This is a genomic window from Phyllobacterium myrsinacearum, assembly GCF_014138285.1.
Taxonomy (GTDB): domain Bacteria; phylum Pseudomonadota; class Alphaproteobacteria; order Rhizobiales; family Rhizobiaceae; genus Phyllobacterium; species Phyllobacterium myrsinacearum_A.
Genome location: NZ_JACGXN010000016.1, coordinates 49,673 through 105,830, shown reverse-complemented (window position 1 = coordinate 105,830; position 56,158 = coordinate 49,673). Strand labels below are relative to the sequence as shown.

At 53.2% G+C, this 56,158-nt stretch carries 63 protein-coding genes (2 of these 63 cut by a window edge); 3 read left to right on the top strand and 60 right to left on the bottom strand.

Annotated features, from left to right (window positions below; translation table 11 throughout):
- The 19 genes from FHW16_RS26765 to FHW16_RS26675 form a co-directional block, all read right to left on the bottom strand.
- Positions 1 to 1,054 carry the 5' portion of a metallophosphoesterase gene (locus FHW16_RS26765; RefSeq protein ID WP_182552328.1) on the bottom strand. It extends 47 nt beyond the left edge of the window, so 1,054 of the gene's 1,101 nt are visible here — the first part of the coding sequence; its start codon is at positions 1,052 to 1,054; its stop codon lies off the left edge, out of view.
- Positions 1,051 to 1,542 carry a hypothetical protein gene (locus FHW16_RS26760; protein ID WP_182552327.1) on the bottom strand — a complete coding sequence of 164 codons (492 nt, stop codon included), beginning with the start codon at positions 1,540 to 1,542 and terminating at the stop codon, positions 1,051 to 1,053. Before FHW16_RS26760 ends, FHW16_RS26765 begins: the two co-directional genes overlap by 4 nt.
- 89 nt (positions 1,543 to 1,631) lie before the next feature.
- On the bottom strand, positions 1,632 to 2,051 hold the full coding sequence (locus FHW16_RS26755; protein WP_182552326.1) for a hypothetical protein: 420 nt from the start codon (positions 2,049 to 2,051) through the stop codon (positions 1,632 to 1,634).
- 12 nt (positions 2,052 to 2,063) lie between these two features.
- Positions 2,064 to 2,513, bottom strand: coding sequence for a hypothetical protein (locus FHW16_RS26750; RefSeq protein WP_182552325.1), 450 nt, complete (start codon positions 2,511 to 2,513; stop codon positions 2,064 to 2,066).
- A 24-nt stretch (positions 2,514 to 2,537) separates the two neighbouring features.
- Entirely contained in the window at positions 2,538 to 3,023 is a 486-nt protein-coding gene (locus FHW16_RS26745) for an ASCH domain-containing protein (RefSeq protein WP_182552324.1), read from the bottom strand.
- Positions 3,024 to 3,101: 78 nt separating this feature from the next.
- Positions 3,102 to 3,332, bottom strand: a complete 231-nt coding sequence (locus FHW16_RS26740; protein WP_182552323.1) for a hypothetical protein — start codon at positions 3,330 to 3,332, stop codon at positions 3,102 to 3,104.
- Positions 3,333 to 3,377: 45 nt separating this feature from the next.
- Positions 3,378 to 4,457, bottom strand: coding sequence for a hypothetical protein (locus FHW16_RS26735; RefSeq protein WP_182552322.1), 1,080 nt, complete (start codon positions 4,455 to 4,457; stop codon positions 3,378 to 3,380).
- Between the two features lie 14 nt (positions 4,458 to 4,471).
- Positions 4,472 to 4,924, bottom strand: coding sequence for a hypothetical protein (locus tag FHW16_RS26730; protein ID WP_182552321.1), 453 nt, complete (start codon positions 4,922 to 4,924; stop codon positions 4,472 to 4,474).
- Positions 4,925 to 5,127: 203 nt separating this feature from the next.
- On the bottom strand, positions 5,128 to 6,093 hold the full coding sequence (locus FHW16_RS26725) for a 5'-3' exonuclease H3TH domain-containing protein (protein WP_182552320.1): 966 nt from the start codon (positions 6,091 to 6,093) through the stop codon (positions 5,128 to 5,130).
- Between the two features lie 110 nt (positions 6,094 to 6,203).
- Positions 6,204 to 7,193, bottom strand: coding sequence for a hypothetical protein (locus tag FHW16_RS26720; RefSeq protein ID WP_182552319.1), 990 nt, complete (start codon positions 7,191 to 7,193; stop codon positions 6,204 to 6,206).
- Between the two features lie 106 nt (positions 7,194 to 7,299).
- On the bottom strand, positions 7,300 to 7,545 hold the full coding sequence (locus tag FHW16_RS26715; RefSeq protein ID WP_182552318.1) for a hypothetical protein: 246 nt from the start codon (positions 7,543 to 7,545) through the stop codon (positions 7,300 to 7,302).
- An 83-nt stretch (positions 7,546 to 7,628) separates the two neighbouring features.
- Positions 7,629 to 8,168 (bottom strand): hypothetical protein, encoded by a 540-nt coding sequence (locus tag FHW16_RS26710; RefSeq protein ID WP_182552317.1) that lies wholly within the window; start codon positions 8,166 to 8,168, stop codon positions 7,629 to 7,631.
- A gap of 74 nt (positions 8,169 to 8,242) precedes the next feature.
- Entirely contained in the window at positions 8,243 to 11,608 is a 3,366-nt protein-coding gene (gene dnaE / locus FHW16_RS26705) for a DNA polymerase III subunit alpha (RefSeq protein ID WP_182552316.1), read from the bottom strand.
- Between the two features lies 1 nt (position 11,609).
- The gene (locus FHW16_RS26700) at positions 11,610 to 11,972 is read right to left on the bottom strand and encodes a hypothetical protein (RefSeq protein ID WP_182552315.1); all 363 of its coding nucleotides are present in this window, start codon (positions 11,970 to 11,972) and stop codon (positions 11,610 to 11,612) included.
- Between the two features lie 158 nt (positions 11,973 to 12,130).
- A complete protein-coding gene (locus FHW16_RS26695) occupies positions 12,131 to 12,778 on the bottom strand; it encodes a sigma factor (protein ID WP_182552314.1) in 648 nt (215 codons plus the stop codon).
- Entirely contained in the window at positions 12,778 to 14,025 is a 1,248-nt protein-coding gene (locus FHW16_RS26690; RefSeq protein ID WP_182552313.1) for an AAA family ATPase, read from the bottom strand. Before FHW16_RS26690 ends, FHW16_RS26695 begins: the two co-directional genes overlap by 1 nt.
- A gap of 124 nt (positions 14,026 to 14,149) precedes the next feature.
- The gene (locus tag FHW16_RS26685) at positions 14,150 to 16,405 is read right to left on the bottom strand and encodes a cobaltochelatase CobT-related protein (protein ID WP_182552312.1); all 2,256 of its coding nucleotides are present in this window, start codon (positions 16,403 to 16,405) and stop codon (positions 14,150 to 14,152) included.
- Between the two features lie 51 nt (positions 16,406 to 16,456).
- Positions 16,457 to 16,735 (bottom strand): hypothetical protein, encoded by a 279-nt coding sequence (locus tag FHW16_RS26680; RefSeq protein ID WP_182552311.1) that lies wholly within the window; start codon positions 16,733 to 16,735, stop codon positions 16,457 to 16,459.
- A 71-nt stretch (positions 16,736 to 16,806) separates the two neighbouring features.
- On the bottom strand, positions 16,807 to 17,301 hold the full coding sequence (locus FHW16_RS26675) for a helix-turn-helix transcriptional regulator (protein WP_182552310.1): 495 nt from the start codon (positions 17,299 to 17,301) through the stop codon (positions 16,807 to 16,809).
- A gap of 579 nt (positions 17,302 to 17,880) precedes the next feature.
- Here FHW16_RS26675 and FHW16_RS26670 point away from each other — a divergent pair.
- The 3 genes from FHW16_RS26670 to repC all read left to right on the top strand — a co-directional run bounded on the left by FHW16_RS26670 (position 17,881) and on the right by repC (position 19,862).
- On the top strand, positions 17,881 to 18,249 hold the full coding sequence (locus tag FHW16_RS26670; RefSeq protein WP_182552309.1) for a hypothetical protein: 369 nt from the start codon (positions 17,881 to 17,883) through the stop codon (positions 18,247 to 18,249).
- Positions 18,250 to 18,427: 178 nt separating this feature from the next.
- Positions 18,428 to 18,604: a hypothetical protein gene (locus tag FHW16_RS26665; protein ID WP_182552308.1), complete on the top strand. Its 177-nt coding sequence runs from the start codon at positions 18,428 to 18,430 to the stop codon at positions 18,602 to 18,604.
- A gap of 202 nt (positions 18,605 to 18,806) precedes the next feature.
- The gene (gene repC / locus FHW16_RS26660) at positions 18,807 to 19,862 is read left to right on the top strand and encodes a plasmid replication protein RepC (RefSeq protein ID WP_182552307.1); all 1,056 of its coding nucleotides are present in this window, start codon (positions 18,807 to 18,809) and stop codon (positions 19,860 to 19,862) included.
- Between the two features lie 179 nt (positions 19,863 to 20,041).
- On the opposite strand, the gene FHW16_RS26655 is transcribed toward repC, so the two are convergent.
- From FHW16_RS26655 to FHW16_RS26455, 41 genes are all read right to left on the bottom strand, one after another.
- On the bottom strand, positions 20,042 to 21,535 hold the full coding sequence (locus tag FHW16_RS26655; RefSeq protein ID WP_182552306.1) for a hypothetical protein: 1,494 nt from the start codon (positions 21,533 to 21,535) through the stop codon (positions 20,042 to 20,044).
- Positions 21,536 to 21,548: 13 nt separating this feature from the next.
- Complete coding sequence (locus FHW16_RS26650) at positions 21,549 to 22,088, bottom strand: hypothetical protein (protein WP_182552305.1); 540 nt, start codon at positions 22,086 to 22,088, stop codon at positions 21,549 to 21,551.
- The gene (locus FHW16_RS26645) at positions 22,088 to 22,423 is read right to left on the bottom strand and encodes a hypothetical protein (RefSeq protein WP_182552304.1); all 336 of its coding nucleotides are present in this window, start codon (positions 22,421 to 22,423) and stop codon (positions 22,088 to 22,090) included. The genes FHW16_RS26650 and FHW16_RS26645 overlap by 1 nt, the downstream gene beginning before the upstream one ends.
- Positions 22,423 to 22,959, bottom strand: coding sequence for a WGR domain-containing protein (locus FHW16_RS26640; protein ID WP_182552303.1), 537 nt, complete (start codon positions 22,957 to 22,959; stop codon positions 22,423 to 22,425). Before FHW16_RS26640 ends, FHW16_RS26645 begins: the two co-directional genes overlap by 1 nt.
- Positions 22,960 to 23,035: 76 nt before the next feature.
- On the bottom strand, positions 23,036 to 24,127 hold the full coding sequence (locus FHW16_RS26635; RefSeq protein WP_182552302.1) for a DNA primase: 1,092 nt from the start codon (positions 24,125 to 24,127) through the stop codon (positions 23,036 to 23,038).
- Complete coding sequence (locus FHW16_RS26630) at positions 24,128 to 25,489, bottom strand: DnaB-like helicase C-terminal domain-containing protein (RefSeq protein WP_182552301.1); 1,362 nt, start codon at positions 25,487 to 25,489, stop codon at positions 24,128 to 24,130.
- On the bottom strand, positions 25,490 to 25,822 hold the full coding sequence (locus FHW16_RS26625) for a hypothetical protein (protein ID WP_182552300.1): 333 nt from the start codon (positions 25,820 to 25,822) through the stop codon (positions 25,490 to 25,492).
- Positions 25,823 to 25,882: 60 nt separating this feature from the next.
- Complete coding sequence (locus tag FHW16_RS26620) at positions 25,883 to 26,566, bottom strand: hypothetical protein (RefSeq protein WP_182552299.1); 684 nt, start codon at positions 26,564 to 26,566, stop codon at positions 25,883 to 25,885.
- A 16-nt stretch (positions 26,567 to 26,582) separates the two neighbouring features.
- On the bottom strand, positions 26,583 to 27,416 hold the full coding sequence (locus FHW16_RS26615; RefSeq protein ID WP_182552298.1) for a PhoH family protein: 834 nt from the start codon (positions 27,414 to 27,416) through the stop codon (positions 26,583 to 26,585).
- A gap of 90 nt (positions 27,417 to 27,506) precedes the next feature.
- Positions 27,507 to 27,836, bottom strand: a complete 330-nt coding sequence (locus FHW16_RS26610; protein WP_182552297.1) for a hypothetical protein — start codon at positions 27,834 to 27,836, stop codon at positions 27,507 to 27,509.
- 24 nt (positions 27,837 to 27,860) lie between these two features.
- Positions 27,861 to 28,346 (bottom strand): hypothetical protein, encoded by a 486-nt coding sequence (locus FHW16_RS26605; protein WP_182552296.1) that lies wholly within the window; start codon positions 28,344 to 28,346, stop codon positions 27,861 to 27,863.
- The gene (locus FHW16_RS26600; protein WP_182552295.1) at positions 28,333 to 31,233 is read right to left on the bottom strand and encodes a tail fiber domain-containing protein; all 2,901 of its coding nucleotides are present in this window, start codon (positions 31,231 to 31,233) and stop codon (positions 28,333 to 28,335) included. The genes FHW16_RS26605 and FHW16_RS26600 overlap by 14 nt, the downstream gene beginning before the upstream one ends.
- Positions 31,233 to 31,583, bottom strand: a complete 351-nt coding sequence (locus FHW16_RS26595) for a hypothetical protein (protein ID WP_182552294.1) — start codon at positions 31,581 to 31,583, stop codon at positions 31,233 to 31,235. Before FHW16_RS26595 ends, FHW16_RS26600 begins: the two co-directional genes overlap by 1 nt.
- A 49-nt stretch (positions 31,584 to 31,632) precedes the next feature.
- A complete protein-coding gene (locus FHW16_RS26590; protein WP_182552293.1) occupies positions 31,633 to 33,492 on the bottom strand; it encodes a hypothetical protein in 1,860 nt (619 codons plus the stop codon).
- Between the two features lie 325 nt (positions 33,493 to 33,817).
- Positions 33,818 to 34,198: a hypothetical protein gene (locus FHW16_RS26585; protein WP_182552292.1), complete on the bottom strand. Its 381-nt coding sequence runs from the start codon at positions 34,196 to 34,198 to the stop codon at positions 33,818 to 33,820.
- Positions 34,195 to 34,458 carry a hypothetical protein gene (locus tag FHW16_RS26580; RefSeq protein ID WP_182552291.1) on the bottom strand — a complete coding sequence of 88 codons (264 nt, stop codon included), beginning with the start codon at positions 34,456 to 34,458 and terminating at the stop codon, positions 34,195 to 34,197. Before FHW16_RS26580 ends, FHW16_RS26585 begins: the two co-directional genes overlap by 4 nt.
- On the bottom strand, positions 34,455 to 34,919 hold the full coding sequence (locus FHW16_RS26575) for a hypothetical protein (protein WP_182552290.1): 465 nt from the start codon (positions 34,917 to 34,919) through the stop codon (positions 34,455 to 34,457). Before FHW16_RS26575 ends, FHW16_RS26580 begins: the two co-directional genes overlap by 4 nt.
- 23 nt (positions 34,920 to 34,942) lie before the next feature.
- Complete coding sequence (locus FHW16_RS26570; RefSeq protein WP_182552289.1) at positions 34,943 to 35,458, bottom strand: TIGR02594 family protein; 516 nt, start codon at positions 35,456 to 35,458, stop codon at positions 34,943 to 34,945.
- Positions 35,459 to 35,470: 12 nt separating this feature from the next.
- Entirely contained in the window at positions 35,471 to 35,806 is a 336-nt protein-coding gene (locus FHW16_RS26565; RefSeq protein ID WP_182552288.1) for a hypothetical protein, read from the bottom strand.
- A 28-nt stretch (positions 35,807 to 35,834) separates the two neighbouring features.
- Positions 35,835 to 36,269, bottom strand: a complete 435-nt coding sequence (locus FHW16_RS26560; protein ID WP_182552287.1) for a hypothetical protein — start codon at positions 36,267 to 36,269, stop codon at positions 35,835 to 35,837.
- Entirely contained in the window at positions 36,259 to 36,756 is a 498-nt protein-coding gene (locus FHW16_RS26555) for a hypothetical protein (RefSeq protein WP_182552286.1), read from the bottom strand. The genes FHW16_RS26560 and FHW16_RS26555 overlap by 11 nt, the downstream gene beginning before the upstream one ends.
- Positions 36,757 to 37,215: 459 nt before the next feature.
- On the bottom strand, positions 37,216 to 37,578 hold the full coding sequence (locus FHW16_RS26550) for a hypothetical protein (RefSeq protein WP_182552285.1): 363 nt from the start codon (positions 37,576 to 37,578) through the stop codon (positions 37,216 to 37,218).
- Between the two features lie 2 nt (positions 37,579 to 37,580).
- Positions 37,581 to 37,946 (bottom strand): hypothetical protein, encoded by a 366-nt coding sequence (locus FHW16_RS26545; protein ID WP_182552284.1) that lies wholly within the window; start codon positions 37,944 to 37,946, stop codon positions 37,581 to 37,583.
- A complete protein-coding gene (gpJ, locus tag FHW16_RS26540) occupies positions 37,946 to 42,499 on the bottom strand; it encodes a TipJ family phage tail tip protein (protein WP_182552283.1) in 4,554 nt (1,517 codons plus the stop codon). The genes FHW16_RS26545 and gpJ overlap by 1 nt, the downstream gene beginning before the upstream one ends.
- The gene (locus tag FHW16_RS26535) at positions 42,496 to 43,086 is read right to left on the bottom strand and encodes a tail assembly protein (protein WP_182552282.1); all 591 of its coding nucleotides are present in this window, start codon (positions 43,084 to 43,086) and stop codon (positions 42,496 to 42,498) included. The genes gpJ and FHW16_RS26535 overlap by 4 nt, the downstream gene beginning before the upstream one ends.
- Positions 43,079 to 43,864 (bottom strand): Mov34/MPN/PAD-1 family protein, encoded by a 786-nt coding sequence (locus FHW16_RS26530; RefSeq protein ID WP_182552281.1) that lies wholly within the window; start codon positions 43,862 to 43,864, stop codon positions 43,079 to 43,081. The genes FHW16_RS26535 and FHW16_RS26530 overlap by 8 nt, the downstream gene beginning before the upstream one ends.
- Entirely contained in the window at positions 43,861 to 44,574 is a 714-nt protein-coding gene (locus tag FHW16_RS26525) for a phage minor tail protein L (RefSeq protein WP_182552280.1), read from the bottom strand. Before FHW16_RS26525 ends, FHW16_RS26530 begins: the two co-directional genes overlap by 4 nt.
- 72 nt (positions 44,575 to 44,646) lie before the next feature.
- Positions 44,647 to 45,000, bottom strand: a complete 354-nt coding sequence (locus FHW16_RS26520; protein ID WP_182552279.1) for a phage tail protein — start codon at positions 44,998 to 45,000, stop codon at positions 44,647 to 44,649.
- Positions 44,997 to 49,721 (bottom strand): tape measure protein, encoded by a 4,725-nt coding sequence (locus FHW16_RS26515; protein ID WP_182552278.1) that lies wholly within the window; start codon positions 49,719 to 49,721, stop codon positions 44,997 to 44,999. Before FHW16_RS26515 ends, FHW16_RS26520 begins: the two co-directional genes overlap by 4 nt.
- Positions 49,722 to 49,752: 31 nt before the next feature.
- Positions 49,753 to 49,947 carry a hypothetical protein gene (locus tag FHW16_RS26510; RefSeq protein ID WP_182552277.1) on the bottom strand — a complete coding sequence of 65 codons (195 nt, stop codon included), beginning with the start codon at positions 49,945 to 49,947 and terminating at the stop codon, positions 49,753 to 49,755.
- A gap of 143 nt (positions 49,948 to 50,090) precedes the next feature.
- On the bottom strand, positions 50,091 to 50,432 hold the full coding sequence (locus FHW16_RS26505) for a hypothetical protein (protein WP_182552276.1): 342 nt from the start codon (positions 50,430 to 50,432) through the stop codon (positions 50,091 to 50,093).
- Between the two features lie 83 nt (positions 50,433 to 50,515).
- The gene (locus tag FHW16_RS26500; RefSeq protein ID WP_182552275.1) at positions 50,516 to 51,040 is read right to left on the bottom strand and encodes a hypothetical protein; all 525 of its coding nucleotides are present in this window, start codon (positions 51,038 to 51,040) and stop codon (positions 50,516 to 50,518) included.
- 84 nt (positions 51,041 to 51,124) lie between these two features.
- Positions 51,125 to 51,535 (bottom strand): minor capsid protein, encoded by a 411-nt coding sequence (locus tag FHW16_RS26495; RefSeq protein ID WP_182552274.1) that lies wholly within the window; start codon positions 51,533 to 51,535, stop codon positions 51,125 to 51,127.
- Positions 51,532 to 51,963: an HK97 gp10 family phage protein gene (locus FHW16_RS26490; RefSeq protein ID WP_182552273.1), complete on the bottom strand. Its 432-nt coding sequence runs from the start codon at positions 51,961 to 51,963 to the stop codon at positions 51,532 to 51,534. Before FHW16_RS26490 ends, FHW16_RS26495 begins: the two co-directional genes overlap by 4 nt.
- Complete coding sequence (locus FHW16_RS26485; protein WP_182552272.1) at positions 51,960 to 52,304, bottom strand: hypothetical protein; 345 nt, start codon at positions 52,302 to 52,304, stop codon at positions 51,960 to 51,962. Before FHW16_RS26485 ends, FHW16_RS26490 begins: the two co-directional genes overlap by 4 nt.
- Positions 52,291 to 53,064, bottom strand: coding sequence for a hypothetical protein (locus FHW16_RS26480; RefSeq protein WP_182552271.1), 774 nt, complete (start codon positions 53,062 to 53,064; stop codon positions 52,291 to 52,293). The genes FHW16_RS26485 and FHW16_RS26480 overlap by 14 nt, the downstream gene beginning before the upstream one ends.
- Positions 53,061 to 53,849, bottom strand: coding sequence for a hypothetical protein (locus FHW16_RS26475; protein WP_182552270.1), 789 nt, complete (start codon positions 53,847 to 53,849; stop codon positions 53,061 to 53,063). The genes FHW16_RS26480 and FHW16_RS26475 overlap by 4 nt, the downstream gene beginning before the upstream one ends.
- A 3-nt stretch (positions 53,850 to 53,852) precedes the next feature.
- Positions 53,853 to 54,818 carry a hypothetical protein gene (locus FHW16_RS26470; RefSeq protein WP_182552269.1) on the bottom strand — a complete coding sequence of 322 codons (966 nt, stop codon included), beginning with the start codon at positions 54,816 to 54,818 and terminating at the stop codon, positions 53,853 to 53,855.
- A complete protein-coding gene (locus FHW16_RS26465) occupies positions 54,818 to 55,069 on the bottom strand; it encodes a glutaredoxin (RefSeq protein WP_182552268.1) in 252 nt (83 codons plus the stop codon). Before FHW16_RS26465 ends, FHW16_RS26470 begins: the two co-directional genes overlap by 1 nt.
- 77 nt (positions 55,070 to 55,146) lie before the next feature.
- Positions 55,147 to 56,046 carry a major capsid protein gene (locus FHW16_RS26460; protein ID WP_182552267.1) on the bottom strand — a complete coding sequence of 300 codons (900 nt, stop codon included), beginning with the start codon at positions 56,044 to 56,046 and terminating at the stop codon, positions 55,147 to 55,149.
- 111 nt (positions 56,047 to 56,157) lie between these two features.
- A protein-coding gene (locus FHW16_RS26455) for a DUF6651 domain-containing protein (protein WP_182552266.1) crosses the window boundary here: on the bottom strand, position 56,158 shows a 1-nt sliver of it. It continues 947 nt past the right edge of the window; only 1 of the gene's 948 nt is visible here; its start codon lies off the right edge, out of view; its stop codon straddles the right edge of the window (only 1 of its three bases is visible, at position 56,158).

Genomic DNA, 56,158 nt, shown 5'->3' with positions numbered 1-56,158 from the left:
ATAGCTTCTTGACTTCGTCGCGACTTACATGAGTTGGAATTTCTTTCCACTCATCGACATACTTCGCGACTGACTTATCAATACTCATACCGGACGAGGTGGGCGTAGTAGTGCGTGTTGCCGCAGCTTTCTTCGGCGCCTGAATCGAAACACCCAATGCACCATTGTCGACAAAGAGTTGCCGCTTTTCCTTGAGTTCTGCGCTCGTCATTTCCATGCCGCGATAGCGAATGTAATTGCCTTTGCAGACTTCCTTCGTCAGTTCCTCATCAAGTTCGGACACATCAACGAAGGCCGGCGCGCATGAAGAAACATGAACGACCTCTGCGTCTTCGCCGACGAGTATCCAGCCTGCCAAGGCACCTACGTCGCTCCATGACTGATGGGTCGTTGCGCCGATCGAGTAAACGCCAGAACCGAGATCCTTGTGATTGTGATAATGGCCAGCGAATACGTAGCGAAAGCCGAATGTGGCAAGACGCGCAGCAGTCAATCCACGCGAGGGCATGTGATCAAGAACACCGTCTATACCGGCGTGAATGATCAGGTCGGTTTTCGCGAGTGTTCCATCGAGTAGGGCCTTTTCAGAGAGCTTCTGTATTTCCGCGAGCAATTTCTCGGTTGTTGAACACCACGGAACGAACGCGAAGTGACTGTCGCCGCTCTTGACCAGGCGAGACGTGTTGATCGCTGTTATCGTTCCTTCCGACGAGAATGTCTCGGACAGTGTCTGCGCGGTCGAGCCGAGCATTGTCGTTTCCTCGCCGGCAAGATCGTGGTTGCCTGGAATGAAGTAGATATTAACGCCGCTGTCGAGAATGCGCCGGATCGAATCCTGCAGAGGATTGAGAACTTCCGGATCGAGTGAGCCGCGAACGTGATTGATGTCGCCAGCAATAATAAGAGTGTTCCCGCCGGCCGCGCCGATCGCACCGGCGGCCGATTCCAGCTCGTCCAGGATGATGCGGAGACGAGAGTTCACTCCGTCGCCGCTGGTTGTCGAAAAGACGCTCCACTTGTGACAGTGAAGATCGGACACGATTCCGTATGTCATGCTGCCAGACCTTTCCTGCGCGGCTTGGTGATTGTGCGGTAATAGCGCTTGCGATAGAGGCGTTTCTCCTCTGCTCTCTCCTCCTGCGTCAGATGTGATAGATCGCGGCGTGAGCGCTTGAGTGGAAGAACGACGGCAGATTCACCAACGGTTGAACTACCGGCCTTGACGCGAACACGAGGTTTGAGAGACCGCATGTTCATTAAGAAACTGCGTGCGGCCGTAAGTTCAGCCGCCGCCTTCCGATGCTTTTCTTGGAGCTCCATGTATTCGCGGTCGAGTTCGTTAATGATCCCGCGGATGAGACTCGGTTCTTCTGCATCGATGGTAAAGCTTTGACCGCGAAGCGTGACCGTGAATGGCCTCACGGAGGAAACGGCTGCCTTCCGTCTGCCCTTCTTCTCACCCCCTTTGAAGATCGCGAAGAATGTGGATTTCTTAATTTGCTCGCCAGTGTCGAGCTTCATCATGTCGTCGCCTGATGCCATAGTCTTTCTCTCTGTGTGTCATCAATCAATGATGATTTATTTATAGCGCGTTCAATCAGGAGTGCATCAGGTAAATCATCATTGATTGACTATTTTATTTTAACCGGGCCGAGTCTGCGCTTGAAATAATAGGTGGGAAGAAAGCGCTGATCGGATCCACCGCGCGCCGTATAATTGCGGGGAGGAGCGCAACACTTGTTGAGATAATACCAGAGCCGAGTGATCCAGATATCGCCACTGGTGTGATCGAGAATGCCCACATGTTCGATGCCCTTAAGCCGGAGCATCGTGATGGTTTCGAAGTCGAGCGCCCACATAGCCTTTTTCTCGCGAAAAGCCGCTGAGTCCGTCAGCTCACCATCGCGAAACAATCCTCCCTTCCGGCGCCAGGCGAGATAGAACCTGGAGCCGTCAGGGCGGGTGTATATCGCGCCATATGTCCGCCGGCCTTTCTTGACCTTCTCCTCACCGAAGTTCTTTTTGAGCTTCCTGCGAATTGCGTAAGTCATATGGCACCTAACTCAGAAGAGCCCCTCAATAGTTTCAACCAAATCGAAGAGCTGCACCGTGCCGAGATCCTCGAGAGCAAGATGTTTGATTTGTTCGCCGCTCTTCACCCTGATGAGCGTCTGCAACGGATCGTTTTCGCCATCCATTTGGACAAGGATCGCGATAATAGAGATACCTTTAAGCAGGCGATTTCCCGCAATCAGCAGTTCGGTCTCTTTTGTCTTTGCCAAACCGTTCTCTGCTTTGAGCCAGCCCTCAATTTTATCTCGAGGCTCGCCTTGAAAGAATGCAGAGTTGAGATCACTTTCCGAAACGAATGGCCCATAAGCATCGCTGAGCAGTGCTTCGCCGTCCGCTTTGTTGGGAGCAATGACAACGATGGACCGTCCATGGGGCTGTTGCCGCGAACTCTCTTTGTTTCCTACCCACTGCTTGGAAACATCGATTTTACCGTAATACATGTGTTTTCTTCCCGTTTTTGATAATTACACGACCTGGAGATACGCTCGAACGTCTTCCGGTTTCTCCAATACCGGCTGTAGCTTGTCGAAACCTTTCCAGTCATAGATTCCTTGTTTCCCTTGGATGGGAATGGGATGCGGCAACTGTCGCGCATAGCGCAGGCGCCAGGCGTAACCGCCTAACTGGTGCCAGCCAAACGCCTTCTCTTCGTCCGTGATTTCCTCGAGAAAGTCCTCGGTGATCAGCTCGACTGAATCCAGCAGCACCGTTCCAAGCAGAACAGCGCGCGGCAGTTCCTCGAGCGGCGGCAGGCCACATTGTTCGTAAAAGCGTTGAAACTCTGGATCGGCATAAGCCGAACGCTGATCCGGCGTGATGTTCTTGGTCGCGGCGATACCTATCGTTTGACCAATAATACTTTTGGGTGCTGACCATGTGCGAGTCTCAAAGAATTTCATGCCATGAACTATAAGAGAAGCCCACGGCTGCCATACTGAAATAACCTTCATTCCCGATCCGATCTGTGCCCGATAATCCACTCATCTATATAGCAGAACGAAACGGGAATACTACTTTCGGGAAGACGTTCACCGCTCATCAATTACATCGTCATAATCGACGACCAATTCGATGGATTGAACCGTGGGAATTGTCGATGAAACCTGATCGCCGAGCGCCTCTGTCCATTCAAGGGCGTTTGCCTTTGCAAGTTGCAGCGCCTTTATTCCAGCTTCATCGGGATTGTGAGCATCAACTTCGACTGTGACGTGTGGTTTGGCCGTAATGCTACGCTCTAACCTCACCATGTATCTTTGCATTCATCCTCCAGAGAATTGACCCGCTGCGAGAGCGGGTCAGTTTAGTTAGGCGGCCTCTTCGATATCGACGTCCGCAACGATCGGAGGTTCGTATTTGGCTGGCAGCAACGCCTTGAGCTGATCAAGACCGGCCGGATCAGCCATCAGCTTTTCAGAAAGCGGACCCCGGAAGTATTTCTTGCCGTCAGTCCATTCGACATAGGCGCCGCTGACCTTGAGGATCTTCTCCGCCACGAGGAAGTCGAGCATCGAGCGGTGCACATTGAAGCGACCGGTGCCGTCTTCATTGTAGTCGAAGCGATAGGTCGCCTTACGGAAGGGGCGAGCAACCTTATTCTTGATGATCTTTGCCGTGATCTGCGAGCCAAGAACATCCGCATCAGCGGTCGAGTCCTTCTTGATCGGCTTAGCGCCGAGCGAGATACGTTGCGAGAAATAGAATTTCGGAGATTTGCCGCCTGGTGTTGTCTCGGGATTGCCGTAGACCACGCCAATGTTCATGCGGATCTGATTGAGAAACACCGCGCACATGTTCAGATCATCGCAAGCCTGAGCAAAAGCCGGAAAGTGAGCCGATGTTGCGCGCGCCAACGCGGTGTTGTCGTGCATGGAGCGCTGCTCGGCGGTCTTTTCCTTGTTTGTCTTGCTGTCAAACATGGCCGACTGAGGCACCATCGAGGCGAGACTGTCGAAGATCCATGCGATCGGGGCGTCAGGCGCAATCAGTTTCTTCTCGCGAAGCAGAATTGCAACCTGAATCGCCAGTGTCATCGACTCTTCGAAGGTCTTTGGCTTTTTATACATGAACTTTGAGCCGCTGGTGTCGAGTCCCTGACCCTCGCCAAGATACTGCTGAAAGGAGCGTTCATGATCGTTGAAGCCAGCAAAGCCGCCCATCTGCTGTGCTGCGATCATGATCTGAGTTGCAATCGCGGTCTTGCCGGAGCTTTCAGGGCCATAGATTTCGATGAGGCGGCCTACAGGAACACCGCCATCCCACTTGCTGGAGAGCGCATGATCAAGCTCTGGATAGCCAGTGCTGAGGAACTGCGTCACCGTGGACTCTTCGTCATTACCGCCAAAGACCGAACTAATGGTCTTTTCAATTTCTGAGGCTGATGCCATTTTTACTTCTCCAATTAATCTTCAAGAAAATCTGCGTCTGGATCTACCTTGCGCAAGGCGGCGGAAACCTTCTCCACTTTTGACCCTGCAAGACGCCCCTCGGGTTTACCGTCCTCGCCAAGAACGATGTGCGGCGGCACGCTGTAGGGTAGGGTTATGACGTTTGGTGTTTGCGCTGGTGCTATGCCAATTGGCCGGATGACCGGCGCGACTGCCGGCGCAACCAATGTTTCGTCGTCAAGATCGAACTGACCGGAGCGCGCTTTGGAAACGTTAAATGACAGGGCGGCGCGCTGGTGACTTTCACTCACCATTGACGAGACGAAGGCGAAGGTCTTGCTCGCAGCGTCAGATTTCAGCGTCTCGTCAGTGCTCTCGAACGCTTTGGTCAGTGTCTCGAGCGCTTCTGCAACCTTTTGAACTGAGTGCTGAACGCGCTCTTTCGCGGTCACGTTTGATTTTGCCATATGATATTCCTCATGTGCTTTCATTGCGCAGGAACGGCAGCGAGAAGCTCGCTTGTCGCCGAAAAATCGTCCCGTTGGATTGGGAAACATTTCGCAGATTGTTGTGCAGTCGGCGTTGGCGCATCTGCACATGTAATGACCGCCGGCATATCCAAATGAGCGAAGATCAACGTCGCTCGGCTCACCCTTGCCGGGATCCCAAGTCATGCTGCGGCAGCCTCGCGGTATTTGAAGGGTGGAAAGACCGAAACCCAATTCTCAATGTCAGTCAAAAATGATTTGAACACGAGACGCTGACAAAACAGAGTAAAGGTTTCGATGCTTGGCGAGCCGGGATCAACCTTCAGGTTGATGGGCGCGGGACGCGCGGGATGCCGAAGATCCATGAGCATGAGATTGCGCATGAACAAGATCCGCTTGTCCTCGCTTTCAGCAAGATCGCGGAACTTCTTCGGCAGCTTCTTTAGGTCAACCTCGCCGGTCAAGCACATGTTCGAGAAATTCGAATAGGACTCGAACTCGGCCAGAAATTCCATTGCTCCTTTGTCGCCAATACCGCCGACGCCAGGAATGTTGTCGCCTGTGTCGCCCATAAGCGCTTTCATTTCCACAAATTGCTTGAAGGATTTGACGGCGATACCGAGCTTGTTTTTCTCGTCAGCAAGATCGGCGACTGTGCGGACCTTGCGATCATTAATCGGATCGAACCACATGCAATTCGGTCCAACGAGTTGCAGCCAATCTTTGTCGCCCGAGACCAGGACGACACCAGCGCCCTGCTTAATGTAACGATCGGCGCAAATTGCAGCCAGATCGTCCGCTTCCATGTTTGCAGCCTTTATTTGTGTGACGCCGAGGAGCTGCAGCGCCTTCTGAATTGCCGGGATCTGCTTTTTGGTGGACTCGCGCTCTGCCTTTTGCTTTTGGGCGGCCGCAGTGTCGTTCTTTTCGCGGTTTTCCTTGTAGTCCTTGTATTGCATCTTGCGCCAGGAGGCACCGTCCCAAAGGACGATCGGCGTGAACTGGCCATAGATGGAGATCTGTTTGCGCAACTGGCGCAAAAACCCGAAGATCGCTGTCGTTTCGACGGAGCCAACAGTGAGCTTGTTTTTCGTGCCGTTCGCAGCGTGCGCGATATTGTTGCCGTCGATGAGGAGATAGCGCTTCATAATAAACCTTGCTGATTGAGACGAGAAAGGGCGGCACGCTAATCAAACTAAAACGTGCCGCCCTTGACGAAACTGGCTCAACCGGGGGAAATCGAGCCAGTTCGCAGGTCTTATTCGATGTTGTCGAGGTCAGCGAGAATGTCGTCGAGGCTCGTATCGTCAGCGTCTTCCGGTTCAGCTACTGGCGCGGGCTTTACAGCCGCTTTCGTGACTGGCTTGGCAGGGGTCTTGACCAGTGTCGTCGCTTCATTGAGCGCGTCCAGATCAACATCAGTGTCGATCTCGGTGCTGTCATCGATCACTGCGTCGTCAACAGCCGCATCTTCCGACACGAGCGCCTTTGTCGGCGTTGACTTGCCGGTTGTCAGCAGACCAGGCTTGGTTGTTGCAGGGCCGCCGATGCGCGGAAGAGCAACGCCAGAAGTCTGAGCGATGAAGGCGAGAGCCTTCTTCTCATCGCCACGGAAGAATTCCTTCTCGATGTGCGCCTTCAGATCGTGCAATCGTGTCAGCACATCCTTGCTGATTGGCTCGCTTTTGCCTGGAAACACATTGACCGAATACTCGGTGTTCAGACCCTTGCCGGTCTTGGTGATGACGATATCCATACCGTTTTGCGGGTCGGTAATATCAACTTCGTTCTCTCCATACTGCTGGATCAGATCGGTGATCTGCGCAAACGTCGTTGGCGTGACTTCAAGGATCGCGCATTCATCCTTGGAACCGGCATGATCGACCACGTTCAACAGGATGGACTTCTTGGCGCGCCATTCGGTGTAGATCTTCTTGGACTCTTCATCGATCGCCGAATTGATCGCAAGATCGATTGCGGCATCAAGTTCACATGGCTCGCCATAGCAAACGTCGCGGCAGCCTACGACGGCCTGCGGTTTACCATTCAGTTCAGCCTTGATCCAGTGGACGCCAAGATCGGCCCAGAACTGACCATCTTCGCCGATCCAAGGAGCATTTAGAGAGGTTGGTGCCAGGACACGGTAGCGATTGCGACCTTCCTTGGGCTTGATCCGCGTTCCAGTGGAACGGCTGTATTTCGAAGACGCTTTTGAAACGAGCTTCATGAGTGCGGGATTGAGTGCCATGTGCTTTGCTACTTTCTACTTTGCGCTTTGCTACTAACTCCGTGACGCGTTCGTCATTTCGTTATTTCGTTATATAGCGAAAATGTTCAGGATTACTTCGGGAAAATCAGACGTTGAAGATGTTCCCGTATTTTGATGCGAGGAGGCCTGCCCGTTTTGAGGTCTCGGCATGGTCCTTTGAAGCGGCGAGGGCGTCAGCAGCCTCTTTTTCCTTCTTGGCCGACTTGGCCGTCTGGACTGCAGCATGCCGCTCCAGCTTGGTCACAATTGACGTGATCGGCTTGGTAATCTCGTCGATGGACGGCTCACGGCCGAGCACCTTCAGGAAATAGGAGATCAGGAGATTGAGCATAGATTGAACTCTTATCTGGGGTTGAGAGTGAATGTAAATCATTATTGACTTACTTTTATATATCAACAAAAACGAGGATTACATTACGAACTTTCTGATCCTGCAGCTTCCTCCTTCATGCGCTGCTTCTGGCGTGCAAGCAGGTTGTTTCGGCTTTCGGAGGCAGCTTCGTCGCGCGCCGTGCGCACCGAGATTGCAAGTTCGCCCTTCATCTCCTCGCGCTCCGTAGATCCGGACTGGATCAGCATGTCGCGGCGATGACGAAAGGCTTCCGTGGCAGTTTTTGCGTTGGCTTCAATCTGTTTTGCCTCAATCAGGGCTTTCTTCATATTGACGACACGGCCGTTGCGCGCCACACGTTTGTCGAGATCCGCAACTGTGGGTTTTTCGCCATCTTGGAGTGCGGTCTCACGTTCACGGCGATAGACGGCCGCTTCCGTGGATTCAAGCAATAATTTAACGGTATCCACCTGGCGCGAGGCCTGTGCAGCGATGACTCCGTAATGTGCAAACAGGGATGCCTGCTGCATCATAGCGTTGGACAGATCGGCAGGGGAATAGGCAAGGTCGCGTTTCATTTGCGCCGTGTCGATGAAGTTCTTGACCGTAAATGTGGCCGTCATTTTCAGACCTTTCGCTTGTTCTGATTAATTTATATCAAGTGCTCTCAAGGAGCGCTTGCGGGATGCATCGGCAATCAGTTCAGAAGATTGAAAACTGACTGGAAAACATCTTCGAGAAGCACGCTCTTTTCCGGCGCATAGTAAAGTTCGCCAGGATTGAAGCCGATGACCAGATTTGCGTCGAACTCCTTGGAATAGACCACCTTACCGGCTTGATCAGACGCCTTGCCTTTAAGATCGGGAAGAAAGTGACGCACTGTGGTTGTGCCGAGTAGAACGATCACGGGAGGCTCGAGGATCTGGATCTCGCGCTTTAGATAATCGATATACTTGGCAATCTCGTCCGAAGAGACCTGCTTATCTGCCTTTGGTCGCTTGATCAGCCCCGTCCAATAGATATCAGGACGCTTAAAATCATGCACGAACATGGCATCAATAACGGCTTGAACCTGCGCGCCCTGACTCATCGATCCAAGCTCTTCCTCGCCGCGTGTCGGGCAGTCGGTGATGATCATGAACGTCGCATCCTTACCGAAATGTGGCTTGACCGGCAGTCCATCGCTATCACCAGTCGATGGACCGTGCTTGGCGCGGTATTCTTGGATCACTTCTACGATATCTTCCTTCGCGTGTTTGTCGCGCGTCAGATCGCGGTGCACTGGCACGTTTGCCGTGATCAGGCCGGGAATGAGTTCGATCAGATCACGCACACGCGAGGGATCGGTCGCCGGAACAGAGCCAGGCTCGATGCGAGAGAACGCACCAACGCGCTCAAGGGCGTCTTGATGCTTGACGTTACAGCGGCGTTTTTCCACGCGATCGAGAAAATCCGCCTTATTCGTGAACGGACCCGCCTTCCTCGCCTCGATAATGGCTTGGGTCGTTGTGCCAGCGACGCCTTTGATGCGTTGGAAGGGAATGACTAAGCGCACATCTGTCGCAATCTCAAACCTGTCGGTAGAGATATTGATATCGGGCATTGAGACGTCGATGCCAAATCGAGCGGCGTCCGCAATGATGCCAGGCAACTTATCCTCATCCATACCTGTCAGCGCGGCGGCAAAGAACTCGACCGGATAGTGCGTTTTCAGATACATGGACTGATATGAGATCAGGGTATATTCGACTGAGTGGCTCTTGTTAAAGCCATAGCCGGCGAAGCCTTCAATCTTGTCGAAAAGCTGCCCCGCCCACATTTCGTCTGCCCCGATCGTCGCAACACAACCATCGACAAACTTGCCGCGTTCCTTCGCCATTTCTTCGGGCAATTTCTTACCCATGATCTTGCGTAGCTTGTCAGCGTCGGGAGCAGAGTATCCGGCAACTGCGCGAGCGACCTGCATAACCTGTTCCTGATAGACCATCACGCCAAATGTTGGCTCGAGGATCGGTTCCATCAATGGATGGTCATATTCGATGTATTCCCGACCCTGCTTTCGCTTATAGAATGAGTCCATCATTCCCGATTCCATAGGACCTGGGCGATAAAGCGCGGTTGCGGCCGTAATATCATCGAAAGTAATTGTGCCGTCGCTGCCAAGCTCTTTCAGCAAGCGGCGCATTCCACCGCCTTCAAACTGGAAGATGCCGATCGTGAGACCCTTGGCGAAGTTGTTCAGCACTTCCGCATCGTCAAGCGGGATCCGGTTGATGTTGACGCGTTTTGAATGCCGCTCTTTGATGTAATTGAGTGTGAGGTTGATCAGATCAAGCGTTTTCAACCCGAGAAGATCCATTTTGACGAGCCCTTGATCCTCAACGATGCGCTTGTCCCAACAGACGACAGACATTTCCTTGCGCTTTTCGATGACAGCGCGATCCGTAAGATCGACACCCCCAACGATAATGCCGGCGGCGTGCTGGCCGTATGAGCGCGTAGTCTCTTCCAGACGGCACATGATGGGCCACCAATTGTCCTCGTATTTCTCGGCGAACTCCTGGATCTCCTCGACCTGCAGCGCGCAATTTGCCAGGGAGACGTTAGCTCCGTGCAGCTTCGGAACTGCCTTTGAGCACTTCGTGTCGCGCTCGGACAAACCGACGGCTTTGCCGATATCTCGGATCGAGGACGCGGCGGCAAGCGTGCCAAAATTCGAAACGCCAGCTACTCGAGCCTGTCCGTATTTCTTGATGAGGTATTCAACAACTTCGTGGCGACGTTCAGACATGAAATCAAGGTCGGCGTCAGGAAGGTCGATACGATCAGGATTAATGAAACGCTCAAACAGAAGTCCGAAACGGATCGGATCACAGTCAGTGATTCCCATAAGGTAAGCGACCAAAGAACCGCCGACAGAACCGCGGCCAGGCCCGACAAGAATTCCATTAGATTTCGCATAATTCACCACGTCTTGAACGAGGAGAAAGTAGCCTGAGAAATTGAGTTTCTTTAGCACCGAGAGCTCATAGGAGAGACGCTCCTTGTAGACGCCGGCAAGGTCAGTCTTTTCCGGAAGGTGGCCAAATACAGCGTCAGAGAAGCGTTCCTTCCAGCCAAGTTTGCATTGCTCCACGACGGCCAGAAACTCGTTTGGCGCCATCTGCGGAAGCGAAACAGGCTGTTTCTCCCACACGTAGCTCACGCGCTCGGCGAGCTTGTCCGTATTGAGCAGCCCCTGCGAGAACGCTGGTCCAACCCCCAATGATCCACGCGCACTGACGCGCTTGGCTGCACTTAGGACATGCTTCTTCATTTCAACATCGCCGACGACGTGAAAATCACGATTGTCCATCGACTTGAACCAACCATCGGTGATTTTCACGTTGTTGGCGACAGCACCCATGATATCAAGAGCATCAGCCTCACCTTCGAAGTAATACGCGGGACGCACCGTAAGTGGCTGACAGCCATGACCGATCGCCTCGAGTGAAAGCTGGTTGATGCGTGTGAAATAGGGCGTATCAACCGCGATAAGTGAGGCGTAGACATTCTCAAAGCCAACGCGATGCGCAAGTTCCGTGACGATATCGGCGACTTGAGGATGTGTGATAACACCGTGCGCGTCGCCAAGGGTCAGCGCGATGTCGCCCTTCTCCAGATTGTCCAGTTCCGTATAGAGATCCTCAAAGCCAAGCTTACTCTCGTAGTAGAAGCGGGATTCGGAATTTGCGAGGGACAGCAGCCGGTAAAGTCCTTTGAGGCCAGCCTCTGTCAAAAAATATGCCGTTAAGTAGTAGTAGGGCGGCATATCCTTCTTCTTTTGCCCCTTGTCGGGACGCCACTCCGGCCCGTCAGTCATGCGCAGTCGCACGCCAATGATCGGCTTAATTTCGGCTTTCTTGGCGCGAGTTGTAAAATCTACCAGACCAGTCAACGACATGGTGTCGGTAATGCCGACGGCACGAGCGCCCAGCTCTTTTGCTTTTTCAACGAGCGATGACGGCGAAATAATCGACTCGCCGATCGAGAAATCGGTTCGAGCTGCTAAGATGGAGTGCATATTAAGTCCTCTTGATTTGAATAGTGCCGTTCATTTCTCGCACTGCGCCAATATGCTCGAGTGCCTGGAAGGCCATGCGAGCGTGGGCGTCTGCTGTATTTTGCTGCCAGTCGAATTTGGTCATGAACGCGGCGGCAACGAATTGGCGCGTAAGTGGGCGATCGAGTTTGATAAGAAGATGCGCAACGATGCGCATGAAGGGCAGGGTGCCGGCGAACGGGTTCTCGCCCTTCTGCAGTTTTTCGGTAACGTTCAGATTAGAGCGATCAAGGCGATCGACCAGTTCCTGGGTCTTTTTCGGCAGAGCAAGCTCGCCCGGATTGACCGGAGAGGTCTTTGTTGCGCCCTTTGGCGCGTCAGGCATCGTCGTGATCCCCCACCTTGCGCGCAATGCGAAGAGGTTGGTCGCATGAAGCGGCTTGCATTGTTCCTGGAAGGCGCATCCGCGGCAAACGGGATGGGCATCGTCAAAGGAAAGCGCGGAGCCGAAACAGCCAGGCGCAAAGTGAGGGATCGTATCGGTCATATTGCTCGCACTCGTTTATGGGCATTCCGTTTTGCTTCTTCGCCGGCCTCGCGGATCTGAGCGGCAATCTTGACCCGCTCTGAGCGCGGCGCACCCATCAGATCGAAGATCAGCGTCGTCGTGACACCGCCCATGGTAAATGTTGTATGGCCTCGGGAACGGCCGAACTCGGCTCTGGCGTCGAGCGCATCAACTTCCTTTAGAAGCTCCGCCGGTGGATCGCGCAGCAATTGAATGAACAGCTTGGCGCGTGGCTTCAGGCGTGCGATCGCGTATTCCCAGTAATTGTTTTCCTCAAACTCTGAACCCGGCATGGGATCGGCCGAGGGGATGATTTCTTCCAGCTTTGCGCCGTCCTCGGTCATTGGCGTATCGATCGACTTGGCGACGACTTCCGCAAACCGGCGACTGACGTGCTTCTCGGCCCAACGGTTGATGTGCATTTTCATCCCGTTGTAGAGAAAGGTCGGGAATGCAGCTTGCTTTTGAGGGTTCCAACTGTCGCGCGCCTTGCACCAGGCGATCCAGAGTTCCTGTCGGATATCTTCTCGCAGGTGAAGGGGCGCCCCGGCACGTTCAAGCCGGCGCATTACCCGATCAGCAAACGAATTGACGTTCCGCTCACTTTCCTTCCAGTCGATCATCAGCCGAGCAACCTCTGCGCAAACTGCTCCGCCACTGCCTTATCGACGCGGGAGAAGCGGTTGGTGATCGCAAGCTTGATGCCTCGGATGAAGTCTCCTCCGAAGTTCAGACCGTTATCTGCGGCGTTGATCAGCTCACGCGGCGAGCAGGTCATTGTCAGCTCGCCTTTCTTGAAGGCGTCACGCACAGCATTGCCGAACTGGACGATTCTCGATGCATCTTCCTCGTCCACGGAGGTCTTGGACATGAGGATCGACTGCTCCGTCGCAGCATCCATGTATGTCACTTCCTCAGTGATCGCGAAGCGCGAATAGGCGGCGGCATTCTGCATGATCGTGCCTTGATAAAGGCCGGTTTCGTCGCCCGTTCCGTTCGTATTGCCGGTTGCAGTGAAGCGGAACTCTGGATGCGGCTTGATCACGCGATATTCAGCAGGTGCGTCTTTGATGACGAGTGGCTTGCCTTCGAGGACTGCCTGATATGCGGCGATCACGCCTGGCATCGCATAGTCATATTCATCGGCGCAGTAGACCATGCCGTGTATCATTGCCTGTGCGAGCTGCCCGAGCTGATACTCAGTCTGCGAAATATAGCGTTTGGTCTTCTGAAGGACGCCGTCTTTGTCCATCACCTCTTCTTCGACTTCCTTCGTGGCGACAACCCACTGACCGAGAATGTGAGCCTCTTCAGTGTCGCGAGTGTGCTGGACGCGCATGTATGGGCGGCGAAGACGAGCACACACCTGTTCAATCAATGATGATTTACCTGTGCCATGATAGCCCCAGAGATAGAGCGTCTTGCCAAGCTCAAGCGCCATCATGACCGTCTTGGTCAGATCGATGTTGAAAACGTAGTCCGGATCCACGAGCTCGAGGTAGGGAACGACTTCCGGCTGGTGATTGGCGAGGATTGAAACCTCAATCGGGTTGCCGAGCGACGATTTGGCCGCCTTCGCATTACCCATGCTGAAGACCTCATGAAACAGACCTTTCGCACGGCTTTTGGTGCCGGTGGGATCAGCCGACGCAGTAGACACGGCGGAGCGTTTGCGCTCTTCGGCGATCAGGTGCAGCGCATACTTTGAATAGAGCGGCGCATCGGGGTATTCCGTCTTGTAACGCTCGACGGTCCATAAATCTTTGGTCGGGTCGCTATAGTTTTTCTTGATGTGGTTCGAGATAGAATGAACCTCGACCCCGTCGATCTGACAAACGATACGCGACCGATCCAACTCTGCATCTTCCATGTGAAACTCTCTCCGTCTCTGTGCGCTTTGCGCTGTGTTGTCTTCAATAACTACTGACTTTTGATTAGGATATCAAGTCAATAATGATTTACTTATATGGGAAATGACGATTAACAATCTCCTCTTAAGAGAGGATCGCTTTCAACCGCTTCATCACTTCGCCAGGGAGGGCTGCCACATCGCGCAGCACCACGTTGTTGGGATAGTATTTGCTCACGGACGCATCCATGATGCCGATGCCAACGAGGTCGATACCCATCTTCTCGACCTTCTTGACGGTATCCATCAAATGCCGTTCGTCGCTGTGATTTGCGCCGGCCGGTTGTCCGTCTGAAAGAACGAGCATGACTTTGCGTTTCTCCTGGCGCTTGATCAGGCGAAGCGCTGCGTATTCGACACACTCGCCATCGACGTTATTAAACATGCCTGGCCGCGCATACGCTTGGTAAGCCACGCGCTTTTTCACCTCTGACGTCACGCGCTCATCGAAACCTTTGTAGATGGGCATGATGATTGGACACGTGCGCGCCCAGCGAATACCGGAGGAGCGTGCTTCATCCGCGATCGCCTCCTGGAGCGTGCGCGGAAGAGCGCCATAACCTGCAGTGGTAAAACCCAGCATCTCATGGGCGATGCTCACTCGCTCCAACGTTGTCGAGAGCGCATAGGCCGCTACCATTGCCGTAGCGATCTTGTTGTTGCTTACCATCGATCCGGAAATATCGATCAGAAGAGTGACCGCCGTGTCTTTTGAATGATGCTCGAGCTTGCGATAGAACACGCGGTCGTCGCCTGTCGTAAGGCGATGGAGACCAGGTGCGTGCAAGCGACCGCTGCGATGACCTGGAATACGCATGACGTGGCTCTGCGAGGCCATCATGCGCTCGATATCCTTCTGCATGCGACCAACCATTGAGCGCACTTCACTTTCCATCTTTGGAACCCATGAATCCGGAATATTGGCGTCTTTCAGATCAAGAGGCTCGATCCGATCAAATTCGCGGGTAAAGACGGTGTAAGGCGCGCTGTGTAAGTCGCGGACAGCGCCCTTGGTGATCTCATCGGCCATTTTGGAGGATAGATCCAGATCAGAGAAGTCCTCGTCGTTGAACTCGTGGTCAAAGACACTGGTGCCGGCGGCACCATTTCCAACTCCGCCTTCATTTTCGGAGTCTCCCTCCGGGTCTTCTTCATCAATGGATGTTTGACGTTTTTCGTCAGAATGACTGCGGCCGCTGCTGCTTTCGCCCTCGTCCTCTGCGCCATCTGCATCTTCTTCTGTGTCACCGGAGCCAGAGCCGCTATCGCCGTCATCTAATTCATCATCCACGTCGCCGTCATCTTCGCCATCGGGATCTGATGGCGGTGCATCATAGCCCTCATCATCGTCCATCCCATGATCCATTCCGGCGAGTGGGTCGCCGAAATCGTCATCTTCGTCTTCGTCCGTTGGTTCAGAAGGTTCGTCATCGCTCGACGCCTCGTCGTCGAAAGCATCTACCTCGATATCTTTCTCGGGTGTTTTTCCTTTGGGCTTACCAGCAGCCTTGGCTCCGCCATCCGCAGCATCTTTCGCTTCGCCAGACTCCCCGCCGCTCGCCTCTTCCGAGTCTTCGCCATGCGGTTTCTTACCTTCGCCAGGACCATCGCCGCCTTCTTCACTTTCTTCCTTCTTAGGCTCAGGGTCTGCTTTCGGCGCGGGAGGCGGCGGAGGTGGCGCTGGATAGAGAATCTTTTCCAACAGCTCGGCAGCTTCACGACACTGTTTTGTCGCGTTGAATTTAGGAAGTGCCTTTTTCAGCGTCTCTGGGAGGGCATCCACGAACGCTTTTACGATAGGCTGATCCCAGAGCTTTTCCTCGTTCATATATGCTTGGAACTCGACATGACCGGCGAGAGCGCGCATGAGCGGCACAAGCAGAATACGAAACTCCTGCTTGTCGTCACCTTTGACCAGTTTCATGGCCGGCTTGGTGATCTTATCAACAAAGTGCTTGCGCAGGTCTGCGATATTTTTGAGCGAGCCTGGGAATATCTTGACGATCTCCCGCTCAATCATCGTGTCTTCCACGATATTGACGAGATCCTGCAGTCGCTTGTTTTTCACATCATGTGCATCGCCTTTGACAAGGTAATCCTTCCAGTTGGTCAGAAGAACATGCGCGACCTCATGATCAATGAATCCTTGAATCGCGCGGATGAAACTTGCATCGGCCGTGTCGGAGACATTCGGAATGTTGACGCGCTCGGGTTGGCGTGTGCGAGGATTGACTGACACGTAGGCCCTTGAGCCGCGTTGTGTCACGACGACCTTCTTGGCCGTGAGCATTGGAACAAGCTTCGTGATGACTTCCCGAAGTTCTATAATTTCCCGCTTCATCCTGTTCTCTCTGTCCTTATGATATCAATCAATGTTGATTGATTAATAATGCTAAAATCGTTGGATAACAAATGGCAATAGAAGGAGACCGTCGCCCATTGGAGGGATGATAATATGGATATTGCCGTGAACCGGATGCGTCCCGGAATGAACGTCAACTCCACCCTGTTGACGAAGCTCGTGATTTTCCAGTTTTTCGATTTCGTAATAGGCATTCTCAAATGTCACATTTTGATAACGGATAGCAGAGGAAGCATTCGACATGTCAGAGACCTTAGTAAGTTTGAGGGAGGTAGTAAGAAGTATCGCACCGTTAAGGAAGTCAATCATTATTGATTTATTTCCTTTGGCACATGAAAACGGCGACCACAAGGGCGCCGTATTCGTTTTCAGAATTATTTTTAGGCTGGCGTCTTTGTCTTCCGCTCGGCATTATCGAGCAGCTTCTCCAAACCACTTTCGAGCTCCTGAGTGAGCGAAGGGTCGGCATCGCCCGTATATGCACGGATTTTCTCAACCCAAGCGAGTTCGTTTTCCGTCATCGTGCGGTTCATCATCTGCGTCAGGGCATAAGTGTCCTGCTGGCCGAAGTTCTGTTCGAGCGCCAGGCGGAAGAGAATGTTGGGATCGACTTCGAACGCCTTTGCCAGGATAAACACCTTTTCCAACGGAACCTTGGCATCACCGTTCTTCATCATCGAAATGATATTCGGCTTATGATAGCCGGCTTCCATCGCGATATCATACTGACTCTTGCGGTGTTTGATTTCATCCATGCGCTTTTGCAGGAACTTCACCACACGCGTGTGTGAGTAAGGACGGATCTTGTCATCTTTCATTGAATATTTGCCCCTTCTAGGCACTTTCTTATGAAGCTTCGTGAGCACCACCAACACGTCGCTTTCAATAATATTTATAGCAGTCTCTTAATGGGCTGTTCTCTGTTTACGACGGCAAAATAGCGCCAGTCACTAAAATAAGTCAATAATGATTTATAAGCGTGCCTATATTCCTCTGACAATTTGTAACGGGTTGCAAGGATTCGTCATTCACTTCCAAGGATTCAAAATAACGACTATAAGGATTCAAGTGGGGAAAATTAAAATGCTGAGATCGCTCTTAGTTGTGGGGTTTGTGCTTCTATCTTTATCGGCTCAAGCCTCAACCGGCTTGCTATCATGCGTGGTAGAGAAGGCCCCAACTGGCTCAAATGAGCAGTTGGGCGCTAGGTATGTCATTGGTGTCGATAAATACTTTCCATACCTGACTTGGATTTCAGAGTCTGGCGTTGCGATCACACAGCAATGTAGCAGATCCGACAATCTCATTACGTGTTTTTCGCCCGTGCTCGGTCGCAACAACGTTTTCGATACCAAAACGGATACGTTTATCTGGGCGACGGATGCAAAAGAAGCGTTCGCGAGGCTTCGTTGCAAACCCCTAGATATCAGCAAGAATTGAAGGGTGAATGATGAATGCTTAGAGCTCTGCTTTGTGTTGGATTTGCTCTTACCGTATCCGGAGCTCAAGCGGCTGAGCCAGCAGGTCTCGTGATTTGCCGTGTTGTTTCCAACCAGATGAGAGAGCTGTCCTTTAAAGTGGGCCAACGCTTCCTGTTGACCTACAGATTTGATAATGGCGCAATAACTTGGATATTTCCCGATGGCGGTGGGCGAGAGATTCCTTGCAAGGCAAATGGCGACTATTTGACCTGCCCCTGGTATGACGGTTACTCGGCGGTCTTCAATCGCAAGAACCTGACTTTTAGTTTTCCAAATACGATTGGCCCATCAACTTCAGAAAGCAGTTGCCGATCGCTTGATATAAACGCTCTTCCTGAATAGCTCCTATCGAAGCTGTGAAATCCGCTCGTTCCATAATATATCTTATGCCGCATTTTCTCGTGAATCGCGGAAGTCTGTTCGTGGTTAATAAACCCCTATTGCAACAGGTAGCAGAATCGGCGCTACTTGTTACGTGACAGCAAGCGAGTCGGACATGAGTGGATCAGAAACGCAGAGAATGGCTATTTTTCGTCGGCAGAAGCGCCAGGAGGGTTTCCGCGAGGCGACCATCTGGTTATCGCCGGAAGACGAGCAGGCCATTCAGAAGGTAGCTGAAAAGTTGGGCGTAACCACCCGCGCGGATGCAATCCGTATGACGATGCGCAAAGTCGCTGATGAGGAATTGAAAATGTAACCTGACAAAGCAAAAGCCCCGAAGGCTGGAACCTTCGAGGCTTTGAAATAGAAAGTGGCGAACCACCCGAACAATAAGGTTCTCCCACTTTTCCGAATCACTGTCAACACTGATTTCCGGTGATCGGCGAAGCTTTGTCTTAGCGAGGAGCGGGACTTTGAGAACCGAGGGACATTCGGGCTGGCGCCGTATAGCGCCGGCAATGGACAGCTATGTGCCGGAAGATGCCGGCACCAAGAAGGATCTATTCGAGAGCGCGCATCTGGCAGCAATTGCCCTGGGACTGCGCCCATCCGCCAGGTCCATTCTATCACAGCTCGTCGGGTTCTTTCGCGAGCCTATCAACGGTCTTTACCTGGTCTGGCCTTCCAACGAGTTCCTATCCGATCGAACGGGACTCTCCGACCGCGCTATCCGATATGCGATTGGGGAGTTGATCCGGGCCGGTGTGATCCTTGCGCGCGATAGTGCCAACGGAAAGCGATTTGCTGTGCGCTCCAAGCAGGGTCAGATTCTCGATGCTTATGGCTTCAATCTCTCCCCTCTCTTGGCGCGGAAAGATGAACTGCAGGCGCGCACGGATGCTATCCGCGAGTTCCAGCGGGCTCGCATGGCCTTGTTTGATCAGATTACGATCTGCAGGAGAGCTGCTCAGGAAGCGCTGTATGCTCTCAGTGCATTGGAGATGAGTATCGACACGAGCGACCTGCAAGCCGAGTATGAGCGCCTAGTAGCGCTTTCGCCGCGTAGAACGTCGTCGCAGCCCGTAGAGCCTGTGCTTTCTCTGTGGCAAAGTCTGAAAACTACCCTTGAAGATAGATATAATGCCGCCTGTGGCGGCAAAAACAGCCGTCTCATTGAGAACAACAAAGATTCTCCTGACCAGTCTTGTAACAAACGGCAAAGAGATAATGAAAGCGAAATCAACTTGCCTGATTTGTGCGCTGCATGCCCGGACGCCTTTGGATACGTTGAATCTGTGGGCAACGATAGAGAACTTCTATCGGCTGCCGCGGGCTTGCGAGGTGCAATTGGGATTCACCGGAGCGCTTGGGACGAAGCTATGGAGAAAATTGGCCCATTGCGAGCGTCGGCCGCGTTCTTCGTCGTGCTTGAAATTTATTCCGCGGATCAGTCTGGTGAAATGAAAATCAAGAATCCGGGCGGATACTTCCGAAATTATGTGCGGATGATTGAAAGCGGGCAGATAGATCTGGCCGAAGTCATCAGATACATGCGCCGCAAGAAAGCTCATTGATGAAAAAAAAAAGGGCCGCTTGTAAGGGGAGGAGAAGCGGCCCTTGGACACAGAGAGGTGTAACTTTACCCAAGTCACCAGGGATTCAAGTTCTGCATTCTATTATAGCAAGCAAAAGAGGGACTGCAGATTTATTTGACGCTATTTGGCGAACCGCACGCGACGTTTGTCTATTATCGTCAAGCCGCCACCTTTTCGACTTCGCCGTCTTTGTCGTCACGGAAGCATTTGAATACTGGATGACGAAGGGATCCATCGGGCGTGACCTCATGAAACTTGACCTCAATGAGACGGCCAAGAAGCTTCCAGCCGCCGCTGATGGCAATTGTCATGTCGCCTGCGAGCGCAGCCGCTTGATCTTCCATGTAAAGCTTCCAAATTTCTTCGCGCTCTGCGTCGGTGAAACCACCGCCGACATCCACTTTAACCCCGGATCTATTAACCGACAGACCTCCCAGACAATGCTCGTATTTCGTATCGGGCTCGCCCGGATAAGCGCCGATAATTTTAAGATCCTCTGTCTCCTCACCTTTAAGTTTCATCCAGGTGTAAGACTTGCGCTTCTCATACTGGGCGTCCGTATGCTTGACGATCATCCCTTCAAGGGTTTTCGGTCGGCCGGTCGCATTATCCATCGTCAGGGGAACGAGTTCCGCCTCACGTTCTGCGTTGCCTCGCGCCAAATAGGACGCAAGCGAGCGATTGGAGAACTTATCGTAGAACTCCTGAACCTGAGCATCGTTATTCAGAAAGTAACGCGGAAGGATTTGGATCGCATCAATACCAGCTTCGCGAGCTGTGCGATGAAACTCCTCAACCATCTTGCGCCGAACATTCCACTCGGGACCAGAATTGCCGATTGCGTCGAAGTCTGCGCCGGACAGTAGATCGAACAGATGAATTTCAGCTCCCTCGGCCTGTTCCGACTTGCGACGAACGGATCCAGTAGTATTGAAGAGACCAGTCATGACTTCTCCGTCGAGCATGAAATTCAAATCTTCACGCGCATTTCTGGCAAGATCTCCAGGCCGCGTGCTGAGCGTAAAGCGGAGAGCTTCATTGTTGCTCGTGGCGAGCACCTTTAACGCAGTTTGGATGACAGGCTCGACCAGAAAGTCGAGAGCGGGAAAGCGCTTGCCGGATCGTGAAAAGAAACCACCATGACCTTCTCGGGCCCGGAACGTCACTCGCATTCCATCGAGCTTTGGTTCACCAACAACGGGCCACTTCTTGACCTTCTTTTCCTCATAAGGATGCGCACGTTGAACGGCAAAGACCGGTATCAGGCCGGGGATGACTGAATTGATCGTCGTGGTGGAAATGCCAGCCTTAAGATCCTTCGACAAGATCCAGTAGAACATCTTTGCGCCGGCCTCATCGAGATACTCCATGATCTCGGCAATCTCGCGCTGCGCAGCATGGCCCGTCAATTCACGCGAGGCGAGCTTATTGAGGATGCGCTCCACGATACTTGGTTTAAACGACATTTTGCCGAATACATCAGGGTTCGGGCAGGATACGCCGAACGTGATGAATGGATCATAGGCCCATTTAAGAACGAACTGTCCAATTTCGAGCTTAGCGAGCTCGCCAACCAGACGCTCTTTCTCGAGCCGCCCTGGTGTATTGGCAATCAAATTGATCAGTGTATATGCTTGGAATCCGTCATTCATTTTTAGACGCCTTTCACGCGTTGAGAGCCGCAGCCATGTCTCCGGACGAAGCTGCATCGATAAGATCGTCATTGGCTGGTTCGGAAGCCGGTGACGGTTTCAGGGTTGTTCTGCGACGGGTAACAGAGGTATCGCTGATAGCGCTTGGCGCATGCTGCATCTGTTTGCGGATGCGCTCGTTTGCCGTCTCAATCAGAGCGCGTTCTTTGGCCGGCACACCAAAGTTGTTCATCGTTCCATCGCGCACGATAATTGGGAGGACGCGCTCAAGAAGATCGTCGCGCAGGCGAACAGTCTTCGGCTCGGTCGAGGCGTAGGGCTCTGGCGCATTCTTGTCGTGTTTGCCGTAAATCATTTTATCTACCAGCTTTGCCATCGGACATTTGCCGGCCGACATACATGCTTGGCAGCCCTTGCGAACCGGAGGCTTGAAGCCAGCCCAGACCCGATCGCGAAGTTGCATGCAGGCGGCGACCCTCGTTTCCACACCAAAGATCGGGCAGTTGAATTTGGCCTGGTTGGTGCGTTTGAATGTGAGAACTGAACCCGACATTAGAACCTCCCGTAATTTGGATTGGAGTTGCGATAGCGCTCTGAGCGCACGGTTTCCGCTGACGCAGTCTTTTTGCGTCTCGCGCGTCGAACGATGATGCGTATGTTTGCGTCGACCCGACCTGTCTCGTTCGCAATTGCTTCGAGAATGTCGAGGTCGTCGCGAGATTTCAGCAGGTTGGCCCTATTGTCGCGAAAGATGGCGTTGTTCTCGGCATGATCTATGCGCAGAAGCACCTTGAGTTCTTTTCGAAGAGACCGAACGGCCTCGAGGCAGGCTTCGTCGTGTCGCACACTCTCGGCGTGAAGGCGCATATCATCGGAAATGTCGCCCATCAGAATCTCCCGAAGTTCGGGTTCGCTGAGTATTTGGACTGCTTCTGACGCTCGATTTCGGCTTTGCGCTCTTCCTCGGCCGCTGCAATCTGCTCTGACGTGTAAGTCATGCCACGTGGCTGTTCCGGCAGGCGATTGAAGTCTTCATCCATCGTATTGACCGGCGCAGCTTTGCGACCAGTCACGTCAATTGCCGGATCGAGAAAATTGACAACATCGCCAGGAAGCTTGGCCCACACCATGCGCCCGAAGGCAGTCATGTTGGAATCCTTGTCAGCGGCGAATGTTTCGCTCTGGCTGACGACTGCATAACCTTTGCGCTCACGCTCATCCATTGCTTTGCCGAATGCTCTTTCTGCGTTTGCACGATCGGCGAACTTCTCAAATCTATATTGACCCTCGGATTTGACCTTGCCCCAACGTCTAATCAATATTGATTGACCTTTTGCATTCATCGCGAGGATGAAATGATAGCTTTTTGTGCCGCCCATGTGGTCGAGCGATACTCGCTTAAGATCGATAGGATATACCGACATTCTGTTTCTCTCTGTGTTCTGTGTTGTTTCGTTTATAGCAAGTTCTGAATAGGAAAGTAAGTCAATAATGATTGATTTATGACTTTACCGGGTAGGGACTTCGAAGGCGCCATTTGATATCGAGCGCTGGCGACCAGTTGACTGCCTCAAAGTATGCGCGTCGCACCACTTCCGGCAGCACTTCATTCGGATCCTTGCCAAGTGGTAGCAGTGCGATGCGCGCCTGGAGACCGATACCGGAGACCAGCTTTGCAGCATTCAACGCCGACATTAGGGCTTTGTGCTCGCCGTCCCACATTATGGTCAACCGCTTAAGTCCCCTCGCCTTTAGCTTAACGAGCGCACCGAGTTGATCATTGCCGTCGAGTGTTCCGTAGGACAGGTTTTTGCCGAAGGACCCAATCGGCACGACATGACGAAGCGCATTGTCATCATCAAACGCCATCTTCATGGCAACAACGTCGAAAGCACCCTCGCCCATAGCGGCTTCACTTGTAGCAAGAACGTTTTGTCCATTGAACAGGTAGCGGCCGGTGCCTGGAAGTGTGGCGGGAAAGAGATACTTCTTCTCGCTATCCGTCGTGATTGCACGACCTTGAAACGTGACGAGATCTCCTTCTATGTCATAGACTGGAATGATCACGCGGTTGTCAAACCGCTGCATTACTTTCTCGCCGTCTTCGTTCACATATTGCCAAAAGCCGTATTCGCAGAAGCGCAGGTGAAAATATTTCCCCATTGAAGCGTCGATACCGCGCTGCTCAAGATATTGAAGGTTCTCTCCTTCGTCGGTAGGTAGTGCAAAGGAATATGGAAGCTTAACGGTCGGCGTATCAATAACCGCCGCCGTGATCGTGCGCCGCGGTCGATAACCCATGTCTTTGAGCATATCCTTGCAGGCTTTGAACGTTGCACCCCATTCCTTGTCACCGTGACCCAGATGCTCATGGATGAAAGAAAGCTTGGTGTATGTCTTGTTGCACACAAAGCAGTTTCCCACGCCTGAATCGGCATTGAGATAGACACGCCAGCGGGAGTCGCCGCACGCAGGACAATGCTTGGCGTTGATCTGCATGCCAGAGCGCCCTCTCGCCTTTTTGTATGGCAGGCTTTCGACCTCGAAGAGATATTCGAGGTCAAATTCCTTGATGATATCTTTGGTTTCCATCTACTCTTTCCCGAGAAAGCTCTTGATGAACCGAAGCTGCTCGCGATCCTGGCGGAAACGCAACGTAAAGCCGTCTTCCGAGTTACGGGCGGCAGCAAAGAAGAGGCGCGTCTCATTGGACTTGCGTTCTTCTTCCGACGCATTGATTGAAATCACCACATCTGCTGTCCGGATCTTGTTGAAATCTTCCGCAACGTCTGTGGCTTTCGCTGTTGAGGCTTTGGCGCCTTCGCGGTTCGTTTGCGTAGCGGTGAGCATCGCAGCATCAAATTCAAAGGCGATCGCACGTAGGTCGATATAGATTGCGCGCATATTGTCGATCAGATTGTCCGAGCGATATTCAGCGGCCATGATGTCCGCGTAATCAACCGTGATCAGATCAATCAGGATTCCATCGGCGCGCAGCTGGTCGATGATCCGGTGCAACTGACTTGGTTTCAGCGCACCAGAAGCGAAGTTGCGCATCAAAAGCTTGCCGGCCCTCGCCTGCGCCGCTTTAATCTTACGCTTAACGGTCTCGTAGTCGTCCTTCAAAAGCCGCATAGCGGTCTCTGAGAGCGCGGCATCGAGACGATCCGAGATAATCTCGCAAGACACTTCGCAGGATGCGTAGAAACAGTTGTGGCCGGCCAGAGAAGCGTTCTTGGAGAACTCACCGAGGCCGAGCGTCTTACCGGATTTGGCGGCGCCCATGAGCAACGACATTTCCTGCCGACCCCATCCGCCATGATAAAGATGGGCATCGAGCTCGGACACGCCGGTCGTTATACCTCGCCGGAGGATGCGGCCATGTTTGAAGTCATCGCGCAGCTTGGTTCTGCTCTCGATCTCTTCAAAATAATCGTAGTCTTGGCCATCAGCTTGGGCACCAACCGAGTGTGCTTTCTTTTGCAGCGCCTCGATCGCTTTAAAGTCACCCTTCTCCAGAAGGGGAATGCTATCGACCATTGCCTGTTCGATTGCGCGATGACGCGCAAAATCGACTACCTTGTTGGTAACGAACAAGGGGTTCGACAGATCAGCCTTCAGCGAGAACTTGATGATCTCCTTCACGCCCTCGACCAGATCCGAACGGATCTTCTTAGCTCTGATCGCATCGCGAATGATTGTTGGCAGAATCGAGAGATCCGGAACCGCCTTGTAATCCTTCACGTGATTATGAACGATGCTGACGACCGTGCCGATCGCGTCTTCCGTGAAATACTCCGGTTTGATCAGGTCTTTTGTGCGTTGCGCAAACTTCGTGTCGCGGATCGTGAGTGCCGCGACCTTGCGCTGGAAAGCATTGTCGAAGTCGAACTTCGTCGCCTCGGTTTCCGTCGTCTCTGTGGCTGGCGCTTCTAGCTCCTCGACTTCCGACACTTACTTAACCTCAGAAAAGTAAATAATAATTGATTTACTATATACACGAATAGAATTATCGACCGGAGAGCCAGTCATCAAATCCACCAATGGAAGTGATAGCTTGATGAAGTATTGATCGGCAGCAAGTAGCGTGCCCTTCACATACTTTTCGACACCTGACAGGATTATCGCAACGCTGATTTCTTTACCAACGAGGCGATCCAGATCATCCTGATGGGACCAGCGCTTCTCTTTGCTCTTGCCAGGAAACCCGAGCTTCTGACGCACAGGACGTGCAGCCTGCTTGTCTCGAAGGTCGAAAACCTGTTGTTTGTTGAATTGTTCGCGCATATCAAAATCCTTCGCTTATCGTGCGTCTGTGTTCAATTATAGCGTTTGCTCGTAGGAGTGTTACTGGAGATAGCGATTGACGCGCTCGACCATGAAATCGTCATAGCGGTTCTCAATCTTCTCCAAGGGCAGCAAGTCGTCATTGACAAAACGCGCCAGAAACTCAGGCGGATTGGAACGCAGTCCCGCCTGCTTCATTAGCCACTCGTGATAATCGTCCTGATGGCCGATTCCGCGATAATTTTGCATTATGTAAGCTGGCTCGTCCGACAGATAGAGACGCGTTGACTGCATCTCCTCCCAACGCTTTTGAATCTTCTCGACGTCGAGTTCGCCAAATAGATGTTCCGGCTGTGGAAGGTGGCGCTGATTCCAGTATCGCATCCGGAACTTCAGTGCGAGGTCGATGTAGAGATGATAGGGCATCCCAAGTGCGTCAGCGACCTGGCGGCCACGCCAAAATCCGATGAACCATCGCTTGTATTTGCGCAAGCCTTGGGCAAGACCGTCAAACACCTTTTCGACAGTGAGTGGTTTGACATATTGAGCGGCTCTGCTGTCCAGATTTTCGGCGAAATGGCGCTTGTAGATTTCCCCGTAAACGTCGATGTAACGGCGGGTTGCCGCGAGCGGGGTCAATTCACGATAGTCGAACCACTTGGATGCGAAGAGCTCCAGTTCGTGTTCAAGCAAAGGTTTACCGACGATGTGCCAAACCAGAATGTCGTCCTCTAGGGGCGACATTCTGGCGTCATGTGTATTACGTGTTAACTCCATAAGTCAGTGTCCGATGCAATCCGCTGTCTGTTTCATTACATACTGCGTTATAGCAATCGTTCTCAGGAGTGTCGTAAGCACGCGCAAATTTCTGGCACAATCCAGACCGGACGATATCGTCATGACCGAACTCGACAAGCGAAACCTCGGCGAAGCCCTTGGATCGGCGAACAGCATCTAAGAGACCGGACTTGCCAGCCGGAAGATCGCTCTGGCGCGGATCGCCGTTGATGATGAACTTGGAACTTTCGCCGATACGGGTCAGAAGCATCTTAAATTGCGGAATGGTCGCGTTCTGCATTTCATCGGCGATTAGCCAGGCATTCTTAATCGAAGCCCCACGTAGGTAGGCAAGCGGCCGAGCCTCGATCTTGCCATTCTTTAAATACATTTCAACGTGGGATGAGCCGAGAGCCTCCTCGAGAGCGTCACGCACTGGGCGAATATAGGGTTCGAACTTCTCCTCTAGTTCGCCAGGTAGAAAGCCCATTGTCTCCCCTGCCTCGACGGCTGGACGAGTAAGAACAATCTTTTCGATTTCTCCATCTCGTAGAGCCTGCGCTGCACGCACGACCGAGAACCAGGTCTTGCCTGTGCCGGCTGGTCCAATGCCGAATACAACATCGGAGGATTTCATTGCGGCATCATAAGCCCGCTGCTTGTCATTAAGCGGCTTGATTTCACCCTTGATGGCTTGAACCGGACGGCGACGCTGTTCAGACTCCTTTTTAACCAGCGTAAGAAAGTTGTCGTTGGAATAATCGCGTTTGCTCCGGCGATCTTGGCGAGCGACGGGTTTTCTCTTCTGGGATGTCATGGAAAGCTCCAAATGGGAGATGCAATTTACCCTCTCATGATAGTCGATCAATGTTGATTGATCTACAATAAATAAGTCAGTGTTGATTGATTAATTACTTGACTCAAGATTTTGCTCGACCGTTGATTGCATGTCAGTCGCAGTCGACCCAAGCGCATCGCGCGCCTTTTGGACGTCTTCTGCAGTCGCCTCGACGTTGCCAATCTCAAACTCAATTTGGTTCGCGTTGTCGATGGCGCGTTGCCAAGCTTCTAGGGGCGCGTGCGCAAGTATGAAGCGGTCCAGTTCTTCTTGTGTCTTGAAATCACTATATTTGAATACGAGCGCGAGCGGATTGCATCGCGCGTCTTCTGGAATGTAGAGGACCGTGATCGTCTCATCCTGCTTGTTCTGATAGTCGCGACGGAATTTAAAGTTCATTATTTATCCAGTCTGGAGATTGTCTTAGCTGAAGGTGAGTGTGTGCTGTTCGCCATTTAACCAACCGTAAAAGCCTGGTAGAACGATCGACGTCCTATCATAGCTGTCATAAGTGGCACCATTTTTAGATCTTGCCACACCGTCGATGATCACATTAACGGAGTTTGCCCAAGCTACGTGATTTCCAACGAACACTATGACGATCTGACCAGCAACACTGTAACCCGCCTGCGTGATTGTCCTGCTTGGATCCGGCTGCTGGTTCATGCTGCCCATCTGGATGCCTTCGCTGGAATAACCATATCCACCTACGGTGTCCGTGCCGCAGGTGATGGTGGCAACCCGATAGACTGACTTGCCGAAGAAGCTATTCATTCCATAACCACCGGACGGAACTCCTGCGAGTGCACGCGTGGCACCATCTCCCATATGAAAGTAAGCGTTTCCTGCACGCCCTAGCTCACCGTTGATGATCCAGGCGTGCATTGCGCCGGAACTAGGCAGCGTCATTTTCGAGGCGCTCCACTTTTTCAGCCAATTCCTTGATAGCTTCGATCAAGACTGGCACCATCTTGTCGTAAGCGACCATCTTCCATTCCTCATTGTCATTGTCCTGATCCGGCATTGAACGACCTACGATCTCAGGAAGAACGGCTTCAACCTCGTCAGCCAGAACGCCGATATCTCGCTGTCCCGGTCGGCCGATCAATTTGGTTTTGTGATTCCAGGTGAAGCGAACACCGTTCAGTTTTCGAACGATTTCCAAAGCATTTTCAATATTACTGACATCGTCTTTCAGGCGCGGATCAGAGTATGCAATTACGTTTCCCGATGCTGTCATGTCGCCGCTCGGGGCGGAATACCAACGCCACGGCGCAGCGGACCAACCGCCGAGACCATAATATCCGTCAGCGCGCAGTCCTATTTTAATGCCGTATGCGCCGGTGCAAACAAAGGCCTGCATCGCAAGATTGGCGTCACCTGTGCCGCCATTGTTCTGAATTAGTAAAGAAGCGCCAGCATCGTTTTGCCCCATCCAGGCTGCCTTTGGATGTCCTGCGAGCGTATTATCTGCGCGAATTTGCCAGTTTGCCCAGCCAGCAACTCGGAGATTGAGATTGTTGTTAGTATCCGCGTAAATGACGGCACGATCTTCATTACCTGGACCTTGCAGCCACAGATGAGCATTTGCAGCCGCAGATAGGGCTCGTGCGTAAAAGCCATTCTTTGTATAGATCGGACCACCGTCAACATTTATGTCACCGTTGAAGTTGTGTCCGGTAAATCCGCCCTCTGCTGCCAAGTTAACGCGCGTGCCGTTATAGTAACCGATATATCCGGCGCGAGTCCCGTCAGGTTTATGGAAGGAAACGTAGCCAGGATTTGCATCTACCGCGCCGCACAGCTGGACGGAGCCGCCTGTTCCGACCTTTACGGACAGATTGCCGGTCATAGTGTCGCCGGCCTTATTCACGGCAACGTATCCCAATGCCTTTTGATAGATGGTATCAAAATAGTTCTTCAAAAGGTTCTTAGCGGACAGCCAAGTCCATTTTCGATCCTGACCGAACATCATTGTTGAGTCTGCAGGATCAATGACGGTTAGAGTTTGGAGCGCCGCAACTACGTTGGACTGCTTGGTTACATCCGCATTTACTTCGATCCCGCTAAGCTTGGTGAATTGCGCGGACGTCATAAATCCGGATGCCGAAGCGGTAGCGGCAGCGTGATCGTGGGTTGAAGCCGCAAAATCCGCAACAGCTTTCGTTGCCGCTGTGCCGAGACCAAGGTTCGTGCGAGCGACCGCAACATCGGCCAGATCCGAAAGATTGTTCGCCTTTTCCATCTTCAGCGCTAGGCTAGTGTTGATGGCACCAATGGCGGATCCACTCTCCTGCAGCTTTGCCGCAAGTTCATAAATTGTGTCCAGTTCGGCTGGAGCTGAGCCGATGAGCTTGCGCAGCTCCTGCTGAACGTAAGCGGTGTTCGCAATCTGTTTGCTGTCATTCGATACTGCGGCAGTCGGAACTGTTGGAGTATCTGTGAAAACTGGCGAAGCGAGCGGCGCTTTGGTAGCATTTACAGCTGCCTGCGCAGTCGAGATCGGCTTATCAGCATCGGACGTATTGTTGACGTTGGAGATGCTGAGAGCATCTCTTACCTGAGCTTTCGTCAACGCTTCTTGAGAGCCCGAGCCCGCTGATACTCGGCCCATAATAACGCCAGACGCCACGTCGGCCTGCTTTGCAAGCGTAACCGCCTTATTATCGATATCGCCCGTTGAAATACTCTCTTTGCCAGCTAGGCCACCTAGCGGCGGAAGCTGTTCTTTATCGAGCTTACCAGTGGCATCCAACCCAGCATATCCGCCAGGTTGGTTCTTTTCTGATTTTGCCTGTTTGTCAGCGACTTGAGTGGCACTGGCTGCGGCGTCGAGAGCGGATTGATGCGCTGAGGATTTCGAGGCTTCTGCTTCGCTCTTCGCCTGAAGTGCCGTCTGAGAGAATGCCTCGGCCTCTCCACGCGCAGTAACGGCACCATCTTTGGCACCCGCTGCGTCTGCGCGAGCGGCCAATGCACTATCTCGCGCACTTGTCGCCGTGGACGCCGCCTGTGAGGCAGTATTCTTGCTTTCTAGCGCACTCGCTTGGCTCTGAGCTGCCGCGGCTTTCGCATCGTTTGCGGAAGTAGCCGCTGTTTCAGCGGCAGTCTTGCTCGAACCGGCTGAAGCTGCGGAAGCTGAAGCGCTTTCGGAACTGGCCTTACTGTTGGTTTCGCTCGCTGCCGCAGCATTTTTCGCCGCAATTGCCGCGTCGCGTGCCGCATTAATATCGGTCACCGTTTGCACAGCTTGGTCGCGAGCTTGAACAGACTCGTTCCGGGCGGACACGCTATCTGATTTAGCCTGAACCGCTACATCGCGAGCAGTTTCGGATGCGGCAAGTGCGGCAACCGAGTCATCAGCAGCTTGATCAGCCAACGTGGCGGACCCAGAAGCTGCGGTCGCCGAAGCGGACGCGGCGTTCTTTGCTGAGATGGCCCCGGCTTCCGACGACACCGCGGTATCCTTTGATGCCTTGGCGGCTGCCGCAGATGCAGCCGCATCGGACTTTGCGCCTGATGCCGTCGTCGCGGACGCAGCAGAGTTCACTTCAGAGGTATGCGCCGCATCGCGGGATGCATTTGCCTCGTTGCGCAAAGCAACAAGCTCAGGCGTGATCGATCCGGTTGGACCAGGCGCACCGGACGGCTGAATGATGATTTCAGGTTGGTCTGGGCCATTACCGGTAATCTCGATCAAAGCGGCGTCAGTGTTGATCGTGATTTCGGCCATGTCCGGACCGTTGCCCTCAAGATCTAAGTCTTGAATGCCGAGGCTAACGCGAATTTCTTCCATTATGAAACGCCTCGAGTAATTGGAAGGATAACGGGAACCGCAAGCGAGAAGCCAAGATGCTGAATTCCGCCGTCAGTGCGCACCACGTCAATGTAAGCGGTGCGCTCGGGCCAGTTGACTGTCTTGTAGCCGGCGAGCACAAGATCAATCGTGTTTGTGTCTACGCGCTGCACACCGAGGTCAGCCGTCGTCATCGTCGCAAGAATATCCGTTGCCGTCGGATCTCGGCGCACTTGAGCAACGAATGTTGCCGTCGAGGGGAAACTGACACTCGAGCCTGCAAAGTTGATGCGGATGCTCCAATCGTAACCGGCTCGAATTGCTTTGGATTTGACCTTGCGAGTGCTCATAATATCTCCGAGAAATTGTGATTAATAGTAAATCAATAATGACTTACTATCAAGCACGCCATTTGCCGTTCTGAAGAGTTACCAGAGTGCGCTTTCCGTTGGGATATTGAATTACGTTGGTGACAGCCCAACCGGACGGGCCTTTGTTATAGCCCATTTGAAGGGCCATGACGCCGGCGACATATACGCCGTCAAGGATCTCAGGGGAATGCTTATCGCCGATGGTCATCTTAACACCGAGCTGCGCGTAGCCTGCAACCGATCCTCGAGCACCGTTGGCGCCGCGAAAACCATGATGACCGCATTCGATGCCGTTGACCTTGTGGGACTGGCCGTCATGCACCCAAGTTATGCCGTCCAGATCGGAACCGCCGAGATCACGCACAGCCCATTCGAGCAACGAGAAGGTGCGTGGCTTGCGGCCGCTGTCGAGATCAAGCGCCGCTTCCTCGCGCCAGGCAAGATAGGCATCCTCGAGTTTCATCCCGTAGCGGATATTGATACCGTCATTTCGGTAGCGCCCTTCGCGGACATATCGCTCTAAGGCCAGATCGTGATTGGATTCGACGACAACCACTTCTTCAACCAGATGCTTCAGGTAGGAAAGGAAATCAACAGTCTCGCCGACCTCTTCTTGGACGCTATCTCGACCACGCACTGCCATTTCAAATGAATAGGCGTTGTCGTGAACATGGTGATGATTGCGGCGCTCGTTATCGTGGATGTCATGCGCAAAGAGCTTCTTGGTGCGGATCGTTCCAAGGAGTGAGCCTGCAACCGGCGCATGGGTTTTAGGATTGAAACCGAAAGTGGCCTCGACATTCTTCGGATCGGCTTTGGTGATATGAATGTCGCCCGCCGTGATTGCATCAACAGGCCCTTCGCAAAGTTCGATATGGTCGCCATCGACAAAGAACTCCAGCTCATAGAACGAGCCGTCGTCATCCGCGTTAATCTGACGGCAAAACACATCACCGTCTTGGTCGAATTCGACTATCGTTGCGCCGAGCACTTGATGGAAGATCGACTTCACACCGGCCTTGCGCGGAATGATCTTCGGCTTGGTGACTGAACCGGTTGTCATGACCTGATGTGCTTGAACGGACGGATCTGTTGAAGGAATGGATTTGAGCTGAAGCATCGGATGCGGAAACACTGCCCAACGTCCTTGACTGTATGTCGTCAGATCCGAAATCGGTCGGCGCGCGGTCGGCAGCGTGTTCATTTCACCGCAGAAAACGAAGTTCTTGCCGATCTCCATTTGGCCGAAGCAGAGGAATTCCTCGAGTTCCGAAGCGTAGTTTCGCGAGGTTGGGTTGTTTTCACTCCACCATTGGGTCTCATAGGTCAAAGGACCGACAATGATGTCGGCGTCCATGAAATTTGCATAGGTGTTGAGTGACTTCCAGAATGGACTATCGATCTCAGCGTCGTTCTGGGCAGAAGTGAAGATAAACTTGCGTCCGCGCGGATCCTCGATGCCTTCAACGCGCAACGTATCTGTCAGCCACGTGCGCGGCGTGCCTTCCTTCTCGGCGGTGATGCCGTTTATTCTGTCATAGATGATCGAAACATAGCTTTCGACGACAATGGCTTCGGGATTGATGACTGGATAGCGTGATTTCTGCACCAGGGCAGAGACCTCACCACGCAGACGATCAGCGCGGATCTTTGCGTGCTCTTTCGGCGAAACGTAGTTGTCATTATCCGGTTTCTTTGCGCTAACGACGCGTGATACCAATTCCGGAACGGTCGCGTCACGCTTTTTCTGTCCGCGCAGAATTGCTGCCCTGTTCCGGACAGTCTGATAAGAGATTCCAAGTTCAAGAGCGACTTCAGTTAGGTTCGGGAAATTTACTGTATCATTGTAGGTTTCTACAAAGCGTTTTGTGTCAAATCCGGAAGTCATTTCCCTGCCTCGTTTCGTCATATGTGTTATTTAGTAGAATAGAAGAATAGTAATGAACGAAAGACGGCGTTACTCCGTCTTCGTCCTGATCTTCCGGCTTAATTCTGAGAGTTCTTTCCGGACCTGATCCTGATAAGCATTGCAGCGGTTCGTCCGGGCATTCTGGCGATCGAGAGCTTGACCCTCCAACTTTGCCGCAGTGAGTGCTTCCATTCCGATAACAAGCGGCGGGTGTTGCTCGGTCTTTCGGCAATCAGGCGGCATATCCAGAAGATTAAGGCCAGCATCAACGGTTCCTTGCGTGATAGCGGCTGCCTTCAGCTCCTTACTTGCTGTTCCGCAGCCACTTAATATCGTCAGCGTCGATAGGACAGCTACGGCCAGCGTCAGCGAGCTTCTTTTCATAGTCAGCTATTTCCTGTGCGTTTTGTGCTTGGTTCGCGTCAGCGAGCTCCTGAACGTGTTTCAGCACTGTTTCGAATTGACTTTGTGCGATCATCTGCAGGCCGATCTGTCTGCGCACAGCGTCAAGCTCTGCCTGCTTTGCGATAAGTGTCGTCTCAAGCACATAGCCCTGGAGGGCCTCTTTCTTTACCGCCGGATAGGCAAGCCAGGTATCGTAAAGACCGTAGCCGCAGAACATCAGCAAAAGGCCGGCGACGAAGGCAATTGGAATTAGGAATGGCTGAAGAAGCTTGGCAATCATTCCTTCGGCTCCACTTCGTCGGATTGCGAAGCATTCGTCATTGATGTGATGAAATCAGTCGCCCTACGGAAGTCGAAGTGCCCGACGCCCATATAGGCCGAGAAGCAGATGCCGATCAGACCGAATGCGGCAACGATCACACCTTCAGTCGCGCCCATATAGGTGCCAAAGAAAATCTCAGCCCAACACAGGATCACGTTAGCAATCAGCATCCGCTTGGTGAATGTCCGGGATGTCTTTGGAGGAAGACCTTGGCTCATTCGAGCGTCCGGAAGGTTGGGAACTTAGCATCGAGGCGTTTGCACAGATCCGCGAACTTCAGATTGACCATTTCGATCAACTCTTCGGTCTTGCCGCGGGAAACCAGCGATGCGCAGTCGGTGTAATTATCAAGTTCCATGATGCCGGTGATGTGTTGCGTCTTGCGCGGTGCAAATTCGCGCAAGGCTGATTGCAGCATCAAGGCAGCGCGTGTCGTGCCGACGATCACGCCGATGGCGAACAACTGAGAATGAAGCTCGGCCGGCAGATCGTCAAAACCTGGAACCTCGAGGTAATCGACCTCGAACAGTTCCATTGCCGTTTCCTCATCGACATTGTTGGCCTCAACTTTGACGCCATCGATCAAAGCCTGCGTCGCAGAAATGCCGTAGGCGATGAGCTTCTTGTTGACGCGGTATGCCTCGATCAACTCAGCGATGTGGTCTTTGACTTCGGACATGTAAATCAATCCTGATTGACTAATTAGGCTTCGTCGGTGCTAAGGCGTCCATCGGAACGCAGAACCGGCAGAACATATCGGCTTGCAACCGGAGCGATCGAAGGCCAGCGATAGCCGAGAATGCGATCCTTGCCGAAAGGCTTGATCGATACCATGTCGCCCTGATTGCCGCCCAGAACCATCAGATTGCCTGCCTGATCCTTGCCGACGACGAAGCCAACATGGCCGGACCAACCCGACTTCGATCCGCGCCAAAAGACGACGATGCAACCAACGGCCGGTTGACTCAGCGGTGTGCCGTATTCGAGCCAGTTGCGAGCCCCTGCTCCTTTGGGATAGGCGGGAAGGCCGGCCTCAACCAAAACACCGCCGACAAATGCGCCGCACCAGGCGGTCTCATCGTCGCGATAAGGCGCCTTCATCTTTTCCCACCACTCTAGGATTTTTGAATTGTGCTTGGGGCCTTTGATTTCGCGCTCGCCAATGTAGCGAGCTGCGATGTCGATCCACGTAGGACCAGAACTCTGGAATGCAGTCATAAAGGATTACTCCTATTCAATATTTGCGATGTCTCGCGGGGACTGGAATTGCTGTGCAGGCAACGTAAGAAGCGCCTTCTTGCGATCTTGGCCTTCGAGCACGATGGTTAGGCGAACGACTTGGTCTTTGAGCCCGTCAATCGAGCCCTTGAGCTCTTTCACGTCGCCACGAAAGCTGGCGACATCCTGTTCGGTCTTGGTGATCCTATTGTCCTGAACAGTCTCATGAACGATCTGGTCGCTGAGATAGGTATAGATCGGCTTGAAGACGCTGACGGCGGCGACGAGGGATAGGAAGAACGCAACCCTCGCCGGCGTAATCCTGAAGCCTTCAACTTGACCAGACATACTAGGCTCCTAGAAATAAAGTAAATCATTATTGACTTACATTATCCACAACCGCAGAACGATTTGCAAGTCCTAATACCTCGGACCAATCAACTTGAGCGGCCGTTTCGATTGCTTGGGGATCCGCAGCTTGACCAACCCGACTCTTGGCCGACAGACGCGCTTTTTCAATCAACGCCGAAATCTGTTGCCATTCATGAAACATCGTCACCACGAGCATTGACTGCTCCATCAACGATACTCCGGCAGCCTCGGCCTCAAAGGCGATATGCGGAACCTCAGCCGGCGAGATCAAGGTGTTGGCAAGATACGCTTCCGCCTCGAGCTTTTTCTGCTGATAAGCCATCGCCTGCCCGTCGCCAGGCGTGATGAACGTCAAGCGTAAAGCTTCGGCTTCCGTATCGATTGTTGCATTTGCGGATTTCCTTAGTTCGGGCAAATCCTTGGTAAGTTTAAGCAGCATCGGCGACCACCCTAATTGTTCGATCGAGATACGGAAATTTTTGAATGAGGATATCGTATTGAGCAGGCATGTCCGACGAGATCGTCAACGACGTTCCTTCAAGCATGTGAATCTTCCCATCAACGATCAGTGTTGCGCCTTCAGGTAGGTTCTCGACGACCTGCATGTCCACGCCATCGGCTTTGATGTGAATTATATCCGGGGCTTCGAAAATGGGCCGAGGGGTGATTGCACCGTCAAAGACATAATCGTGCGATAGGTCTATGATCACGTCACGTAGTCCAGGCGACTGAAAGATGGGCTCTCCCAGTTCATCAACCACCATTTCGCCGCTGATGGGATGTAACAACTGTTCAGGGGGTAGCGGAGTGCCCTTGATGTTGATGAATTTGATATTCTTGTTCGTCATTGCCTGAACGATCTCGTCAGGAACAGGGTCGAACATGATGTTGGTGATAAAACCTTCGTCAGTGTGCTGGACGATCATTTCGACTCCTTAATTTTCCAGATCCAAATCCAAAATTCTGTATCTTACCGGCCCTGACGGAACGGCATTTCTTTCGACAAACCAGCTGATCGGAAGTCTGTCACCACCCCACCCAATTAGCGGGTCCGGGTATCCAACAGTTGCCCACCAGCTTGTATTATTGGATCCGTTATAGTTGCCGATGGCGCCTATGTAGCAAAAGCTATTGGGAAAATAGTTGCCAACCTGGAGGTAAAACCACGGCGCCGTCGGAAAGGTTTTTCCGAAGAAAATCTCTGTCGTTCCTGACTGAGTGTTACTGCCGTTTCCGTTTGGAAGGTTAACGAGCCCTTCCAAGAAAAAATGCTGCACCGACCTCTCTGTCGTGAAGAGAAGATTATCCCATCCTGCCGTGTAAACGTCAGTTCCGGCTCGAGATACTCGAACGAGGTCAGGTCGCATCAAGAGACGATTGCTCATTTAGCCAAACCTCTGATTTGTGACGATGTAGCTCACAGCGACAGGAGATCCAGATACAAACGAGTCATCGAAATATCCAATTCGGAAGGTGCTGTTCGAAAGGTAGTGGATACCAACGGTGTAAGCCCACCCACCCGCTAGATGAATGAGCGGCCAATAACCTTGATCAATGGTGTTTACTTCGACGTAAGAACCCTTGGCGACAGGAATGCGAACCACACCCCTGTGCACCATCTGCAACATTGGATTGTAGCCATCGAACATGAGATCGTCTTGACTTGCGTTCAATACATTCTTGCCAGGCCTCGATATCCTGAAAATCTGCCCTGCCCCGGCATCGCCTAGAATAATTCTTGGAGCCATCTCTACGACTCCATGACAAAATAATAGACGTTCTTGTTTTGGGCATTACTCGCCGTGAACCGAAGGGTCATGTTGTAGTTGGTGAACGAATACTGGTCGAACGAACCCTGCCTGTAATAAGGCGATCCCGAGACGGTGTAGAAAATCTCGACCATCGGCAGTTTTTGGAATGTGCGTCCAAAATCGATGGTGTATGGACCAGCGCCTATATTTGCGACACCCTTTAACCAGACGCGGCCGGTGTAATACCATCGACTATCGAACGCGAGCTGTTCGTCGGTTAGATTGCCCAAAACATCGAAACCAGGTCTTGATATTCTAAGCACCTGTTCGCCGTTAAAATTGCCAAAAATCAAACGGTTGGTCATTATGTGCCATCCACCATCAGGATGTAAGAACTCGTCATTTCCAGACGAGCGCCAGAGGTGGCGGAACGGATCGTCGTGTTACCGGCGCCATCCACTATGAAGCGGTTGTTGATATTGAGAGAGCCTGCAGTGATTGCGCCAAGGTTTGCGCTGATCGCCGACAGAGAGCTGGTCTCGATATGACCAGCGCCGATTTTGGTCGATCCGCCGACGGCCCATGGTGAAGGACCGGTCTGATTTACTTCCGCTTTTGCGAGCTTGGCACGCGTCATCCACATGTAGCTCGACGTGCTCGTAAGGGTCGCTCCCTTACGAAGACGCACTGTCATTCGAACAGCGCCGGCGGGTGCTGTCGCTATCACGAATACTCGCTTGTAATTGGCGAGGTTTTTAAGTGGATTAATGTCGTCGCTCGGAAAGACCGAACTTGCAGCGTAAGCGATGTGATTGTTATCAGCATCCTTGAACTGCATGTAAATCTGCGCAGTGGATCGATGGTTCAAGGCATAGACCGAGAACTCATATTTCTGACCTGGCTCGACCGGGAAATCCCTTATGGATCCATCGACATTCGCGGCATAGACGTCAGTGTAATAAGTGCTGTCAGTGACGCCGTTTGCAACGACAACTTCAAGGGCTCCACCTACAGGCGCATACGTATCGGTTCGAATGGATAAAACCGAAGCTACACCTCCCGTGCCATCAATCTTAACCCAGTTTGCCAGACCAGCTGACATGTCGGAATTGTCCAGCCAGTTACCGCCAGTGCCGACAGCAAGTGTCTCTGCTGTAATGGAACCAGACTGCAAATGACCCGTATTGATCGCTCCCGCATCAATCAAATCTGATTTAATTGCCTTGGCTTTAATCTGCTGAGCGTCGATCGTGCCAGTCTTGATGTTCGAACCGTCAATGATCGTCTTGCCGGCATCGGTGACGAGGTCCGTGTTTCCCCGATAGACCGCAAGCACAACCGCATTTGAGGCGTAGGCTGTTGCAACAACCGTAGTCGTGGTGATTTCGGTCGCGCCTTTCAGCCAGATCAAATAAAGCGATCCTGAAGTCCAGGTTGCAATTCCAGCGACAACGGTTCGCGAAGCAATATTGCCATCGTCACCCGGATATCGGATGACACCGGATGTCCATGAAACCTGATTGGCGGCTGGCTTGTTATGTTCGAATGTGAGTCCTTCGAACACCAGATTTCGAAGCCCGATCTCAAGCGTATTTGCTCGCACCGTATTTGCCGAAAGCTCACCGCCATCGATTCTGGTTTCATCGCCGCCTTTGCGCCAGTCGGAAAGATAGGTGTTTCCGGAAATACGAATCTTGCCCGGATTGATCGATGTGCTTCCGCCGTTAATCAGGTCAGCAATTTCGTCACACTCGATCGTCTTATGCGTTGCCGTCCCAGCATAGGTGGACTGATTGCCGAGCATATCAACGCCGCGCACGGTCACGGTATATTCCGTCTCAGGCTTGACCGACCACTCATAGCGGTTTTCGGCCGTTGTCATGGAGACGTAGTTACCCTGTCCTTCACGGATGCGAACATCGTAGTAGGCAAAGTCTTTTTCTTCGGCAGCATTCCAGGTAGCCTGCAGAAGGACGCGCTGAGCGACGCCCTCTACGGTATCGACCCTGGAAGTCAGCGTGAGGCCAGACGGCACCGCTGGCGGTTCTGTATCCAGGTCAAGTGACAGCGGCGTAATCATGAATTCGCTGGAGACGTTTTCGGGAATGCGCGAGAAGCTGTCGTAGTGACCGACACGGACATAAAACGGCACGGTCTCGTCGGTCTTGAAGACATAAGCACCACCGCGACCGGAGAACTTTGGCTCAGTCTCCTGCGGATTGTAGCCACTATTCTTCTCGAGCCAGACCGCGGTGCCTGCGTAGTCCAGATCAAAATTGGGCTGCCAAGAGACATAGATCTGGGCAAAGCCCGCCTGAACCTGCACGACGGCAACGCCAGGCGCAGGATTCTCGACAGTGATCGTCTTTGGCAACGAAGTGCGTTCGAACACATCGGAGACAGTTACTTCGAAGCGCAGCCGGCGCGCAGGGATGCGGCCAAGCGCTGATGTGTCAGCCATGTTCTTGTCGATGTCGTAGGTGTAGCTCGGAACAAGCACCACTTCATTGCGCAAAAGGGCTTCAGGCGTCTTGGTCGCGTCATAGACCTTGACGTTATTGCGCAGGAAGAATGGATTGTTTGCAGCGGTCGAGCCTGGGAACTTGTTGTCCCAGGTTAGCTCAACACGAGATCCTGGGAATGTGCCCGATACGCCGTTGGCAAGCACGAGGTTCTCGATGCTTGGCATTTCGGATGCGCCGAAGCCTTCCGCATGGAATTCAAGCACTGCCGGCTGAGAGCGCAGCCCGTTATAGCCGAGCGCCTCAACGGCGAAGATGTAGAGACCATCGACAACATTATCGACATCGATCGAGGTCTGCGCTGTTTCCCCAAAATCAATCTTGCCGTCAGGCGTCGAGGCATACACGCGGTAGCGCGTTGCCATGAAGTCATCAGCCGGCGTCCAGCCGAACAAGATACGGTTCTTCGGCGCGCCATTCTCATAAGAACGTGATTGCTGTGCCTTAAGGTTCGTCGGTGCTTTGATCGAATTCGGCGGACGAGTATAACGGATCGGCTCGAGAAGCGTCTCGTCCTCGACACGTGCGTATTTATTGGGATCATGGAACAGCGCCGTGATCTTGAACTTGTTCTTGTCGCTCTCCTCAATATTGAGGACGCGATACTGACGCGGACGTGCGGATGCCGATGCGATGGCCCACATGGCTCCAACGATCGGCAGCGGTGAAAATGGAGTGGTTAGCGTTGCGCCGAGGGCATGACCATCGGTTACTTCGGTCCAAGCGCCGACCTGCTTGGTGACGACATTGCCGTCCGGAAGCACAGCCGATAGATAATGGGTCTCGCCGGCGATAAACTGGAAGGGCGCGTCAAAGGTGATTTTTGTTCCGGAGATATCCACGCCTGCCAAACGCCCACCGTTGCGATAGGCGGCCTTACGCGGATCTGCAATCGCGATGATATCAAATGGACGCACGTCGATATGGTCGAATGAGCACTCGTAATTGACCGTCTCGGTTTCGTTCTGCTCGACATCGAGGATCCAGCGGCCGATGCGATGTGCCTGACCGCGATTGGTGCAGCCGGTCGCCTGATACTTGGTTTCCTTCCAGCCATACTTCTTGAGCATTTCGTCGTTAATGACGACTTCGGTAGCAGGGCGGTAGAAATCGTTCGGGTCATTCCAATTGACGATGGCGACGGAGTGACGCGCCGAAATAGCAGTGCCAGAATAAGTAAAGTCACCATTGATAACGTTGGCAGGCGAGACAAGCTTCTGTGGATCGGATGGAAGGTCGGCAACGGCAAAGATCTGGTTGACGTTCCAGAAGCTCATGCCGCGGAAGGTAGCCGCAACGTCGCGAAGAACCTCGAAGGCTTCCTTACGCGAGTTGATCACGCCATTGAACTGGTAGCGCGGCCCCATGATCTTAACGCCTTGAGCGGTCTTGTATCCGCTGAAGACATTTTCGTCGCAATAGCGAGCGATCTGGTAAAGACCCCACTTATCAATACCATTGGGATCGATGAACTCACCCAAACCATATCGGTCGTTGATCAGAAGATCGTAGAACACCCAGGCCGGATTTGAGGTCCAGGCAATCTTGAATGTGCCGTTCCACACGCCAGCGTAGGTGCGTGTGATCGGGTCATAGTTCGAAGGGACATTAACTTTCAGGCCACGAACGTGATAGGAGCGCGCGGGGATGCTCGAGCCGAAAAGCTCAGCATCAATATCCATAAACACAAAGGCTGAGTTCGGATAGGTGAACTTGCCCTCGACCAGAACAACGTAGCTGTCAAACCAGGTTTCATTCTGGATCTTTTCATCATCACTGTCGGGAGTGATGCGACGAACACGGATATCCCATGGAGAGCCGTTGATTGGCAGATCGATCCGGTGAGCGATCTGATAGGCCGAGATCGTCTTCTCTTTCTCGATCTTGTTGACGACCTTTTCAGTCCAGGCGCCATCAAACGGTCGAACATCGACTGCATACGATACACTGTTGGTCTTCATGCCCTCGTCTGTCTGCCGGAACAACGAAGGGATGCGCACGATCACGCGCACGGCATCGGCGTTTTCTTCGACAATGGTTCGGACGATGGGACCGTTGTTGAACGTGACCTGGGCTTCTACCTGTTCGGGTGTCTCGACATAGGGAGATCCGGTCACGTGGGTCTGATCGGGAGTGCCTTTGCGCTCCTCGAAAGTGATTCCCTTCATGTTCTGTTCGCCGTTTGGCGCGGTCACGGCTGTCTGATCGAAATAGATCGATTTCAGACCGTCGACGAGACCTTCGCACGGACCTTCCGAATAGACTTCGACAAGACGTGCGCGTGCTTTCGACTGCAGGGTGTTCTTGGCGTCAGAAGAACCGCCGCCCTTCTTTCCGCCGCCGCCACCGCCGCTCTTGCTGCCGAAAATGTTCCGGACGTTCACATGTGCATTCATTTGAGCTTCTCGATATCAACGCCGGCGGAGACCATGATCCCGCCTGTAACCACTTCGCCGTAAACAAGGGGAATGGCCCCGCCCTGCTCGTAGGTGTTGCCGGGACCGGATGTGGTGAAAGAAGAATCGTCCTTGTCATCCTTCTTGTCGGAAGGAGCCAGGAGCTGAGAAACGCCGGCAAGAGCGAGCGCTGCGCCGAACATGGCGACATTGCCGTAGGTGAAGGACGTTCCCAGAAAAGAAGCGCCAAGGCCGCCAGCAGCAAGACCGCCGAAGATGGCAGCACCAACGAGCACAACGCCCAGAATGGCCTTCAGCAAACCGCCGCGTTTGCGACCAGCAATTGCCGGCATGATGTGCAGATCTTGGCGTCCGAGCGTGATTTCGCCGAGGTCGTCTTCTGAGAGAGAACGACCGCTTGAGCGCTTCTTTCCGACGACAATGTTGTAGGAGCCTTCTCTGAGACGCTCAAAGAAGCCAGGAATACAGACCCCGAGAGCACGCACAGCTTCGGCAGCCGTTTGCACTTCCATTTCGTGCACTTTGCCGAATTCGGCGAGATATCCATGAAGGTAGATTTTACGCATGTTTGTAACGGATCCACAGATCGGCCGAGCGACCCCAGAGACCGGACGGATCTCTGCGTGACTGGCGCTTGGGCAGGTGATGGAGAAGACAGTCGTTACCGAGGAGCACACCGCCGTGATTGAGCTTGCCGCTATCGCCGACAGCGCACAGAAACACATCACCTGGACGTGCATCCGCCATGTTGATGACCTCGAAACCGAACTTGGAAAATAGCTGCGTGTAGAGATCTTCGCCTTCAAGCTCCCACCAGGCGTCGTCGCGCGGAACTTCCGGCAGCTCGATTGGATCAAACGGCCATTCGATGTCCTGTTCTGCGAGTTTGTCCTTGCCGAGCCGGAATGTGTCTCGAATAATTGAATAGCAATCGTGAACGCCGTGCATGAATTCGCGACCGATCATCGGTGCGATTTGACCTTCACCCCAGATCGTGGGATCCGATACGCGTTCGCCGTCAGTTGTGATAATTGCCCAAGGAACTTGTGTGGCAATTTGCTGTTCCATGTCACCCTTGGACGGATAACGCGGACCATCGGGATGTGAATGGACGATGTAGTTGACCGTCTTGCCCGCTGTGCGCGCTGCATAGTCCTCACCATCGATGACGAAGGAACATAGCTGGCATCCGCATTTACCTTCCGCGACGTGCTCGAATTCAGGGAGTGCGACGTTTTCGAACGGCACATAGACGCCATCAGCGATAACGCCACAGCTCTCTTTGGGGTATTCGGCTCGAGAATGTGCTTTCGCGGCTTCAAAGGCTTCAAAGAAGGCGTTCATGCGCGCACCCGCCCGACGCCTGGGAAGGCGCTCGTATAGAGCGGATTGCCCTTGCCAAATCGCAGTTCGCAATCAGAAAGCTTGCGACCGCACTGGTCCTTGTCGCGCGTGGCGACGGGGTTGCCATTGCGGTCGAAATAGTTACTGCCGGTGTAAAGACACTGAGCTTTCGAGTAGTCGAAATTACCGGTCGCCGGATTAAATTGGCGGTAGCGCCAAAGGCATGTGTCGCGAATACACTGACGGCCCGGAAGCTGCTTGCCCTCTTGGTCGATATTGGCCGACAATTCCCACTCTACATAGACGGGATTTTCGGAGAGCTTACGCTCGATCTTGAATGTATCGGGTCCGCGATATTGTGTCGGATCGGCTTCGGCTCCGTCGTCAAGATACTGGGCGAAAGTGCGAACGCGTTGGATCTGACAGCCAAGAAGATCGCCATACTGATTGATGATGGATTGAAAGACGCCATTCATATTGGCGACGCGCACTTTCGGACGCGGCAAAGATCCGCCGACATTCGTTTCCATGCCTTCGAACTCAACATCGACAGGGGTGTAGTAAACGCCGCCGAATGTCGGCCCTTTGGTTTCAAAGGCCGATTGGCAGAAATAAAGCACCTGTCCGCCGATCGAAGATGTGTCGAGCCGAAAGAGCTCGACATATTCGCCAGGCGCAGACGTTTGAACTGTGGTCGCTAACGAGGTCATATTGCCCTAAAGTAAATCAATGATGATTTACTTTAACAGACTCCGTATGGAACGAAAAGACGAAAAAGCGAATTAGTTCTCCAGATTAAAGCTCTGCTTGAATGTCGCTGACACCTGAAAGCCGTCGTTGTTATGCGCACTATCGAATTCCTGGCATGTCCACTTCAAAGCTTTTCGCTCACCGGTTGGTGTGAAGTAAAACAGGCGATCGCCGCCTCGCTCTGTGAGAAAGCCCATGATCTCAGCTTCCTGCCATGGAAGAAGTTTATCCCAAGATAGAGCAAGAGTGCGGCGCAGGTGATTGATTCCGCGCCGCGCCGATTGCGTATAGCCGTCGCCGAACTCGGCTTCGAGAAGCTTGATCTCGGGCTTGTGACGTGTGCCGCTAGAAGGCGGCACACTTGGTTCAAAGATTGGAAGGGTCATTTCGTCTTACTCATCATTCCGCCTGGGCGGCGTTGGTTTTGAAACTCTTCGGCCATGACCGACTTCACCATCGATTTTAGTTCGCGACTAGTTTGCTGAGCCAAATCGCGGTTCTGATCGGCGGATCCACCACTGGCATTGACTGTAACCGGCATGTTGAACTGCGGTGCATACATCTGAGCTCCACCGACGGCGCCCATCGCTGCCATCTGCTCCTTGGTGAAGACCCCCTCGCCCTTGCGCGTAACAATAGGCACTTCATCGCGCTGAAGCTTCGGGCCGCCAATGATCCCGCCGGCGTGGAACTTCTGTGCGCCAACGAAAGCACGAGGATTTACGGCAGTGTGCATCTTAGTGTGGCCGATCATTCCGCCGGCATGATAGAGACCCACACCCATCAATGGCGCACCTTTCTTCGCCCCGCCGCCCGCAGCCATGCCGGCTTTCTTCCCGCCGCCGCCTGCTGACTGGCCTTTGTTACCGAACATGCCCGACATCATGTATTTGACGCCCATGTTCACCATGTCTTTCAGGATGCTGCTGATGACGGACTTCAGATCTCCCGTTCCCATGATGAGATCGGTGATGCCGCCTGCGATATTGTCCATCCACTGCGTAGATTGCTTGATCAGATTGCCCTGCATATCGCCCCATTCGGCCATCTGCTTCTGCATCGGATTCATTTCTTGGTTGTATTGCGCGCGGATAGCAGCCTTCTTGGCCTCGGCGATTCGGACGAATTCAACCTTCTGTTCTTCCGAGCCCTGGAACTGGGCTACCGCGGCATCGATCTCGGCAATTTGCTGATCGAGGGCTGCGCGGCGCTGCTGCATTTCAGTGCCGAGCGAGCGGTTCAGCTCGATCGTATCCTTACGCCAGGTCGCAGCCTTTTCCATACCCTCGACAGTTGAAAACTGACGAAGCATCTGGGTCTTGTAGGCCTGTGCGTTGGAGTAAGCGGTGCTTTCCTTGCCGTAGGCGGCTTCAACGTCGCGAACATACGCCTCGAGCTCTTGTCGTAGAGCTCGATAGCCGGAGGACGACTTCAAACTGTTCGGATCACCAATGCGTGCCTGCGCTTCTTCAAGCTGCTTGTTAAGCTCGAGCTGGCGTTCCTTAAACTTCTCTTCAGCGTTGTTCGCCTGGGAAACCTTCTTGGAGCGCTCTGTGAGCTGGTCGAGCTCGCGTGCTGCGGCAAGCGCGGCCTTTGCTTCAGCGGAATTGAGATCCACGCCACGCTTTTCGAGCGCGCGGCGGGTTGCAAGGTAGCGCTTGTTGGCAACGTCGGCCTGATCGATTGCGTTCTTCTGTTCCTCAATCTCATCATTGAGAGACTTGGTAAGCTTGACCGCATCGTTGCGCTTCTTGTTGCCTTCGTTCTCCTGCTCGATCTTAACGATGTCGGAGATCTGCTGCTTGTAAGTGACCTCCAGGTCATTCATCTGCTGTTGCAGGGCAACCGCATTCTTGTCGGGAGCGTAGGTTGGGATTGCAGGTGCGGCAGCGGGACTAACCGTCGGAGCTTTGCCAACGCGTGGCCCGGACATTTTCGCATTGATGCCGCCTGTATAGGCGTTGGAAATAAGGCCCGGATCAATACGGCGCAGACCTTCCCACTCATTGCGCAGACCAGCGACACTATTGCCGCGACGTGAGGCCAGACGGGTCGCAAGCGAGTCCTGAAGATCGGCCGAGAAGAGCTGGTTACCGCCCAAACCCATTTCATCGCGCAGTCCGCGCAAGGTTTGCTGGACAATCTGATAGCGGCCAAGCGCCGAAGAATTGAAATTGTTGTCGGGATGCTTGAGCATTGCAGATTGCAATTGGTCAATCTGATCAAGCGTCATCCCCACCAGGTTCTGATCGCCGCCCGTAAACTTGCCGAAACCGAGTGTCTCGTTGTAGCCGCGACCCTTATCGGTGCCCTCAGCATAACCAATCAGGTCCAGGAAGCCCTTCGCGGCCGCTTCCTGCGCGCTCTTGGAGTTACCGCCTGGCAGAGCAAGTCCGCCCCCGGCAAACTGGTTGAGACCATTGAATGACAGGCCGGTAAGACCATTGCCGATCCCTGTTACGATGCCGGACATTTCACGAAGCTTGTCGTTCGTTGTCTGGATGGCAGTCTGGGTTGCAGAGCCGAAGGCATTGTTGCGTGCAACATCGCCAACCTGCGTCAAAGCGTTGCCCTGCAAGTCGAGTGCAGAAACGATGAGCTTATACTGGTCGAGCGTCAGCTTCGCGGGACCGAAGCCCTTGTAAGCGCCGTTCTTGATCTTGAGCTCGATCTTCTCGGCTGTTGAGAGCGTCTTGCCGGAAAGCTCCTCTTCGAGCTTTGCCTGCTCTTCGAGGGCATCGAGACGTGCCTTATCAATATCGTCGGCTAGATCGCGCTTGCCCTTCAGCAGCTTGTCCAACAGCTCCTTGGCGGCGGTCGCTTCGACCAGCTTGTCTACGAGTTTCTGAACTTCTGCGCGGCCCATGTCGCCATAAGGCTGGTTAGCTGCAAGTTTGGCCTTCAGCTCCTCGACTTCGGCATTCGCACCGGAGAGTTCACCAACCAGACCCTTAACCTCAGCCTGAACACGCTCGAGCGCAATCTCGCCTTTCGAAAACAGCTTTTCGTCATTGAGGGGAGCCTCGAACTTAAGCGCACCGATCTCCTGTTCGGACGCGGACTGGCGCGCTTCCTTAACCTGGTTGATCTGATCGAGAATATAGGTGATACGCTCCTCAATGCCCTTGCGAGCCGTTACATTCGAAGAGTCGTCAAGCGCCTTTTCTTCCTTCGCCAGCATCTCCTTCATAAGGCGCTCGCGCGTATTGTAGAGTTCGACCGCCTGCTCGATCAGAGCCTTGCCGCGACGCTCGCGAATGGCACTTGCTGACTTGCCAGGTCCAAGCGCTTTTTCTTCAGCGTCGAACTCGTCCTGGATTTGCTGACGCCGGCGAAGATAGGCCGCCTGCTCAAGCTGCAGCTCCTCATTGACCTGATTGCGGTATTCATCGAGGGCTTCGGCGCGTTCGCGGCTTTCCAGCTCCTTCGAGCGTTTGGCAAGAAGACGCTTGTTCTCCTGGATCTCAAGCGACTTTGCAGCGTAGTCGTTCTCTACGTCGAATTCCTGGCGCGCCTCGTCTTCAAGCTCTTTGCGAGCCTGTTCGGTAGAGATCCCGCGATAACGTGCGACCAGACCCGGAAGCGCCATATTGGCGCTGTTGCGAGCCGAAGCTTCACGCATCTGCGTTAGCTTGGCGAAATCTTCTTCCTGCTTCTTGATGTAGTCCGATGCGATGTCGAGCGTGTCTTTGGACGCAGCGCCGAATTCCTTCAGCGTGTTCATCGCATCCTTGCCCTTGTTCGAGAACAGGTCGAAATACTCAGCGACAGCTACAACGCCGATGCCGATAAGGGAAAGAACAGGAGGAAGGGCGGCAGCTGCACCAGCAATGCCGCGCAGGAAGCTGCCAGCAGTTGCAAAGCTCAGACGAGCGCGTGTCATGCCGGTGACGCTGCTTGAGAACGAATTCATCAGAACGTCGAGCGAGCGCTTGGAGCGCGTGAAATCGGTGCCGGTCAATGCAAGTGCCTGACGCAGCCTACCAATCCCGCCGATCATAGCGGAGACGCCACTGATCATCTTCGACGCAACAAAGATCTTGCCAACAATCATGGCCGTGCGGAAACCCTCCTCGCGGAAGGCGATGAGCGCATCAATGGCTTTGCGGATATACTGAACTGCGGTAGTCAGGCCGGAGCCGAGACTACGAGCAAGATTGGTGCCGATTTCGGAAGAAAGGATCCGGTTTACATCCTGTAGCTGCTTGCGCAGCTCGCTCATGAAACCGCCTTCGGTGTATGATCCGTTCTGCAGGCCACCGGCCTCGAGTGAAAGCGTCTGAAGAGCCGTATAGGTCTTCTTCAACTGACCTTCGAAAGTCTGCATCATTGATAGAGCGCGGCCGCCGTAACCACGTTCAATTTCAGCAACAAGTGCAGCAATCGCCGGCTTGGCGGCGACGGTGCCTGTGCCGATCTCCTTAATCAGCTCGGACATGGAAATGCCCATGGCCTGCGCCATCTGCTGAACGGCCGTTGGCATGGACTCACCAAGCTGCTGACGCAACTCTTCCATCTGGATGACGCCCTTACCAGCCATCTGGCTGATACCAAGCGTAATGCGCTGAAGTGCTTCGTCAGTGCCGCCGAATGCCGCTACGCCGTCTACGAGAGCCTGAAGCGTCTCGTTGACATCCTTCATTCCGGTTGCCTTCAACTTGACGAAGGCATTGTTGAGGGTCTGAATGGAGAACGGCGCATTCATCGCCATCTCGCGTAGATACTTTACGTTGTCTGCTGCCTCCCGGATCGGATCGAGCGCTGTGCTCATGGACTTCATCTGGAAGGCGAGCTTCTGAAACTCCATGTTGACGCGAACGATGTCGCCCACCCACGACGACTGAATATTGGCGAGCTTGGACATACCGAGACCGACGACGCCGAGCACAATCGACAGGTCACGCATGGTCGATAGAAAGCCCTTGGCCTTCATATCGGCAAGCGAATAGGAACGAATCACCTGACCGCCTGCATTAGCGACGGCCTGAAGACGTGGCGAAGATGCTGCGATCTCGCGATTAAACTGAGCAACCGATTGACCGGCATGAAGCATGCGAGTCGTAAAATTACCGTCGGCAAGTTCTAGTTCAACACGGATCGCAGTCATGACTTCCTTCAACTAGTAAATCATTATTGATTTACCTTTTTGCTTTGTGGACTTTCGCCTTCAGCGCCTTGAATGCTGTTCTGTCGAACTCCGCATCTGGCGCATCAGCATCAAATACTTGGGCTTTAGGGGCCATCACCCAGATTTCACCCATCGACTTGTGAAGTTGATCTACCGCTTTTCCGTAAGACTCGGCGGAGGTAACAGAGCCGAGCAGGTTGATCATTCTCAAGTCGTCTTCTGCGGCGAGCCGATCCACCTGCCGGTGATAGAACCAGAACCGTTTGAGCGGATACCGGAGCAGATGATCATGATCAAAGCGGAAGAACTTTATTAATCTGGCGAACAGAAATCCGAAATCTATAGACTTCAGCTCGCCGGCTTGGGGTCCACTTCACCATCCTTCGTCTCTTCAGTTTCAATCTTCTGTCCACCTGCGGTCATAACGAAATCGTGGATTGCCTTGACCTGAGAAAATGTCAGCTTGCGCAACTGTGGGTCGGTCAGTGTCGGCACCGAGCGCAGAAGCTGCTTAATGGTGAGATTGAGTTCCTCTGTCGGAGACGCATTGATCGGCAATGCCTCGAGCTCCTTCAGATTGTCGAGGAAGTCCTGAACAGTCGGCTCTTGGACCAGATGGTCTTTGCCACTGAGCTTGATGAAGAATTCGCGCTCTGCGGAGAGTTCGTCCAGATTGAGGTATTTCGTCATAGTGTTTCCCTGAAAATGAAATTGACTGACACTCGGAAGAATGTCAGTCAATATTGATTTACTTTGCGCTTGAAATCAAGTGATTAAGCAGCTGCAGTAGTATCACCAAGGGCAAAAAGCTTTCCCGTAGCGTCAGCGTAGCCCTTGAAGGAGACGTTGAAGACTCGTTCAGTATCGGACTGATAGGCGAACGAAATCGCGCCGGCGGTCATTGCCTTGAAAATCGTGAAATCTTCTTCGCCAGTTGTGCCTTTCGGACGCAGAACGAGCTTCTTGGCAATAGACAAAAGCGAAATGGAAACACCCGTATCAACAACGACCTGGCGCTTTTTCGGATCGGTGCCATCGACGATCAGGGTTGCGCCAGGCATGATGCGGACAAGGTTGTCGAGCGTCGTTTCGGCGAGCGGAACCTTAACAGTGACCTTACGGCCAGTTACAAGTTCATCGATCGGCGTATCGCCAAACTGATCGACGGTGACTTCGTGCGTATCCGTCGTCACTTCGACTTCCACGCCGCCCTTGGTAAAACCAAGATCCTCTGCATTAAAGAGGACGGTGCAGACGCCAAGCTTGACGTTTTCAGTGCTAGATGTTGGACCAGCCATAATAGATTTACTCCTTGAGAGGCGGAAAGGACATACTTGACCAGTAGTTTACCTGACGGCAAAAAGTAAATCAATATTGATTTATTATGAGCGAGCCTGAATGGTGAAGGATGTGCTGTAGTTGAGCGACCATTCGATCGATCCGCCCTCTTGACGTGGATACCGGATCGGCAAACTCCGGGCCCGGAAGATGTTGATCTGAACCGCACCGCGCTCGGCAGTCTGCTCATATCTCTCTGGTGCTTCAACATAGAGAATGTGGTTAAGCTTAGCCGCGAGCTTCTCACCCTCAACGGGATCCTTGTGGCGAACAATAATCTGAAGGTTTGGCGTATAGTAGCCTGGCAGGTTGGGATCGATAGCAATTCCAGCAAGTGGCGATTTCAACATGACACCGGTATCCACTTCGGCTGGAAAGTCATTGATGAACATGTCGTTGCCGGCCGCTGCAAGGCCGGCCGCTTCGATCTTCGCAATAAGAATGTCCCAAATCATAGCTTCGTCGTCACCTTTGAAATTGCGCCAATTATTCTGGCGTTGAGCTTGCCTTCCTCGTCCTCGACGGCGCGGTCGAGATACTTCTCTCCGATGAGCCGTCCGGGGTTCTGTCTCATCTTTTCCTTGGTGCCCTCGCCTGCGTGCTCGGGGTTGTAGTTCTCATGCACCTCAGCCGCATAAGCGTCGATGTGTCCTCCGCCGGCAACGATGTCGATTTGCAGTCGGCCGGCGGTGCCATAGGACTTCTCAATTCGGATGGATTGTTCCAGATCGTGCGTATCAACGGGCGTATTGAGTTTGGCCTCCTGGACGATACGCCCAGCAGAGGCGTGCATGGTCTTGCGAGCGTTCTCAACAACCCGCTGACCCATATTGCGCAGTTCCACAACTACCTGGCTGCCGCCCGTCGAGCGCATCCTAATCATGCGATTGCTGCCTCAAGGTCGATTTCGGTGTGATCGTGTTTGCCGTGAACAGTGAAGCGAGGATGCAGGTTGATGACGGTATAGTTCTCGTCATTGATCAGAAAGAGATCACCGCGTGAAATCCTGGCAGTCGCGCCAACCAGTATCTTGGTCTTGGCGACCACTTCATCAGCCGCGCCGCGCGATCCGGATGAGTCAGCGCGAACTGTAGTCTGCTGTGAGGATCGCTGGAGGGTGACAATTGCGCAGCCGATATCGATAGCTTTGGCAAAGCTTGTGCGGTTGTAAACGTCACGACCAATGCGCTTGGACCATTTGACGGTCTGGTTAGGACGATACATTCGGCGTCTCCATGGAAAGGACTGCATTAGAATTTGGATGGAAGATTGTGTCGCGGATCTCCGAATAGGTCGGCATGTCGGCGTTCGAGCCCATCGCGATGATCATGCCGTGGGACTGGGCGTCGGCATTCATGTGATTGACCTGGGCGCGCTCGAGACCGTGTTCGGACAACGTGTGAAGCACGACTTCGTTGTAAACCGACAAGAGCGTATGTCGCCAAAGTCCGCGGATGTATTTCGATGACTGCCACTTGCGGGAATTGCGATCGAGGAAGATGAACTGCAAGTCCGACTTGTTTCCGATGCGATATTCCATCAGGGCGTTTGCTGTGCTTAAACGGCGCGAGCGCGAGGCTAGGGAGACCTCGAGATTGACACGCTGCAGTGTTAGTCGCAGCAAAGCGATGTCACGATGAATTTGCGCACCCAGACTGTCGATTAAATAGCTCTTTGTCTGATTCAGATGCTCCAGGGCTTCGACCGTTAACTCGTCGCTCGCATCACTCATGATTTCGTCAATCGTCGCTGTGTGCGCTTCTGTTGCAATTTCGAAGACGAGGTTCTCGCTGTCCTCGTCGACATCTTCCAGAAACGTTTGTGCCAGGTCATAAGCTTGGCGGACGATTGAGTTTACAAGTGCTGGGGAGCCAAAGCTCGAGGAACCAAGTGCATTGAAGAACAACGAACGCCAAGCGTCAGTGAGGCGCTCATAGTTTAACGCTTGGCGATCTGCATGGGCGGAGAGAGTGTGAGAGATCATCCGCGCAGCAGTCTCGCACGATAGTAGATATGACCCTTCAGGAACTCGCTGGAACGCTTGGCAATTCCGAGCTCGAGCAATCCACCGCGTAGCATGACAGACGACTCTCCGACGGTTTCGGAGATAATGCCGGCGCGATGCTTGGAAGCGGTCACGTCATTCTCAAGGATTTCGTTGGCTTCTGCGATCTGAGCCTGGCGCACCGCTTTGCGGAATGATGCCGGGAAGGTCATGAACTCGATCTTGGTGATTTCACGCCAGGCGTCGGTTGGAATGACCGTCTCCTCATAGTGGCGCATTTCAACACCTTCGTAGCGCTTGAATTTCATCGGGATCCGGATCAGCCGTTCAAAGGCATTAATGAGAGCTGCGTTGCGGCTCTCTTCGGTTGCTTCAGACCAGCCTTTCAAGTTGGGAATGTCGCGCGCCAACAATTCTGCAGCTTCGATCGACATGAAAGAATTCTCCATGACGGCGAGACGAAACTCGCCCTCAATGGCATATACGGATGAATAGCGAATGATGCCGGCATTGGTTGTGAGCTGCACTTTGAGGATGCGCGCTTCGCTAAGAGCGCCCTCCCCGAGAATGTTGAACGCGGCCGGGATAACTATATCCTTGCCCGTCTCCAAAGGATCGAACGGCAGCGAACCGAAATTCACTACGACTTCATCCTCGCCATTAAACAGAACGGCCCTAACCTCAGATGGCGTAATCTTTGCGCCATTGAGATCGACAAAGGAAACGCGGATCGTCACGTCATAATTCTCGGGGTAGAGCTTCATAACTTACTCGCCCTCGCGTTCGATATTGCCACCCACGACCGGCTCTGCGTCCGGAATTGTGTTGGTGTGAACCGCGATTGAGCCAAGCTGAGCGCTAAGCGCTGGCAAACGGGACACATCGAATTGAGCACGCTCATCGACTGTTTCGACCGGCGCGACGGGAACAACTGGAATGCTTGGCACTTCAGGCTTTGCAGCTTCGACACCGATCAGCTTCAGCTCGTTTGCGATCAACTCGGCGATCTGGTCGCTCTTGGTCTTGTTCCAGCCAGTAGCCGACATGCCGGAGCGCTTCCATGCCGCCTCGATCACAGCTTCGCCAGTCAGGATAATTTCGCCGACGGCATATTCCTTGGCCACGTGATCGGCACCCTGCAGGATCGAAGCAGCCTGTTCAAGTTCGTCAGCTTCCGCCTTTGCCTTCTTACGGGCAGCTTCCTGCGCAATCTTCTGCTCATCAATGGCAGCCTGAATTTTGTCGTTGATCCGTTCGAAGTGCTGCTTGCGCTTCTCCACAAAATCAGACTGCTCGCGCAGGATCATCTGAATGAGGACGTTGATATTGCGGTGCTTGACGCCCCAGGCATCACCAATCACGCGAAGACCCTTCAAGCCCTCGGCATCAACAACAGCCTGCAACTCTTCGTGAGAATACATCTTGCCGTGCGGTGCTTTCTCGGCCGACAGAAGATCACGCTTGGCTTCAGCAGCCGCTTCCGCATCGGACTGACGCATCAGCTTTGGAAGAACCGGCGCGCGAGCAGCAGATGCAGCAATCAGGTCATAAGCAGCGCCGGCTGGAGACTCAACGCCCTCTTCATCAAGCCGGACGATCGTGATTGTCGCGGCCAGGCGATTGATCGTGGCGTCATTGAGCGGCTCAACTGATACACCGTCGTGAAATTTCACACCGCAAAGGTGGCTGGAATAGGTGTGCCAGCCCTTCGAGGTAATCTTTACCTTGTTCATTATTCACCAATCATTTGCTGGAGTCGGGATAGCGGCGTGGCAACCAGGTCATCGCAGCCGCCAATGAGGGTTTCGCCAATGAAGATCTGTGGGAACGTTGCGGTGGCGGGATTGCGCCGAAAGACCTCAAGGCGGCTCGCCTCGTCAGCGACATCGCGGTAGACATATGGAAGCTCATAGTGGTCGAGCAGGGTCACCGCATCCTTGCAGTAACGGCAGTTTTCTTTTCCATACACATCAATGGAGCGCATCGGTTCCTCACAAATAAACAAAGGGCGGGAATAATCCCGCCCTCAGATAGTAAATCAATGTTGATTTACATTCAAGCTTAGATGTTGAGGATGCCCTTGAGGCGTGCAACGGAGTGAGTGGCCTTGAGTGCGGTGCCGGCATACCACTTCAGGCGCCACTTGTGAGCGTCCTTCGTAGCGTGCGTGCCGATGTCCTCGAACTGCACGCCGGCGGTAGGACCGCCGTAGATGCCGTGGAAACCATCGGTCTCGTTCAGACGCAGTGCGTAGATCGAGCAAGTTTCGTTGGCAGTTCCCTGGACTTCGTTATCCGTCAGGAAGTCGTTGATGATGACAGGTGTGCCATCATACGCCTTCACGGTGCCGAAATCCTTGATGGTGATAGAGTCAGCGGCGTTGCCAGGCATACCACGCAGGATTGCGCGGATTGCACGCCAAGTGGCCTGCTTCATCATCAGAACGTCGGCGCCATATTTCACGGCGTCCTTCAGTTCGTCCAGCATTTCCGGAGAAACAGCAGCACCGTTTGCACCAGCCACAAGGGTCTGGGAAGCAGGTGTCAGCTTCTTGATGCCGTCAAAGGACTTTGCGTTCACGTCGCTGTCGCCATTGACGATAGCATTGCGGAATACGCGGTTGATCGACTTGGCCTTCAACTGAAGCTGAATGCCGATCTGGTCATTGATACCAGACTGAACAGTCGTGGTGAACTTGTCCATAAGAATGTCGCCGCCGAGAACGCGCAGACGAGTCGATACTGGATCGAACGTTGCAGCGCCTTCCGTGAAATCCTCGTAAGGATCAAGGAACGTAGCCGAGCTGAGTTCCTTCTCGCGATTGTAAGTGTAAACCTTGTCGTTCACGTGGAGGAACGGCATGAGGGCGAAGAGTTCATCGCGATCGATGATCTCCTCGATAATACCGCGTTCCATGTCCTCCTGGGACAGTTTAGCGGCTTCTTCAACCAAAAGCGGCATAGTCTACTCCTTGTGAGCGCCGGTGAAATAGTAAGTCAATATTGACTGACTATTATGGTAACTCACCGAGTCCACGCTCACAAGGAGAAAAGTCAAAAATCATTGACTTTTT

Coding starts and splice junctions, on each gene's coding strand:
- FHW16_RS26760 (WP_182552327.1), bottom strand. CDS start 1,542: ATGGCATCAGGCGACGACATGATGAAGCTCGACACTGGCGAGCAAATT.
- FHW16_RS26755 (WP_182552326.1), bottom strand. CDS start 2,051: ATGACTTACGCAATTCGCAGGAAGCTCAAAAAGAACTTCGGTGAGGAG.
- FHW16_RS26750 (WP_182552325.1), bottom strand. CDS start 2,513: ATGTATTACGGTAAAATCGATGTTTCCAAGCAGTGGGTAGGAAACAAA.
- FHW16_RS26745 (WP_182552324.1), bottom strand. CDS start 3,023: ATGAAGGTTATTTCAGTATGGCAGCCGTGGGCTTCTCTTATAGTTCAT.
- FHW16_RS26740 (WP_182552323.1), bottom strand. CDS start 3,332: ATGCAAAGATACATGGTGAGGTTAGAGCGTAGCATTACGGCCAAACCA.
- FHW16_RS26735 (WP_182552322.1), bottom strand. CDS start 4,457: ATGGCATCAGCCTCAGAAATTGAAAAGACCATTAGTTCGGTCTTTGGC.
- FHW16_RS26730 (WP_182552321.1), bottom strand. CDS start 4,924: ATGGCAAAATCAAACGTGACCGCGAAAGAGCGCGTTCAGCACTCAGTT.
- FHW16_RS26725 (WP_182552320.1), bottom strand. CDS start 6,093: ATGAAGCGCTATCTCCTCATCGACGGCAACAATATCGCGCACGCTGCG.
- FHW16_RS26720 (WP_182552319.1), bottom strand. CDS start 7,193: ATGGCACTCAATCCCGCACTCATGAAGCTCGTTTCAAAAGCGTCTTCG.
- FHW16_RS26715 (WP_182552318.1), bottom strand. CDS start 7,545: ATGCTCAATCTCCTGATCTCCTATTTCCTGAAGGTGCTCGGCCGTGAG.
- FHW16_RS26710 (WP_182552317.1), bottom strand. CDS start 8,168: ATGACGGCCACATTTACGGTCAAGAACTTCATCGACACGGCGCAAATG.
- dnaE (WP_182552316.1), bottom strand. CDS start 11,608: ATGCACTCCATCTTAGCAGCTCGAACCGATTTCTCGATCGGCGAGTCG.
- FHW16_RS26700 (WP_182552315.1), bottom strand. CDS start 11,972: ATGCCTGACGCGCCAAAGGGCGCAACAAAGACCTCTCCGGTCAATCCG.
- FHW16_RS26695 (WP_182552314.1), bottom strand. CDS start 12,778: ATGATCGACTGGAAGGAAAGTGAGCGGAACGTCAATTCGTTTGCTGAT.
- FHW16_RS26690 (WP_182552313.1), bottom strand. CDS start 14,025: ATGGAAGATGCAGAGTTGGATCGGTCGCGTATCGTTTGTCAGATCGAC.
- FHW16_RS26685 (WP_182552312.1), bottom strand. CDS start 16,405: ATGAAGCGGGAAATTATAGAACTTCGGGAAGTCATCACGAAGCTTGTT.
- FHW16_RS26680 (WP_182552311.1), bottom strand. CDS start 16,735: ATGATTGACTTCCTTAACGGTGCGATACTTCTTACTACCTCCCTCAAA.
- FHW16_RS26670 (WP_182552309.1), top strand. CDS start 17,881: ATGCTTAGAGCTCTGCTTTGTGTTGGATTTGCTCTTACCGTATCCGGA.
- FHW16_RS26665 (WP_182552308.1), top strand. CDS start 18,428: ATGGCTATTTTTCGTCGGCAGAAGCGCCAGGAGGGTTTCCGCGAGGCG.
- repC (WP_182552307.1), top strand. CDS start 18,807: ATGGACAGCTATGTGCCGGAAGATGCCGGCACCAAGAAGGATCTATTC.
- FHW16_RS26655 (WP_182552306.1), bottom strand. CDS start 21,535: ATGAATGACGGATTCCAAGCATATACACTGATCAATTTGATTGCCAAT.
- FHW16_RS26650 (WP_182552305.1), bottom strand. CDS start 22,088: ATGTCGGGTTCAGTTCTCACATTCAAACGCACCAACCAGGCCAAATTC.
- FHW16_RS26645 (WP_182552304.1), bottom strand. CDS start 22,423: ATGGGCGACATTTCCGATGATATGCGCCTTCACGCCGAGAGTGTGCGA.
- FHW16_RS26640 (WP_182552303.1), bottom strand. CDS start 22,959: ATGTCGGTATATCCTATCGATCTTAAGCGAGTATCGCTCGACCACATG.
- FHW16_RS26635 (WP_182552302.1), bottom strand. CDS start 24,127: ATGGAAACCAAAGATATCATCAAGGAATTTGACCTCGAATATCTCTTC.
- FHW16_RS26625 (WP_182552300.1), bottom strand. CDS start 25,822: ATGCGCGAACAATTCAACAAACAACAGGTTTTCGACCTTCGAGACAAG.
- FHW16_RS26620 (WP_182552299.1), bottom strand. CDS start 26,566: ATGTCGCCCCTAGAGGACGACATTCTGGTTTGGCACATCGTCGGTAAA.
- FHW16_RS26615 (WP_182552298.1), bottom strand. CDS start 27,416: ATGACATCCCAGAAGAGAAAACCCGTCGCTCGCCAAGATCGCCGGAGC.
- FHW16_RS26610 (WP_182552297.1), bottom strand. CDS start 27,836: ATGAACTTTAAATTCCGTCGCGACTATCAGAACAAGCAGGATGAGACG.
- FHW16_RS26605 (WP_182552296.1), bottom strand. CDS start 28,346: ATGACGCTGCCTAGTTCCGGCGCAATGCACGCCTGGATCATCAACGGT.
- FHW16_RS26600 (WP_182552295.1), bottom strand. CDS start 31,233: ATGGAAGAAATTCGCGTTAGCCTCGGCATTCAAGACTTAGATCTTGAG.
- FHW16_RS26595 (WP_182552294.1), bottom strand. CDS start 31,583: ATGAGCACTCGCAAGGTCAAATCCAAAGCAATTCGAGCCGGTTACGAT.
- FHW16_RS26590 (WP_182552293.1), bottom strand. CDS start 33,492: ATGACTTCCGGATTTGACACAAAACGCTTTGTAGAAACCTACAATGAT.
- FHW16_RS26585 (WP_182552292.1), bottom strand. CDS start 34,198: ATGATTGCCAAGCTTCTTCAGCCATTCCTAATTCCAATTGCCTTCGTC.
- FHW16_RS26580 (WP_182552291.1), bottom strand. CDS start 34,458: ATGAGCCAAGGTCTTCCTCCAAAGACATCCCGGACATTCACCAAGCGG.
- FHW16_RS26575 (WP_182552290.1), bottom strand. CDS start 34,919: ATGTCCGAAGTCAAAGACCACATCGCTGAGTTGATCGAGGCATACCGC.
- FHW16_RS26570 (WP_182552289.1), bottom strand. CDS start 35,458: ATGACTGCATTCCAGAGTTCTGGTCCTACGTGGATCGACATCGCAGCT.
- FHW16_RS26565 (WP_182552288.1), bottom strand. CDS start 35,806: ATGTCTGGTCAAGTTGAAGGCTTCAGGATTACGCCGGCGAGGGTTGCG.
- FHW16_RS26560 (WP_182552287.1), bottom strand. CDS start 36,269: ATGCTGCTTAAACTTACCAAGGATTTGCCCGAACTAAGGAAATCCGCA.
- FHW16_RS26555 (WP_182552286.1), bottom strand. CDS start 36,756: ATGATCGTCCAGCACACTGACGAAGGTTTTATCACCAACATCATGTTC.
- FHW16_RS26550 (WP_182552285.1), bottom strand. CDS start 37,578: ATGGCTCCAAGAATTATTCTAGGCGATGCCGGGGCAGGGCAGATTTTC.
- FHW16_RS26545 (WP_182552284.1), bottom strand. CDS start 37,946: ATGACCAACCGTTTGATTTTTGGCAATTTTAACGGCGAACAGGTGCTT.
- gpJ (WP_182552283.1), bottom strand. CDS start 42,499: ATGAATGCACATGTGAACGTCCGGAACATTTTCGGCAGCAAGAGCGGC.
- FHW16_RS26535 (WP_182552282.1), bottom strand. CDS start 43,086: ATGCGTAAAATCTACCTTCATGGATATCTCGCCGAATTCGGCAAAGTG.
- FHW16_RS26530 (WP_182552281.1), bottom strand. CDS start 43,864: ATGAACGCCTTCTTTGAAGCCTTTGAAGCCGCGAAAGCACATTCTCGA.
- FHW16_RS26525 (WP_182552280.1), bottom strand. CDS start 44,574: ATGACCTCGTTAGCGACCACAGTTCAAACGTCTGCGCCTGGCGAATAT.
- FHW16_RS26520 (WP_182552279.1), bottom strand. CDS start 45,000: ATGACCCTTCCAATCTTTGAACCAAGTGTGCCGCCTTCTAGCGGCACA.
- FHW16_RS26515 (WP_182552278.1), bottom strand. CDS start 49,721: ATGACTGCGATCCGTGTTGAACTAGAACTTGCCGACGGTAATTTTACG.
- FHW16_RS26510 (WP_182552277.1), bottom strand. CDS start 49,947: ATGATCAACCTGCTCGGCTCTGTTACCTCCGCCGAGTCTTACGGAAAA.
- FHW16_RS26505 (WP_182552276.1), bottom strand. CDS start 50,432: ATGACGAAATACCTCAATCTGGACGAACTCTCCGCAGAGCGCGAATTC.
- FHW16_RS26500 (WP_182552275.1), bottom strand. CDS start 51,040: ATGGCTGGTCCAACATCTAGCACTGAAAACGTCAAGCTTGGCGTCTGC.
- FHW16_RS26495 (WP_182552274.1), bottom strand. CDS start 51,535: ATGATTTGGGACATTCTTATTGCGAAGATCGAAGCGGCCGGCCTTGCA.
- FHW16_RS26490 (WP_182552273.1), bottom strand. CDS start 51,963: ATGATTAGGATGCGCTCGACGGGCGGCAGCCAGGTAGTTGTGGAACTG.
- FHW16_RS26485 (WP_182552272.1), bottom strand. CDS start 52,304: ATGTATCGTCCTAACCAGACCGTCAAATGGTCCAAGCGCATTGGTCGT.
- FHW16_RS26480 (WP_182552271.1), bottom strand. CDS start 53,064: ATGATCTCTCACACTCTCTCCGCCCATGCAGATCGCCAAGCGTTAAAC.
- FHW16_RS26475 (WP_182552270.1), bottom strand. CDS start 53,849: ATGAAGCTCTACCCCGAGAATTATGACGTGACGATCCGCGTTTCCTTT.
- FHW16_RS26470 (WP_182552269.1), bottom strand. CDS start 54,818: ATGAACAAGGTAAAGATTACCTCGAAGGGCTGGCACACCTATTCCAGC.
- FHW16_RS26465 (WP_182552268.1), bottom strand. CDS start 55,069: ATGCGCTCCATTGATGTGTATGGAAAAGAAAACTGCCGTTACTGCAAG.
- FHW16_RS26460 (WP_182552267.1), bottom strand. CDS start 56,046: ATGCCGCTTTTGGTTGAAGAAGCCGCTAAACTGTCCCAGGAGGACATG.